Here is a 48,378-nt window from a genome sequence, read left to right on the forward strand (position 1 = left end):
CGCCGGTCAGCAGCACGCGTTCGTGGTGCTGAAGCAGTGCCAGCAGCGGGTGATCCGGCGGCAGGCGGTCGGGGGGCGGGTGCATGGCGGTGACCCTCGCATCGATACGCCCAGTGTGGGCGATTCCTCCGCGGCTGCCCAAGCGCATCGTCGTCCTCGGGGAGGAGCGGCTCTGGTATACTGCCGCCATCTTCATGTCTTCGAGATCGCAGGAGTCCGCATGACCCGTATCGCCATCGTCGGTGTCGCCGGCCGCATGGGCCGCACCCTGGTCAATGCCGTGCAGCAGGATGCCGGGGCCAGCCTGGCCGGCGGCATCGTCGAGCCGGGCAGCTCGCTCGCCGGCGCCGATATCGGCGAGCTGGCCGGCGTCGGCAGGCTGGGGGTGGCCGCGGTGGACTCGCTGGAGGCCATCGTCGACGACTTCGACGTGCTGATCGACTTCACCGCGCCGCGGGTGACGCTCGCCAACCTGGCGTTCTGTGCCGCGCACGGCAAGCGCATCGTGATCGGCACCACCGGGCTGTCCGACGACGAGCTCGCCGAGCTCGACGGCTACCGCGACAAGCTGCCGATGGTCTTCGCCCCCAATATGAGCGTGGGGGTGAATCTCACGCTGAAACTGCTGGAAACGGCGGCGAAGGCGCTGGGCGACGAGGGCTACGACATCGAGGTGATCGAGGCGCACCACCGTCACAAGGTCGACGCGCCCTCCGGCACCGCGCTGAAGATGGGCGAGGTGGTCGCCGAGAGCCTGGGGCGTACCCTCAAGGAGCACGGTGTCTTCGAGCGGGTCGGCCAGTGCGGGCCGCGCGACGCCAAGGAGATCGGCTTCGCGACCGTCAGGGCGGGCGATATCGTCGGCGAGCATACGGTGATGTTCGCCACCGAGGGCGAGCGCATCGAGATCACCCACAAGGCGTCGAGCCGCATGACCTTCGCCAGGGGGGCGGTACGCGCGGCGCGCTGGGTGGCCGGCCAGGGCAACGGCCGCTACGCCATGCAGGACGTGCTCGGCCTGAACTGACCGGGGCTCGACTGAAGGGGTAGCCGCCGAGCGAGGTTTCCTGTAACATTCCAAAAATTTTGGCCGGGCGCCGGATGCTGCATCCACCATAGCGCTTGTTGAGTCGGCCACGGGCACACCGAGAATGACAACAAGCGGGATGAAACCGGTCTTTCAGGTTTCGTCCCGCTTTTTTGCGGCTCGCATGCCGCGTGACCCAGCCTGGCGCCCGCCCTGTGATTCATCTGTCGGATGAGCGTGACTCGTCGGCGGTCTCTTAAGAGCATGGGAGGAAGTTGCGTTGAACAGACCCGCGATACTGGCCCTGGAAGATGGCAGTGTGTTCCACGGCACGGCCATCGGTGCCGATGGACAAACGAGCGGTGAGGTGGTGTTCAATACGGCCATGACCGGCTATCAGGAAATCCTGACCGATCCCTCCTATACCCGGCAGATCGTCACCCTCACCTATCCGCATATCGGCAATACCGGGGTCAACGCCGAGGACGTCGAGTCGGGCTCGATCGCCGCCGCCGGCCTGGTGATCCGCGACCTGCCGCTGCTGGCCAGCAGCTTCCGCTCCGAGCAGTCGCTCGCCGACTACCTCACGAGCCAGAACGTGCTCGGCATCGCCGACATCGACACCCGCCGCCTGACCCGCATCCTGCGCGACAAGGGTGCCCAGAACGGCGCGATCCTGGCCGGCCCCGAGGCCGAGGGGGATGACGCCGCGGAGCGCGCCCTGGCGGCGGCTCGCGAGTTCCCGGGCCTCAAGGGCATGGACCTGGCCAAGGTGGTCTCCTGCCGGAGCGCCTATGAGTGGAGCGAGGGCGAGTGGGCGCTGGGCGAAGGCTATGCCGATACCACCAGCCCTGGCCCCGATGGAGAGAGTGCCGCGCGTCCCTACCATGTCGTCGCCTATGACTACGGGGTGAAGCGCAACATCCTGCGCATGCTCGCCTCCCGTGGCTGCCGCCTCACCGTGGTGCCGGCCCAGACTCCGGCCGCCGAGGTGCTGGCCATGCACCCCGACGGCGTCTTCCTGGCCAATGGCCCGGGCGACCCCGAGCCCTGCGACTACGCCATCAGGGCGATCGGCGAGATCCTCGAGACCGAGATCCCGCTGTTCGGCATCTGCCTGGGCCACCAGCTGCTGGCGCTGGCCAGCGGGGCGAAGACGGTGAAGATGAAGTTCGGCCACCACGGCGCCAACCATCCGGTGCAGGACCTCGACAGCGGCCAGGTGATGATCACCAGCCAGAACCATGGCTTCGCCGCCGACGAGGCGACCCTGCCGGCCAACCTGCGCGCCACCCACCGTTCGCTGTTCGACGGCTCGCTGCAGGGGATCGAGCGCACCGACCGTCCGGCCTTCAGCTTCCAGGGGCACCCCGAGGCGAGCCCGGGGCCGCGCGACGTGGCGCCGCTGTTCGACCGCTTTATCGAGATGATGAAGGCCCGTCGCTAGGCCGAGCCCCGAGAATCGTCGTCATTCGTCACCCTTATTTGCGGGAAGCATCATGCCCAAGCGTACCGACATCCAGAGCATCCTGATCATCGGCGCCGGCCCGATCGTCATCGGCCAGGCGTGCGAATTCGACTACTCCGGCGCCCAGGCCTGCAAGGCGCTGCGCGAGGAGGGCTACCGGGTCATCCTGGTCAACTCCAACCCGGCCACCATCATGACCGACCCGGTGATGGCCGATGCCACCTACATCGAGCCGATCACCTGGCAGGCGGTCGAGAAGATCATCGAGGCCGAGCGCCCCGACGCGGTACTGCCCACCATGGGCGGCCAGACCGCGCTGAACTGCGCGCTGGAGCTCGACAGGCATGGCGTGCTCGAGAAGTACGGCGTGGAGATGATCGGTGCCAACGCCGATGCCATCAACAAGGCCGAGGATCGCGACCTCTTCGACCAGGCCATGAAGCGCATCGGCCTGGAGTGCCCCAAGGCCGAGGTCGCCCACAGCATGGAGGAGGCCTGGCGCATCCAGGCATCGCTGGGCTTCCCGGTGATCATCCGCCCCTCCTACACCATGGGCGGTTCCGGCGGCGGCGTGGCCTACAACAAGGAAGAGTTCGAGGAGATCTGTACCCGCGGTTTCGAGCTGTCGAACAACCATGAGCTGTTGATCGACGAGTCGCTGCTGGGCTGGAAGGAGTACGAGATGGAGGTCGTGCGCGACCGCAACGACAACTGCATCATCGTCTGCGCCATCGAGAACTTCGACCCCATGGGCGTGCACACCGGTGACTCCATCACCGTGGCCCCGGCCCAGACCCTGACCGACAAGGAATACCAGATCATGCGCGACGCCTCGCTGGCGGTGCTGCGCGAGATCGGTGTCGAGACCGGCGGCTCCAACGTGCAGTTCGGCATGGACCCGCAGACCGGGCGCATGGTGGTGATCGAGATGAACCCGCGGGTGTCGCGCTCCTCGGCGCTGGCCTCCAAGGCCACCGGTTTCCCGATCGCCAAGATCGCCGCCAAGCTGGCGGTGGGCTATACCCTGGACGAGCTCTCCAACGACATCACCGGCGGGCGTACGCCGGCGTCCTTCGAGCCGTCGATCGACTACGTGGTCACCAAGATCCCGCGCTTCACCTTCGAGAAGTTCCCCCAGGCCAACGACCGCCTGACCACCCAGATGAAGTCGGTGGGCGAGGTGATGGCCATCGGCCGCACCTTCCAGGAATCGCTGCAGAAGGCGCTGCGCGGCCTGGAGACCGGCAACGACGGCCTCGACCCCAAGGTCACCGAATTTACCGCCGATGCCATGGCGCACATCAAGGGCGAGCTGCAGGCCGCCGGTGCCGAGCGCATCTTCTTCATCGCCGATGCCATGCGCGCCGGCATGACCCGTGACGAGATCTTCGCGCTGACCAATATCGACCCCTGGTTCCTGGTGCAGCTCGAGGACCTGGTGCGCATCGAGGCCGAGGTGGCCAAGCGATCGCTCTCCGAGTTCTCGCCGAGAGAACTGTTCGGCCTCAAGCGCAAGGGCTTCTCCGATGCGCGCCTGGCGAGCCTGCTCGGGGTCTCCGAGAAGGAGTTCCGCCGCACCCGCCAGAAGGCCGGCATTCGTCCGGTCTACAAGCGCGTCGACACCTGTGCCGCCGAGTTCGCCTCGGATACCGCCTATATGTACTCCACCTACGAGGAGGAGTGCGAGGCCGAGGTCAGCGACCGCCAGAAGATCATGGTGCTGGGCGGCGGGCCGAACCGCATCGGTCAGGGCATCGAGTTCGACTACTGCTGCGTGCACGCCGCCCTCGCCATGCGCGACGACGGCTACGAGACCATCATGGTCAACTGCAACCCCGAGACCGTCTCCACCGACTACGACACCAGCGACCGCCTCTACTTCGAGCCGGTGACCCTGGAGGACGTGCTGGAGATCGCCGACAAGGAGCAGCCGGTCGGGGTGATCGTGCAGTTCGGTGGCCAGACCCCGCTCAAGCTGGCTCGTGAGCTGGAGGCCGCCGGCGTGCCGATCATCGGCACCACCCCCGACGCCATCGACCGCGCCGAGGACCGCGAGCGCTTCCAGCAGATGATCGACAAGCTGGGCCTCAAGCAGCCGCCCAACGCCACCGCGCGCAGCTTCGAGGAGGCCTTCGCCAAGGCCGAGACGATCGGCTACCCGCTGGTGGTGCGCCCGAGCTACGTGCTCGGCGGCCGCGCCATGGAGATCGTCTACGACGCCTCGGAGCTCGAGAACTACATGACCCATGCGGTCAAGGTCTCCAACGACTCCCCGGTGCTGCTCGACCACTTCCTCAACGCCGCCATCGAGATCGACATCGATGCGGTCTCCGACGGCCACCAGGTGGTGATCGGCGGCATCATGCAGCACATCGAGCAGGCGGGCGTGCACTCCGGCGACTCGGCCTGCGCGCTGCCGCCCTACTCGCTGCCCGCTGACGTGCAGGACGAGATGCGCGACCAGGTCAAGCGCATGGCGGTAGAGCTCGGCGTGGTCGGCCTGATGAACGTGCAGCTGGCCTGGCAGGACGGCGAGATCTACGTCATCGAGGTCAACCCGCGCGCCTCGCGCACCGTGCCCTTCGTCTCCAAGTGCATCGGCACCTCGCTGGCCCAGGTCGCCGCCCGCTGCATGGCCGGCAAGACATTGGCCGAGCAGGGCTTCACCCGCGAGATCGTGCCGCACTTCTACAGCGTCAAGGAAGCGGTCTTCCCGTTCAACAAGTTCCCCGGGGTCGACCCGATCCTGTCGCCGGAGATGAAGTCCACCGGCGAGGTGATGGGCAGCGGCGACACCTTCGCCGAGGCCTTCTACAAGGCGCAACTGGGGGCCGGCGAGGCGATTCCCGCCATCGAGGGCGACCGCAAGGCGTTCCTCTCGGTGCGTGAGCCCGACAAGGCGGGTGTTATCGAGGTGGCCCGTTCTCTGCTAGCATTGGGCTTCACCCTGTGTGCGACCCGTGGCACCGCCGCCGCCCTCGAGGCGGCCGGGCTCGCCGTCGAGGTCGTGAACAAGGTGTTCGAGGGTCGCCCGCATATCGTCGATCTTCTCAAGAACGACGAGATTGCCTACATCGTCAATACCACCGAGGGCCGTCAGGCGATCAGTGATTCCTCGGTGATCCGTCGTACCGCGCTCGCCCGCAAGGTTCCCTACGCCACCACCCTGGCGGGGGCCAGTGCCGTTTGCATGGCGCTGGAATACGGCAACGAGATCACGGTGCGCCGGCTTCAGGAACTGCATGCAGGAGCTGCACAATGAACAAGGTCCCGATGACCGTTGCCGGAGAGGCGCGCCTGCGCAAGGAGCTCGAGGAACTCAAGGGTGAGGCGCGGCCCAAGGTGATCGCCGCCATCGCCGAGGCCCGTGAGCACGGCGATCTCAAGGAGAACGCCGAGTACCATGCCGCCCGCGAGCAGCAGGGCTTCATCGAGGGTCGCATCCAGGAGATCGAGGGCAAGCTCTCCAATGCCCAGGTGATCGACGTCACCAAGCTGCCGCGTACCGGCAAGGTGATCTTCGGCGTGACCGTCGAGCTGATCAACCTCGACAGCGACGAGGAGGTGACCTACCGCATCGTCGGTGAGGACGAGGCCGACATCAAGTCGGGCCGCCTCTCGGTCACCTCGCCCATCGCCCGCGCCTTGATCGGCAAGGAGGAGGGGGACGTGGTGGCGGTCAGGACCCCCGGCGGCGACGTCGAGTACGAGATCTCCGGGGTCGAGCACCTGTAGCCCTTCGGGCAGCTGTATGCTCTAAGCCGTAAGCTGTAAGTCAAAACCTAGACACCCCCCAGGGCGGCGCCCTGGGGGGTGTTTTCTTACGGCTTAAAGCTTATGGCTTACAGCTCGCGCGAAGCGCGGAGCGGCAGCTCAGTGGCGGCCGTGATGGCCTTCGAAGCGCTTGACGTTGGAGAGCTTCGGGTTGGCCTGGGGATTCCTGCGGTAGAGCAGCGCCATCTTGCCGATGGTCTGCACCAGCTCGGCGTGTCCGGCCGCGACCAGCTCGTCGATCATGGCGGCGCGGTCGTCGCGCTCCGGCAGGGCCAGCTTGACCTTGATCAGCTCGTGGTCGGAGAGCGCCCGGTCGAGCTCGGCCAGTACCCCCTCGGAGATGCCGTTCTCGGAGACCGTGACCACCGGGTTCAGGTGGTGGCCGATGCTGCGAAATGCTTTCTTTTGTGCCTGTGACAAGCTCATGGTATCGTGCGTCTTCCCGGTTGCGCGCTGCGCACATGGTACGGTGAAACGTCGCGCGGCGAAAGCGTGGACTCGCCCCGATGCCGCCCGGGCCCGCAGGTCAGGACCCCGTCGCATCTCCCGGGGCTTTCCGGAATCCGCTCGACCGACCGCCTGTCTGTCATTCCCGCTTCATCACAGGTGACGCCGTGGCAACTCCCCCCTCTTCCCGCAAGGGCGCCGGCCAGGGCGCCAGAAAGCATGGCGCCAGCAAGAGCAGCGCCGGCTGGTTGAAGGAGCATTTCGACGACCGCTACGTGCAACGCAGCTGGCAGGACGGCTATCGCTCCCGGGCGAGCTACAAGCTGATGGAGCTCGACGAGAAGGACCGGCTGCTGCGCCCCGGCATGACGGTGATCGACCTCGGCGCCGCCCCCGGCGGCTGGAGCCAGGTCGCGGCGGAGCGGGTCGGGCCCGGGGGCGTGGTGATCGCCTCCGACATCCTCGAGATGGATGCCCTGGCGGATGTCGAGTTCATTCAGGGCGACTTCACCGAGGAAGCGGTGCTCGAGGCGATTCTCGCGGCCCTGGGGGATCGTCCGGTGGACCTTGTGATGTCCGACATGGCCCCCAATATGAGTGGTATGGCGGCGATCGACCAGCCCCAGGCGATGTACCTGGTGGAGCTGGCGCTGGACCTGGCGCGCCAGACCCTGTCGCCCGGCGGCCGTTTCCTGGCCAAGGTGTTCCAGGGTGAAGGATTCGATGAGTACCTCAAGGAGCTGCGCAGCAGCTTCGCGCGGGTGGTGACGCGCAAGCCGGAGGCCTCGCGGGCCCGCTCCCGCGAAGTCTACCTGCTGGCCGAGAATTTTCGCGGCTGAGGCAGTGCCTCGGCCGCCCAGAGACGTACGCAGCGCCCCGATAGGCAGGGACTACTGGTGCCATTGCCGGACATGGCGCCTCGACTGTGCCACAGTGGAGCATGACGCAGACCGCGCGGGCCGATTCGCCCGCCGGTGGCTGAACACGGCCCGCTCATGTAGTGTCCAAGATGCCAGGCGCATCCCGGATGACAGACTTTTGCAATTGAGGGTGGTCCCTTGAACGACATGGCGAAGAACCTGATCCTGTGGTTGGTCATCGCGGCAGTGCTGCTGACGGTGTTCAACAACTTCAGCGTCGACAGCGCACCGCAGACGACGAACTACTCGCAGTTCGTCCATCAGGTGCAGAACCAGCAGGTCCGCAGCGTGACCATCGATGGCTACAAGATCACCGGTGAACGCACGGACGGCTCCCAGTTCCAGACCATCCGCCCGGCGGCGGAGGATCCCAAGCTGATGGACGACCTGCTCTCCAACGACGTCACCGTGGTCGGCAAGGAGCCCGAGCAGCAGAGCCTGTGGACGCGGCTGCTGATCGCCAGCTTCCCGATCCTGCTGATCCTCGGCATCTTCATGTTCTTCATGCGCCAGATGCAGGGCGGCGCCGGGGGCAAGGGCGGGCCGATGAGCTTCGGCAAGTCCAAGGCCAAGCTGCTCTCCCAGGACCAGATCAAGACCACCTTCTCCGACGTGGCCGGCTGTGACGAGGCCAAGGAGGAGGTCGAGGAGCTGGTCGACTTCCTGCGCGACCCGACCAAGTTCCAGCGCCTGGGCGGCACCATCCCGCGCGGCGTGCTGATGGTCGGCCCCCCGGGGACCGGCAAGACCCTGCTCGCCAAGTCCATCGCCGGCGAGGCCAAGGTGCCGTTCTTCTCGATCTCCGGCTCCGACTTCGTCGAGATGTTCGTCGGCGTGGGCGCCTCCCGCGTGCGCGACATGTTCGAGCAGGCCAAGAAGCAGGCGCCCTGCATCATCTTCATCGACGAGATCGATGCCGTGGGCCGCTCGCGTGGCGCCGGCATGGGCGGCGGCAACGACGAGCGCGAGCAGACCCTCAACCAGCTGCTGGTCGAGATGGACGGCTTCGAGGCCAACGAGGGCATCATCGTCATCGCCGCCACCAACCGTCCCGACGTGCTCGACCCGGCGCTGCTGCGCCCGGGTCGCTTCGACCGCCAGGTGGTGGTGCCGCTGCCCGACATCCGCGGGCGCGAGCATATCCTCAACGTGCACCTGCGCAAGGTGCCGCTGGCCGACGACGTCAAGCCGTCGCTGATCGCCCGCGGCACCCCGGGCTTCTCCGGCGCCGACCTGGCCAACCTGGTCAACGAGGCCGCGCTGTTCGCCGCGCGTCGCAACAAGCGCCTGGTGGGCATGGACGAGCTCGAGCTGGCCAAGGACAAGATCATGATGGGCGCCGAGCGCCGCTCCATGGTCATGACCGAGAAGGAGAAGCTCAACACCGCCTACCACGAGTCGGGCCACGCCATCATCGGCCTGGTGATGCCGGAGCACGACCCGGTCTACAAGGTGACCATCATCCCGCGCGGCCGTGCGCTGGGGGTGACCATGTTCCTGCCCGAGCAGGACCGCTACAGCCTGTCGCGCCAGCAGATCCTCAGCCAGATCTGCTCGCTGTTCGGCGGCCGCATCGCCGAGGAGATGACCCTGGGGCCCAACGGGGTGACCACGGGCGCCTCGAACGACATCAAGCGTGCCACCGAGCTGGCCCACAACATGGTCGCCAAGTGGGGGCTCTCCGAGGAGATGGGGCCGATCATGTACGACGAGGACGAGTCCCACCAGTTCCTCGGCGGCCCCGGCCAGGGCGGCAAGCTCAAGTCCGGCGAGACCACTTCCAAGCTCGACAAGGAGGTGCGCAAGATCATCGACGACTGCTATGCCCAGGCCAAGCAGATCCTCGAGAACAATCGCGACAAGCTGGATGCCATGGCCGAGGCGTTGATGATGTACGAGACCATCGACGCCACCCAGCTCAAGGACATCATGGAAGGGCGCGACCCACGTCCCCCCGAGGGCTGGGACGATCCGGGCAGCGGCGCCCCCTCGGCCGGGGGGCCCGGAGCCGAGGCCACGCCGGAGCAGGTCGATGACGGTGACGAGGAGGGCGACGCGCCTCGCCGCCGGCCCTCCGACCCCCTGGGCGGGCCGGCCGGCACCTGAAGGCCCTCGCGTCGACTGGCAGGCGCCCCGCGGGGCGCCTTCGCCATTCGGGTTCTCCGTTCTTCGACCCAGGTTTTCGATTCAGACACCATGATGGACGACTCTCCCGCTACCTCCCTGCAATGCGGTCGGCACCGGCTCGATCTCTCCTTTCCCCGGGTCATGGGGATCCTCAACGTCACCCCCGACTCCTTCTCCGATGGCGGGCGCCACCTGGCGCTGGACGACGCGCTGCGCCATGCCGAGCAGATGCTGGCCGAAGGGGCGGCGATCATCGACGTGGGCGGTGAATCCACTCGCCCCGGTGCCGCTCCGATTGGCCCGCAGCAGGAGCTGGAGCGGGTCGCGCCGGTGGTCGAGGCGCTGGTGCGCGAGCTCGATGCCCTGGTGTCGGTGGACACCAGCAGCCCGGAGGTGATGCGCGAGGTCGCGTCCCTCGGCGCCGGCCTGATCAATGACGTGCGTGCCCTGGAGCGCGAGGGGGCGGTGGAGGCGGCGGTCGGCGGCGGTCTGCCGGTCTGCCTGATGCATCGCCAGGGCGAGCCCCGCGACATGCAGCAGGCCCCCCGCTATGATGTGCCGGTGGAAGAGGCGGTGGCCGACTTCCTCGAGGCCCGTGTGGCCGCCTGCGAGGCGGCCGGCCTGCGCCGCGAACGCCTGCTGCTGGACCCGGGCTTCGGTTTCGGCAAGACCGTCGAGCACAACCTGCGCCTGCTCAATCGCATGGATCGCCTGGCGCGACTCGGCCTGCCGCTGCTGGTGGGGATGTCGCGCAAGAGCATGATCGGCAAGGTGCTCGCGCGACCGGTGGAGGAGCGCCTGCCCGGTGGCCTGGCCCTGGCGGCGCTGGCCGTCGAGCGTGGGGCGCGAATCCTGCGTGTCCACGACGTGGGGCCCAGCGTGGATGCCGTGAACATGACCTGGGCCGTACTCAAGGAAGGTTGCGAGCATGACTAGACGCTATTTCGGCACCGATGGCATTCGTGGCACCGTGGGCGAGGCGCCCATCACCGCCGACTTCATGCTGAAACTGGGCTGGGCGACCGGCCGCGTGCTGGCCCGCGAGAGCGGCCGGGCCCGCGTACTGATCGGCAAGGACACGCGGATCTCCGGCTACATGTTCGAGTCGGCGCTGGAGGCGGGGCTCTCGGCGGCCGGCGTGGACGTCTCCCTGCTTGGCCCGATGCCGACGCCGGGTATCGCCTACCTGACGCGGACCTTCCGGGCCGATGCCGGCATCGTCATCTCGGCGTCCCATAACCCCTTCGCCGACAACGGCATCAAGTTCTTCTCCGCCGAGGGCGTCAAGCTGGCCGATGAGGTCGAGGCGCGCATCGAGGCGATGCTCGAGGAGCCGTTGACCACCGTCGCCGCCGATCGCCTGGGCAAGGTGAAGCGGGTCGACGACGCCGCCGGCCGCTACATCGAGTTCTGCAAGTCGACCATTCCCGACCGGCTCAGCCTGCACGGCCTGCGCATGGTCGTCGACTGCGCCCACGGCGCCACCTACCACATCGCCCCCAGCGTGTTCCGCGAGCTCGGCGCCGAGGTCAGCCTGATCGGCGCCCAGCCCGACGGGCTCAACATCAACCACGAGGTGGGCTCCACCCATCCGGCGGCCCTGCGGGCGGCGGTGATCCAGCAGGGGGCGGACCTGGGCGTGGCCCTGGACGGCGACGGCGACCGGGTGCTGATGGTCGATGCCGACGGCCGCGAGATCGACGGCGACGACATCCTCTACCTGATCGCCCGTGACCGCCACGCCCGTGGCGAGCTGGGGGGCGGCGTGGTCGGTACCCTGATGTCCAACTTCGGCCTGGCGGCGGCCTTCGAGGCGATGGGGATTCCCTTCGAGCGTGCCAGGGTCGGCGACCGCTATGTGATGGAGCGCCTGGCCGCCAACGGCTGGCAGCTCGGCGGCGAGTCCTCCGGGCACATCGTCTGCGGCCATGTGCAGACCACCGGCGACGGTATCGTCTCGGCCCTCCAGGTACTGGCGATCATGGTGCGGGAGGGACAGCCGCTGAGCCGCTTGCTGAACGGGCTGGAAAAGGCGCCCCAGGTGCTGGTCAACGTGCGCTTGACGGCGGGAGCCGACGCCAAGGCGCTGATGGACACGCCGGCGCTGCAGGACGCCGTGGCCGGCGTGGAGGCGGAACTGGGCGACCAGGGCCGGGTGCTGCTGCGCCCCTCCGGTACCGAGCCGCTGATCCGGGTGATGGTCGAGGGGCGAGCCCATCTGGATGTCGAAGGCCTGGCCCGGCGTCTGGCCGGCGAGGTCGAGGCGCTGCTCGCCTGAGCCGGCGCCCCGCGCCATCGTGTCCCGGTCCCGACCGCTCCGCGGTTGTCTTGACAGGGCCGCTCCTATACCATTTCGCACCACCTTGAAAGAGGGCAAGCCATGCGTACCCCGCTGATCGCCGGCAACTGGAAGATGAACGGCTCCCTGGCCCTGGTCGAGACCTTCGGTCAGGCGTTTTCCCGGGCCAGGCTGCCGGCGGGGGTCGAGGTGGCGTTGATGGTGCCCTATCCGTATCTCGGCGCCGTTGTCGACGCGCTGGCGGCGACGCCGGTGGCCGTCGGCGCCCAGACGCTGAGCGATCGACCGTCCGGTGCCTTCACCGGCGAGGTCAGCGGTGGCATGCTCGCCGAGCTGGGGGCCCGTTACGTGCTGGTGGGGCACTCCGAGCGCCGCTCGCTCTTCCACGAGGACGACGAGGCGGTGCTGGCGCGGGTGCGGGCGGCGCTCTCCTGTGGCCTCGTGCCGGTGCTGTGCCTGGGTGAGACCCTCGAGGAGCGTGAGGCCGAGCGTACCGAGGCGGTGGTACTGGGCCAGCTCGAGGCCGTGCTGGATGCCTTGGCACCGGAAGAGCGCGAACGACTGGTGATCGCCTATGAGCCGGTATGGGCCATCGGCACCGGGCGTACCGCCACGCCACGGCAGGCCCAGGCCGTGCATGCGGCCATTCGTGATCGCCTGGAGCGCTATGCCGGCTCCCTCGCCCACGGGCTGCGCATCCTCTACGGAGGCAGCATGAATGCGAACAACGCGGCCGAGCTGCTCGCTCAGCCGGACATCGACGGCGGCCTGGTGGGCGGTGCTTCGCTCAAGGTCGACGATTTTCTAGCCATTTGTCAGTCAGCAGGTTGAATCCATGCAAGTTGCCATTCTCATGATCCACGTGGCGATCGCCATCGCCCTGGTCGTCCTGATCCTGCTGCAGCAGGGCAAGGGCGCCGAAGCCGGTGCCGCCTTCGGTGGCGGTGCCTCACAGACGGTGTTCGGTTCCCGCGGCAGCGGCGGCTTCCTGTCGAAGTTCACCGCCGTGCTGGCGGCGGCCTTCTTCGCCACCTCGCTGGCGCTGGCCTGGTACGCCACCCAGGCCAGCCAGGCCCCGGAGGCCGGGATTCCCGACTCGCGGCTGATCGAGCAGCAGCAGAGCGTTCCGACCCTTGACGACGAGGGCGGCGACGTGGATAATACCGCGCCAGTGCTGGAGGAAAGCGGCGACTGAGCCATCGGCTCGGTTGTTCGTCACGATCCCGGCCTCCCCGATGCCGAAGTGGTGGAATTGGTAGACACGCTATCTTGAGGGGGTAGTGACCTTACGGTCGTGCGGGTTCAAGTCCCGCCTTCGGCACCATCTGATACCCACGAGTCATGGCGCCGAGTGCGCAAGGATCGTCGGATCATCAGACGCAGGATTGGCAGTAGTGGTGGCTTTGATGCCTTGACGACAGTGAGAGTCAGGCATACAATCACCGACCTAGATTGATGCGGGGTGGAGCAGTCTGGTAGCTCGTCGGGCTCATAACCCGAAGGTCATCGGTTCAAATCCGGTCCCCGCTACCATCTTCCAGGCAGGCGCCTTCCGAGAGGTCGAGTTCGGAAACATGGGGCTGCCGCCTAGCCGAAGTGGTATTACAGGTTTCTTGTGAAAGCCCCTTCCTGTGAAGGGGCTTTTTGTTAGCAGCTTGCCCGGCGACGCATGGCGTCGAGGGCGCTGTTTCGGGCAACGCCAATCAGCCACCTGACTTTCCTGTTCACTCCCGGCCAGGTGCCTGATGCAACGGCTGTAGGAGCTTTTTCCGTGGCAATCAAGGATGCTGCGCTGCATGCGCTGATCGAGCCGGTGGTCACGGCCATGGGGTTCGAACTGTGGGGCATCGACTTCCTGTCCCAGGGCAAGCACTCGTGCCTGGTGATCTATATCGATCACGAGGAGGGGGTGAGCGTGGACGATTGCGCCGATGTCAGCCGCCAGGTCAGTGCCGTACTCGATGTCGAGGACCCGATTCGCGGTGAATATCGCCTGGAGGTCTCCTCGCCCGGCATGGACCGACCGCTCTTTACCCTCGATCAGTTCGCGCGCTACCGGGGTCACGAGGTGAAGCTCAAGCTGCGCACCCCTTACGAGGGGCGTCGCAAGTTCCAGGGGTTGCTGGCCGGCATCGAGAACGATGAGGTGCTGCTGCAGCTCGACGGCGAGGAGTACTGCTTTCCCATCGATAGCATCGATCAGGCGCACATCGTGCCCCGGTTCGAGGAGTGATCCCGGCCCCCGAGGGTGGCGAACGAGCACGATGCTCAAGGACAGGTTTTCTGGCGAGGCATAGGCATGAGTAAAGAAATTCTGACGGTCGTTGATGCGATCTCCAACGAGAAGGGCGTTCCCCGCGAGGTGATCTTCGAGGCCGTCGAAGCGGCCCTGGCCAGTGCATCACGCAAGCGCTTCGAGGGCGAGGAAGCCAGCGTGCGGGTGCATATCGATCGACGCACCGGCGACTACGAGACCTTCCGCCGCTGGGAGGTCGTCGAGGACGACGACTTCGACGGCCCCGACGCCCAGATCAAGCTCACCTTCGCCGAGCGCCGCGACCCGCCCCTGGGGCTGGGGGATGTGGTCGAGGAGCAGATCGAGAACGCCGTCTTCGGCCGCATCGCCGCCCAGACCGCCAAGCAGGTCATCGTGCAGAAGGTGCGCGAGGCCGAGCGCGCCGAGGTGGTGCGCCTCTATGCCGAGCGCGAGGGCGAGCTGGTCGCCGGCATCGTCAAGAAGACCACCCGCGACGGCCTGATCATCGATCTCGGCGACAACGCCGAGGCCTTCCTGCCGCGTAGCGAGATGATTCCCGGCGAGCGCTACCGCATGAACGAGCGGGTCCGCGCGCTGCTGACCAAGGTCGATCCCGAGGCGCGCGGCGCCCAGTTGATCCTGTCGCGCACCTGCCCGGAGCTGATCATCGAGCTGTTCAAGATCGAGGTGCCGGAGATCGCCGAGCAGCTCATCGAGATCAAGGGCGCGGCCCGCGACCCCGGCTCCCGGGCCAAGATCGCGGTCAAGACCAACGACCGGCGCATCGATCCGGTGGGCGCCTGCGTCGGCATGCGCGGTTCCCGCGTCCAGGCGGTCTCCTCGGAGCTGCAGAACGAGCGCGTGGACATCGTGCTGTGGGACGACAACCCCGCCCAGCTGGTGATCAACGCCATGGCGCCGGCGGATGTCGCCTCGATCCTCGTCGACGAAGACGCCCACGCCATGGACGTGGCCGTCGCCGAGGACAACCTGGCCCAGGCCATCGGCCGCAGCGGCCAGAACGTGCGCCTGGCCTCCGAACTCACCGGCTGGCGTCTCAACGTCATGACCGAGGACGAGGCCGAGGCCAAGCGCGACCAGGAGATCGACAGCCTGGTCGAACACTTCATCCAGCACCTGGACATCGACGAGGAGGTCGCGCGCCTGCTGGTCGAGGAGGGCTTCACCTCGATCGAGGAAGTCGCCTACGTGCCGGTGGAGGAGATGCTCGAGATCGAGGAACTCGACGAGGAGCTTGTCGAGGAGCTGCGCGCTCGTGCCAAGGACGAGTTGCTGAACCTGGCCATCGCTTCCGAGGAGGAGCTCGACGGCGCCCAACCGGCCGACGACCTGCTCGAGATGGACGGCATGGAGCGTCACCTGGCCTTCATTCTGGCCAGCCGCGGGATCGTCACCATGGAGGATCTTGCCGAGCAGTCCGTCGATGATCTGCTGGATATCGAGGAGATGGACGAGGAGCGCGCCGCGGCACTGATCATGACCGCCCGTGCGCCATGGTTCGAAAGCGAATAGCCGAGAACGAATAGATCGAGAGCGAATCGCTCGTCGTCGAATCATTCGAGTCAGGAATCATTCGATAGCGAACAGTATTAGGTCACGGGCTGAGGAGGGTCGTAATGTCAGAGATGACCGTTAAGGATTTTGCAGCGAAGGTGGGTCGCGACGTGCCCCGCCTGCTGGAACAGATGAAGGAAGCCGGGCTCGAGCACCAGTCCGAGGGCGATGCCGTGTCCGAGGAGGACAAGCGCCAACTGCTCGATTTCCTCACCAAGAGCCATGGCGGCGGCGGTGCCGGGGCCAGGAATCGCATCACCCTGACCCGCAAGACCAAGAGCCGTATCAAGACCGGTGAGCGGGGCAAGACCATCGAGGTGCAGGTGCGCAAGAAGCGTACCTACGTCAAGCGCGCCGAGGAAGAGGCGCCCGCGCCCGAGCCGGCCGAAGAGTCCGGCCCGCGCCAGCTGGTCGGCGACATGGCCGACTCCCGGCAGGCCCGGGCCGAGCTGGAGGCCCGCGAGGCCGAGGCAGAACAGGCGCGTGTTGCCGAGGAGGCCGCACGCGAGGAGGCGGCGCGGACCGAGTCCTCGAAGGCCGCCGAGGTGCCCGAGATTCCGGTGCCCGTGCTGGAGGTGGCGCAGGAGGCCACCGACGAGCCCCCCGCACCGCCCAAGGAGGGCCGCAGCGATCGCCGCACGGCGCCGCCGAAGAAGGCCGCCGCCAAGAAGAGTCGTGGGGGTCGCGACGACGACGACCGGGGCGACCGCGAGGAGCGACGCCGCGGCGGCAAGAAGGTCAAGCGCGCCGAGCGTCGCGGTACCCGTCGTGGCGGCAGTCAGGGCGGCGGCAAGCACGGCTTCCAGAAGCCGACCCAGCCGATCGTGCGCGAGGTGTCGATCCCCGAATCGATCAGCGTCGCCGACCTGGCCGACAAGATGTCGATCAAGGCCAACGAGGTCATCAAGGCCATGTTCACCATGGGCGCGGCGGTGACCATCAACCAGACCATCGACCAGGACACCGCGGCCATCGTGGTCGAGGAGATGGGCCACAAGCCCAGGCTGGTCAAGGACGATGCGCTGGAGACCGAGGTCCTCGAGGGGATCTCCTACGAGGGCGAGGAGATCACCCGTTCGCCGGTAGTCACGGTGATGGGCCACGTCGACCACGGCAAGACCTCGCTGCTCGACTATATCCGCCAGGCCAAGGTGGCGACCGGGGAAGCCGGTGGCATCACCCAGCACATCGGCGCCTACCATGTGGAAGACAAACACGGTGGCGTGACCTTCCTGGATACCCCGGGCCACGCGGCGTTCACCGCGATGCGTGCCCGCGGTGCCAAGGCCACCGACGTGGTCATCCTGGTGGTCGCCGCCGATGACGGCGTGATGCCCCAGACCGTCGAGGCCATTGAGCATTCCAAGGCCGCCGAGGTCCCGCTGGTGGTGGCGGTCAACAAGATCGACAAGCCCGGCGCCGATCCGGACCGGGTCAAGAACGAGCTGTCACAGCACGGCGTCATCTCCGAGGAGTGGGGCGGTGATACCCAGTTCGTCCACGTCTCCGCCAAGACCGGCGAGGGCATCGATGCCCTGCTCGAGGCCGTGCTGCTGGTGTCCGAGGTGCTCGAACTCAAGGCCGTGCCGGAAGCGCCCGGCAAGGGCGTGGTGGTCGAGTCTCGCCTGGACAAGGGGCGCGGGCCGGTGGCCACCGTGCTGGTCCAGAACGGTACCCTGAAGAAGGGCGACATCGTGCTCGCCGGCCTTCACTATGGCCGCGTGCGTGCCCTGACCAACGAACTCGGCCAACAGGTCGATGCCGTGGGGCCGGCGATGCCGGTGGAGATCCAGGGCCTCGACGGGACCCCGGATGCCGGCGACGACTTCATGGTGCTGGCCGACGAGAAGAAGGCCCGCGAGATCGCCAACTTCCGGCAGGGCAAGTACCGTGAGGTGCGTCTGGCGCGTCAGCAGAAGGCCAAGCTGGAGAACATGTTCAGCCAGATGGGCCAGGACGAGGTGGCCAAGGTCAACATCGTGCTCAAGGCCGATGTCCAGGGCTCGCTGGAGGCCATCAAAGGGGCGCTGGAGGAGCTCTCCACCGACGAGGTGCAGGTGGCCGTGGTCTCCTCCGGCGTGGGCGGCATCACCGGTACCGACGCCAACCTGGCGCTGGCCTCCGAGGCCATCGTGGTCGGCTTCAACGTGCGTGCCGACGTCGCGGCTCGCGAGATCATCGAGCGCGAAGGCCTGGACCTGCGCTACTACAGCGTGATCTACCAGCTGATCGACGAGGTCAAGCAGGCCATGAGCGGCATGCTGGCCCCGGAGTGGAAGGAGGAGATCGTCGGCGTGGCCGAGGTCCGCGACGTCTTCCGTGCCCCCAAGATCGGCGCCGTGGCCGGCTGCATGGTGGTCGAGGGCACCGTCTTCCGCAACAAGAAGATCCGGGTGCTGCGCGACAACGTGGTGATCTACGAGGGCGAGCTCGAGTCGCTGCGCCGCTTCAAGGACGACGTCCAGGAAGTGCGCAACGGCATGGAGTGCGGCATCGGCGTGAAGAACTACAACGATGTCCAGGTCGGCGACAAGATCGAGGTGTTCGATCAGGTCAAGGTCGAGCGGACCCTCTGAGGGTCGAGGAGCGATCATGCGCGAGTTCAAGCGTACCGACCGGGTGGCCGACCAGTTGCAGAAGGAGCTGGCGGTGCTCATCCAGCGCGAGGTCAAGGACCCGCGCCTGGGCATGGTCACGGTGAGCGGCGTCGAGGTCAGTCGTGACCTCGGCTATGCCGACGTCCACGTGACCCTGCTGGGCGAGGATACGCCCGAGCGCATCAAGGAGAACCTCAAGGTGCTGCGCCAGGCCGCCGGCTTCCTGCGGGGCCAGATCGCCCGGCGCATCAAGCTGCGCCATGTGCCGGAGCTGCGTTTCCACTACGACGAGAGCGTGGTGCGTGGCCAGCGGCTGTCGTCGCTGATCGAGGAGGCCGTGGCCAGCGACAAGGCGCGTCACGGCGAGGAGCCCGGCGACGACGCAGCGGCCGGTGACGCCGGTGAGGCGTCCGGCAACGAGGGCGGGCGAGACTGATGGCGCGTCGGCGTCGCGGCCTGCCGGTGAACGGGGTGCTGCTGCTCGACAAGCCCAAGGGGCTGTCGAGCAACCACGCCCTGCAGCGGGCACGGCGTCTGTTCCAGGCGCAGAAGGCCGGCCATACCGGGACGCTTGACCCCATGGCCACCGGCCTGTTGCCGGTCTGCTTCGGCGAGGCGACCAAGTTCTCCGCCCAGCTGCTGGCGGCCGACAAGGTCTACCGCACGCGGGTGGAGCTGGGCGTGGTCACCGATACCGGTGACGCCGAGGGCGAGGTGCTCGAGCGTAACGAGGTGCCCCGGCTCTCCGAGGCCGATATCGAGGGTGTGCTCGCGCTGTTTCGCGGCGAGATCGAGCAGGTGCCACCGATGTATTCGGCGCTCAAGCATCAGGGGCGCAAGCTCTACGAGCTGGCCCGGGAGGGCAGGACGGTGGAGCGTGCAGTACGGCGCGTGACGGTGTATGATGCGCGCCTTCTCGCCTGCGAAGGCGACGCCTTCGAGCTGGAAGTGCGGGTCAGCAAGGGCACCTACATCCGCACCCTCGCCGAGGACATCGGCAGGACGCTGGGATGCGGTGGCCATATCAGCGCCTTGCGCCGCCTGGCGACGGGTCCCTTCAGCGGTGACGGGATGCTGAGTCTCGAGACGCTGGAGGGGCTGCCGGGACAGGCCGAGCGCGAAGCGGTGCTGCTGCCGGTCGACGTGCTGGTGGCGCACCTGCCGCGGTGCTCGGTCGATGCCGAGGCGGCCCGGCGACTCACCCATGGCCAGCCGGCTCGGGTCGATACCGGGGCCCTGGCGGCGGGCGAGACGGCAAGACTCTATCGTGACGAGGCCTTTCTGGGGCTCGGCACGGTGACGGGGCCACAGGAGGTGGCGCCGAAGCGGCTGCTGAGCACGGCGGCCGATTGAAGGGAAAGACGCTCGAGACTGCAAATATGCGTGGTCTCACACCTACATCATTCAGGCATATTGCTTACTGGAGAGACAGATGGCACTGACCGCTGAACAGAAGGCCGAGATCGTCAACGAATTCGGCCGTGGCGACAACGACACCGGTTCCCCCGAAGTGCAGGTGGCCCTGCTGAGCGCCAACATCGATGGCCTGCAGGACCACTTCAAGACCAACAAGCAGGATCACCACTCCCGTCGTGGCCTGATTCGCATGGTCAACCAGCGCCGCAAGCTGCTGGACTACCTGAAGCGCAAGGATTTCGAGCGCTATCAGTCGCTGATCCAGCGCCTGGGCCTGCGTCGTTAATCGACGCACCCCAAGCGGTAGAGAAACGGGCAGCCTTCGGGCTGCCCGTTTTGCGTCTTGGCTATGTATGCATGAAAGCGTCCGACTCGGGGCTGACCGGCGACAGGCCTTCGAGGGGGCGCTGTGAACCCCTCCCTGGGCGCTACCGACGCCTTCCCTGGCGTAGGACCCCCTCTCCGGCCTGTCCCCGGCGCCCCTCGTCGCTCCCGATGCGATTGTCGAACGGATATGTCGCTACCCGGTGGCCCTGGCGGCCGTCAACCCCTAAAATGGTCGCCGAGTCGAAACGACCCAAACACAGAAAAGTTGAAGGAAGTCGCCGTGAATCCGGTCAAGAAAACGTTTCAGTACGGTCGCAGCACCGTCACCCTGGAAACCGGGCGCATCGCCCGCCAGGCCTCCGGTGCCGTGATGGTCACCATGGACGACACCGTGGTGCTGTGCACCGTGGTGGCAAGGAAGGAAGCCAATCCCAACCAGCCCTTCTTCCCACTCTCCGTGCACTACCAGGAGAAGACCTACGCGGTGGGCAAGATCCCCGGGGGCTTCTTCAAGCGCGAGGGGCGTCCCACCGAGAAGGAGACCCTCACCTCGCGGCTGATCGATCGCCCGATCCGCCCGCTGTTCCCCAAGGGCTTCATGAACGAGGTGCAGGTGATCTGCACCGTGCTCTCCACCGACCGCAACCATGACCCGGACATCGCCGCCCTGCTCGGCACCTCCGCGGCCCTGGCGATCTCCGGCGTGCCGTTCAGCGGCCCGATCGGTGCCGCGCGGGTGGGCTTCGACGAGGACAAGGGCTATTTCCTCAACCCCACCGTGGAGGAGCTGGCAGGCTCCGAGCTGGACATGGTCGTCGCCGGCACCGAGAAGGCCGTGCTGATGGTCGAGTCCGAGGCCAAGGAACTGCTCGAGGACGAGATGCTGGGCGCCGTGCTCTACGGCCACCAGGAGATGCAGGTGGCGATCAAGGCGATCAACGAGCTGGTCGCCGAGGCCGGCAAGCCGAAGTGGGACTGGCAGCCGCCGGCCGAGAACACCGCCCTCAAGGACGCCGTGGCACAGGCCTTCGAGGCCCGGGTGGGCGAGGCCTATCGCATCACCGACAAGATGGCGCGTCAGGATGCGCTCGCCGGGCTCAAGGCCGAGGCGGTCGAGCAGCTCGCCGGTGAGGAGGAAGGCAAGTTCGACGCCGACGACGTCAAGGGCGCCTTCGCCGGCCTGGAGAAGCGCGTGGTGCGCTCCCGGGTCATCAAGGGCGAGCCGCGCATCGACGGCCGTGACCTCAAGACCGTGAGGCCGCTCTCCATCGAAGTGGGCGCGTTGCCCAAGACCCATGGTTCGGCGATCTTCACTCGCGGCGAGACCCAGGCGATCGTCATCGCCACCCTGGGGACCCTGCGCGACGCCCAGCTGATCGAGTCGCTGGAGGGCGAGCGCAAGGACCGCTTCCTGCTGCACTACAACTTCCCCCCGTACAGCGTGGGTGAGGCCGGCTTCATGGGCGGGCCGAAGCGTCGCGAGATCGGCCACGGCCGGCTGGCGCGCCGCGGCGTGCAGGCGATGCTGCCCGACGACGCCGAGTTCCCCTACACCATTCGCGTGGTCTCCGAGATCACCGAGTCGAACGGCTCGAGCTCCATGGCCTCGGTGTGTGGCTCCTCGCTGGCGCTGATGGACGCCGGGGTGCCGATGAAGGCACCGGTGGCCGGCATCGCCATGGGCCTGGTCAAGGATGCCGACGGCTTCGCGGTGCTGACCGACATCCTCGGCGACGAGGACCATCTCGGCGACATGGACTTCAAGGTGGCCGGCTCGGCCGCTGGTGTCACCGCCCTGCAGATGGACATCAAGATCGAGGGCATCAACGAGGAGATCATGGAGGTCGCCCTGCAGCAGGCCAACGAGGCGCGCCTGCAGATCCTCGAGCAGATGAACGCGGTGATCGGCCAGAGCCGTGCCGAGGTGTCCGAGAACGCGCCTTCCATGGCCACCATCAAGATCGATCCGGACAAGATCCGCGACGTCATCGGCAAGGGTGGTGCCACCATTCGCAAGATCTGCGAGGACACCGGCGCCTCCATCGACCTGGATGACGACGGTACCGTGCGCATCTACGCCGAGGACAAGGCGGCGGCCAAGAAGGCCATCGACACCGTGCTGGCGATCACCGCCGAGGCGGAGATCGGCAAGCTCTACCGCGGCAAGGTGGTGCGCATCGCCGACTTCGGCGCCTTCGTCAACATCATGCCGGGGACCGACGGCCTGGTGCACATCTCGCAGATCGTGCCCGAGCGGGTCAACGACGTGCGTGACTTCCTCAACGAGGGCGACGATATCGTGGTCAAGGTGCTCGACATCGACAACCGCAACCGGGTGAAGCTCACCATCAAGGAGATCACCCCGGAAGAGAAGGCCGCCTTCGAGGCCGAAGAGACCGCCACCGAGCTGTAAGCCTCAAGCTCGAAGCCGGAAGAGAAACCGCCCCCATGGCATGGCCATGGGGGCGGTTTACGTTTGGGTGCCGCGGCTTTCCCGGCGACAGGCCATCGCGGAGGCGCTGTGAACCCGTCCCTGGGCGCTACCTCTACCATCCATGGCAGAGGACCTCCGCTTTGGCCCGTCCCCGGCGCCGCTCGGGTTGCGGTGCGCGCCTACCGCTCGATAGCCAGCGCAACGCCCTGGCCGCCGCCGATACACAGGGTCGCCAGGCCCTTCTTGGCGTCGCGGGCGATCATCTCGTGCAGCAGGGTCACCAGGATGCGGCAGCCGGAGGCGCCGATCGGGTGACCCAGCGCGATGGCGCCGCCGTTGACGTTGACCCTGGAGGTGTCCCAGCCGAGCTCCTTGTTGACCGACAGCGCCTGGGCGGCGAAGGCCTCGTTGGCCTCGACCAGGTCCAGGTCGTCGAGGCTCCAGCCGGCCTTCTCGAGGCAGCGGCGGGTGGCCGGGGCCGGGCCGATGCCCATGATCGCCGGGTCGACGCCGGCGTTGCTGTAGGCCTTGATGCGAGCCAGCGGCTCGAGGCCCAGCGCCTGGGCCTTCTCGGCGGAGCAGAGCATCACCACGGCGGCGCCGTCGTTGAGGGAGGAGGCGTTGCCGGCGGTGATGGTGCCGTCCTTCTTGAAGGCCGGGCGCATGCCGCCGAGCTTGTCGGCCGTGGTTTCGCGGGGGTTCTCGTCGGTGTCGAAGACCACCGGGTCGCCCTTGCGCTGGGGAATCTCGACCGGCACGATCTGGCCCTTGAACTTGCCTTCCCTGATGGCGGCGGCGGCCTTCTGCTGGGAGCCGGCGGCGAACTCGTCCATCTCCTCGCGGGTGATGCTGTACTTCTCGGCCAGGTTCTCGGCGGTGATGCCCATGTGGTAGTTGTTGAAGGCGTCCCACAGGCCGTCATGGACCATGGTGTCGATGGCCTTCCAGTCGCCCATGCGCTGGCCGTTGCGCGAGTTGGGCAGCACGTGGGGCGAGGCGGACATGTTCTCCTGGCCGCCGGCGAGGATCAGCTCGGCGTCGCCGCAGCGAATCGCCTGGGTGGCCAGGTGCAGGGCCTTGAGGCCCGAGCCGCAGACCTTGTTGATGGTCATGGCGGGCACGGTATCCGGCAGGCCGGCCTTGATGGCGGCCTGCCGAGCGGGGTTCTGGCCGACGCCGGCGGTGAGCACCTGCCCGAGCAGCACTTCGTCGACCTGGTCGGCGGCGACGCCGGTGCTGGCCATGATGTCCTTGATCACCAGGGCCCCGAGGTCGCTGGCGGGAATGCCGGCCAGAGAGCCACCGAAGGCACCGACGGCGGTGCGGCGTGCTGCAACGATCACCACTTCTTGCATGAGGAGTTACTCCTGAGGTCAGTCGCGGGGGTAGTCCCGTCAGCATAGGGGACTCTTGTGCGCTGCGGCAATGCCCAAATAGGGGCGATGCCCGGATCACTCAGTATAGCGGGGGGTGGCGCGGGATGCAGGAAGGCGCCGGCGGCACCCGATAGTGCCGCCGGCCATCGGGCTCAGGCGAGCTGGACGGGAATGGCATGGCTGGTATGGCTGACGGCATTGCCTTCCTGCAGGTAGACCAGGGCCGGCTGGTGGGTGTCGAGTTCGGCCTCGTTGTAATGGGCATAGCTGCAGATGATCACCCGGTCGCCGACACCGGCGAGGTGGGCCGCGGCGCCGTTCACCGAGATGACCTTCGAGCCCTCCTCGGCGCGGATCGCGTAGGTGGTGAAGCGCTGCCCGTTCTCGACGTTGTAGATCTGGATCTGCTCGTTCTCGCGGATGCCGGACATGTCCAGCAGGTCGCCGTCGATGGCGCAGGAGCCCTCGTAGTTGAGCACGGCATGGGTGACACGGGCCATGTGCAGCTTGGCCTTGAGCATGATGGTGAACATGAGGGCGTGATCCTCCGAATAGTGGGGCAGCGCGTCAGCGCGGCAGGGTCAGGGTCAGGTTGTCGATCAGTCGGGTCGGGCCGAGCCGGGCGGCGGCGAGCAGTCTGGCCTCACGGGTCGCCGTGGTGATCGGGCCCAGGTCGGGAGCGCGCAGTTCCAGGTAGTCGGGCACGAAGCCGGCGTCGTCCAGTCGGGCCAGGCCCGCTGCCAGGGTGGTCTCGACCGGCTCGCCTGCCTCCAGCGCCTGGCGCAGCGCCTCCAGTGTCCGATAGAGGCGCGGGGCGATGGCTCGCTGCTCCGGGTCGAGGTAGCCATTGCGTGACGACAGGGCCAGGCCGTCATCGGCGCGCACGATGGGGACGCCGACGATCTCGATGGGGAAGTGCAGGTCGGTGACCAGGCGACGAATCACCGCCAGCTGCTGATAGTCCTTCTCGCCGAAGCAGGCCACCTGGGGCTGCACCAGGTTGAAGAGCATGCCGACGATGGTGGCGACGCCGTCGAAGTGCCCCGGGCGCGAGCCGCCGCACAGCCCCTCGCTGACCCCGAGGACCCGGATCTGCGTCTGGGCCTCCAGGCGGCGAGGGTAGATCGTCGCGGTCGCCGGCGCGAACAGCAGGTCACAGCCGGCGCCCTCGAGCTTCTGCTGATCCTCGGCGAGGGTGCGCGGATAGGCGTCCAGGTCCTCGTTGGGGCCGAACTGCATCGGATTGACGAAGATCGTGGCTACCACCACGTCGGCGTGGCGGCGAGCGCTCTCGACCAGCGCCAGGTGGCCGGCGTGCAAATTGCCCATGGTGGGTACCAGGGCGATGCGCCGGCCGCGTCGACGGCTGTCGTCGAGGGTCTCGCGCAGGGAGGCTATCTCACGCAGGGTACGCATCTGAGCGGGCTCCTAGAAGCAGTGTTCCTCGGCCGGGAAGCGCCGGGCCTTGACGTCCTCGTGGTAGCGCCGGAAGGCGCCCTGGATGTCGTCGGCCTCCGCCAGGAAGTTCTTGACGAAGCGCGGGGTGCGGCCGTGGGTCACACCCAGCACGTCGTGCATCACGAGGATCTGGCCATCGGTGTCGGGGCCGGCGCCGATACCGATCACCGGCACGTCCAGGGCCTCGCTCACCGCGCGGCCGAGGCTCGCCGGCACACACTCCAGCAGGATCACCGAGGCGCCGGCCGCCACCAGGGCGCGGGCATCCTCGAGGATGCGGGCGGCGTGCTCGGCCTCCCGGCCCTGCACCTTGTAGCCGCCGAGCCGATGGACCGACTGGGGGGTCAGGCCCAGGTGGGCGCACACCGGGACGCCGCGGCGGGTCAGCTCGCGGATGCCCTCGGCCATCCAGGCGTCGCCTTCGACCTTGACCAGCTCGGCGCCGGCGCGCATCAGCTCGCCGGCATCCTGCAGCAGGCGCTCGGTGCTCGAGTTGCTCATGAACGGCAGGTCGACCATCAGCAGGCTCGCGCCCTTGCCGCGCGCCACGCAGCGGGTGTGATAGCAGATATCGTCGAGGGTCACCGGCAGGGTGCTGGCATGCCCCTGCAGGACCATGCCCAGGGAGTCGCCCACCAGCAGGACCTCGACACCGGCTTCGCCGGCGGCGCGGGCGAAGGAGGCGTCATAGGCGGTCAGGCAGCTGAAGGGCTCACCGGCGCGCTTCGAGGCCTGCAGCGTGCTCAGGGTGACGGTTTTCATGGCGTGCTCTCGTGGTTGTCGTCGGCGTGGTCTGCTCGGGACCCGTCTCGTCTGTAACCCGTGATTGTTACCCGAACCGTCCCGAGGTGTCGATAGGTAACACTTGGCGTGGGCGTGTCAGGCGACGGGTAACACCGGGCACAGGCTGCCGTCGTTCAGCGCCCCGGCCAGCTCGCTCACCCGGCGGCCGTCGGGCAGTCGCAGCGTCGGGGCGAGCTCTGCCAGCGGTACCATCACGAAGGCGCGCTGCACCATCTCGGGATGGGGGACCGTCAGGCGCGGCAGCGCCAGGCGTCGGTCATCGAAGAGTAACAGATCCAGGTCCAGGGTGCGGGGCCCCCAGCGGCGCTGGCGGACCCGGCGGTGGCGCTGTTCCAGGGCCTGCAACTGGTCGAGCAGGGCCAGTGGCGAGAGACGGGTCTCGAGGCGTGCCACGGCATTGATGAAATCGGGTTGGTCCTGGGGGCCGACCGGTCGGCTCGCGTAGAGTCGCGAGGCGGCGACGCAGCGGGTCAGCGGCAGTCGGTCGAGCGCCGCGAGGGCGCGTTCGACCTGAAGGCGAGGATCGTCGAGGTTGCTGCCCAGGCCGATCCAGGCGTGATGGCCGCTCATGCGTCGCCCGAGGGGCCTCGGGGCTTGCGCCGCCTGCGGCGCCGCTTGCGGGGCGCTCCGCTGCCGGCGGGGTCGGCCCCGACCTTGCCCAGCAGGCGGCGCTGCTCGTGCTCGTCGGCCTCCTGGAAGGCGGTCCACCAGTCGCCGAGATCCGGCTCGAGCTCGCCGGCGGCCTCGCGCAGCAGCAGCAGGTCGTAGGCGGCGCGGAAGCGGGGGTGCTCGCGGGTCTGGTAGACGCGGCGGCCACGGCGCAGCGGCAGGCGCTGCTGCAGGTCCCAGATGTCACGCATCGGCAGGCTGAAGCGCTTGGGGATCGAGATATGCTGGAGTTGCCGCGATACCACCTGCTGGGCGGCGGCCTGCAGTGCCGGGATCGGTGGCATGTCGTCGGCTTCCAGGGCCGCCAGGCGGAGTTGCACCGGCCCCCAGAGCAGGGCGGCGAACAGGAAGGCCGGCGTGACCGGCCGCTCCTCGGCGATGCGGCGGTCGGTGCTCTCGAGGGCCAGCTCGACCAGCCGCTCGGCCCAGGGCAGTTCGGCCATGGCCTCGTCGGCCTCGGGGAACAGCATGGCGAACAGGTCGTAATGGCGCAGCAGGTGGAAGGTGTCGAGGCCATGACCGCCCATGAACAGCTTGAGTATCTCGTCGAACAGCCGGGCGGGGGGGATCTGCAGCAGCAGCGAGGCGTGTTCGCGGATCGGCGCCTCGGTGGCCGGGTCCAGGCGGAACTCGAGCTTGCCGGCGAAGCGCACCGCGCGCAGCATGCGCACCGGATCTTCCCGATAGCGGGTGGCCGGGTCGCCGATCAGGCGCAGGGTGCGTGCCTCGATGTCACGTACGCCGTCGGCGAAGTCATGGATCGAGAAGTCGGCGATGCTGTAGTAGAGGGCGTTGACGGTGAAGTCGCGCCGCAGGGCGTCCTCCTGGATGTTGCCCCAGACATTGTCGCGCAGCAGCAGGCCGTCGTCGGACTGCTGGGCGATATGGTCGCCGTGATCGTCGCCCGGCTTGCCGCGGAAGGTGGTGACCTCGATCACCTCGCGACCGAAGCGCACGTGCACGATGCGAAAGCGCCGGCCGATGATCCGCGAGTTGCGGAACAGCTCCTTGACCTGCTCCGGGGTGGCGTCGGTCGCCACGTCGAAGTCCTTGGGCATGCGTCCGAGCAGCGAGTCGCGGATGCAGCCGCCGACCAGGTAGGCCTCGAAGCCGGCGTTGTGGAGGCGATAGAGGACCTTGAGCGCCCCATCGCTGAAGTGCTGGCGCGATACCGGGTGCTCCTGGCGCGGAATGATGCGTAGCCCGGTGCTGCCGCCGGGCGCATCCTGGGGGCCGAGCAGCGCTTTCAGGTGCTCGCCCGGGCTCTGCAGAAAGCGGGTAAATCCTTTGAACATGCGGCGATATCGACTCGCGGGGGTACGAAAAGCGTTGAGTGTAGCCGACACCCGACACCTTGCAAAGCATCGGGGGACCAGAACTCGCGGATGGCGCGGGAGAAGTGGCGACGGAAGGGTGACAAAAGCAGAAAGGGGGGCCAGCTGGCCCCCCTGTCAAGCAATTTTGCAGCGTCCGTGCTGCTGGTTCTTCTTCGTGATGGCGCATCGCCTTGAATACGCACCACAGTCACCAAGGAGAATTTCAGGCAAGCAGTGTTGTTGTCCTTGTTGACGCTCCTGAGGGCGACCACCTCGTATTCAAAACAATAATCCAACCACGACGGCATGGAGATATGCCTCCCCCCGGCTTGTTGGTGTTGTTGCCGGGAGTGCACCTTGACGACCGTTGTTCTTGTTGGCGGTCGTAATCTGATGCGTCGCGTCCTGATGGCTCCGGTGCTTCGAGCGTCTTGTTCTTGTTGACCCGAAGGGCTCACGCGTGACCGTCTTGCTGTTGTTGTCGCCGGTCGTCGCGTCTGCAGCATCTCTGGCCCGAGGGTGTTGTTCTTGTTGGCGGGTCAGGCCCGTCACCGCGTCTCTGCCCTGTTGTTGTTGTTGGCAGTGGGTGACATCCGGATTTGTTTTTCTTGCCCTATATGATAGCAGGTCTCATGCCATGTCATTTTTACCCATTTAAAATCATGGTGTTACTGATGGTTGATCGATTGGGGGCAGAGAGGGGGGGCGGGAGTGTTACCGGTCTGGCCCCTTCGTGGGGCACTTCCTGGGTGGGAAGGTAACAAGTGGTGCAGCGGCGAGCCGCTGGAGGGAAAAGACACGCCCGCGGCGTCGGTCGCGGGCACTAGAACCTTGGTCTAAGTCGTCGGGGCACGGCACGGAGGAGGGCCGTGCCTGGCTCATCCGGCGCTGCGCCGGGGGCTCTTCTTGCGCGGGATGCCGAGTCGCTGCCGCCGCTCCCACAGGCACTTGCGGCTGATGCCGAGCTTCTGGGCGAGCTCGGTCTCGCTCATCTGGTCCTGGTGCTCGAGCACGAAGTGCTGGAAGTAGTCCTCCAGCGAGAGGTCCTCCTCGGCGTCGCCCGGCTCGTCGGCGCCGCTACCGATGCTGGGCGGGGGGGCGGCCAACGGGCGAGGGGGCGCCGACAGCCCCAGGTCATCGGGATGGATCAGGTGACCCTCGGCGAGGATGACGCCGCGCTCCAGGGCATTCTCCAGCTCGCGCACGTTGCCGGGCCAGGGGTAGTCGTGGATGGTGCGCCGGGAGGCGCGTGACAGCCGCAGCCCCTCGCGGCCATGGCGCTGGCACGCCTTGTCCAGCAGGATGTCGGCGATCTCGAGGATGTCGTCGTCGCGCTCGCGCAGCGGCGGCAGGTCGATCTGCATCACGTTGAGGCGGTAGTAGAGGTCGAGGCGGAATTCGCCGGTGCGTGACAGGGCGCGCAGGTCACGGTGGGTGGCGGCGATCAGGCGCACGTCGACGTGGCGGGTCTCCACCGAGCCGATCTTGCGGATCTCGCCCTCCTGCAGCACGCGCAGCAGGCGCGCCTGGGCATCCAGTGGCAGTTCGCCGATCTCGTCGAGGAACAGGGTGCCGCCGTCGGCGGCTTCCACCAGGCCGGTGCGGGCGGCGCTGGCGCCGGTGAAGGCGCCCTTCTCGTGGCCGAACAGCTCGGACTCGATCAGCGTCTCGGGAATCGCCGCGCAGTTCACGCAGATCAGTGGCGCCGCGGCGCGCCTGCTCTGCTGATGGATGGCGCGGGCCACCAGCTCCTTGCCGGTGCCCGACTCGCCCTGGATCAGCACCGTGACGTCGGCGGGGGCGGTCTTGCGGATGCGGGTGTAGACCACCTGCATGGCGGCGCAGCTGCCGATCATCGGCTGGGCGTTGCCCCCCGGCTCCGTGACGTCGGGAGGCTCGGTGCTGCGGGCGGCCTGCTGGTGAAGTGCCCGCGCCACGGTCTCGAGCAGCTCGTCGTGGTCGAAGGGCTTGGCCACGTAGTCCACCGCACCGAGCTTCAGGGCGTCCACCGCCGAGCGCATGCTGGCGTAGCTGGTCATGATCAGCACCGGAATGGGCGCGGCACGGGCGATCAGCTCGGTGCCGGCCTCGCCGGGAAGGCGCAGGTCGCTGATCACCAGGTCGAAGTGCTGGGGGTCGAGCTCGAGGGCCTCGGCCACCGAGCCGGCCTCGCTGACCCGGTAGTCATGGCGCTCCAGCAGCCGCCGCAGTGCGGTGCGGATGATGGCTTCGTCTTCAACGATCAGAATCCGGCTCATCGGGGCTTTCACCATCCTGTCGGTTGAGGGGCAGCCAGAGGCTGATGCGGGTGCCGCAGGGCTGTCCGGGCGGCGGGGAGTCGATATCGATCTGCCCGCGATGCTCGGCGATGATGCTATAGACCAGTGGCAGGCCGAGCCCCGTTCCCTCACCGGGCGGCTTGGTGGTGGTGAACGGCTCGAACAGGTGGTCGCGGACGCGCTCGTCGATGCCGTGGCCCTCGTCGGTCACGGTGACCAGCAGCCACTCCCCTTCCGGGGTCGCGTCGACGACCACCCGGCCGCCCGGCTCGCTGGCATCGCGTGCGTTGCCGAGCAGGTTGATCATCACCTGCAGGAGCCGCTGGGCGTCGCCCTGGACCACCAGGTCGGGGGGGCAGAGATTGTGATAGTCCACATCCTCCCCCGAGCGGGCCAGGTGGATCAAGTGCAGCGCCTCGTCGGTGACGGTGGCCATCGACACCGGGGCGAAGGCCTGGCCCGCCACATGGCGGCCACCATGGGCGAAACCGACCAGCGAGGAGACGATACGCGAGACCCGGTCGGTGAGCTGCTGGATCTGCCCGGCGGTCTCGAGCAGCTGGGGATCATCGGTGTCGTAGCGCAGGTTCTGGGCCAGCGAGGAGATGCCGGTGATGGGGTTGCCGATCTCGTGGGCCACGCCGGCGGCCAACTGGCCGATCGAGGCCAGCCTGGCGGCATGCACCAGCTCGTCCTCCAGCCACTTCATCTCGCTGTGGTCCTCGATCAGGATCACCTTGCCGCCGCGCTCGTCGTCATCGTCCTCGAGCTCGGCCTTGTGCAGCGTCAGATAGCGCAGGCCGCCTTCCAGTTCCACCGGCTGCTTGTAGAGGTGGCTGTGGGGCTCGGCGAGGATGCGCCCGAGCAGCTCGTCCCAGGGAGCGGGGAGGCTGTCGCGACGCGCGCCGATCACGCTCTCGCCGGGGATGCCGGTGAGCGTGGAGAGGGCGTCGTTCCACATCAGCAGCTCCCCGTCGTCGCCGAAGGCGCAGAGCCCCACGGGCAGGCGCGTCAGGGTGCGCCGGTGGTAGCGGCGCAGGCCGTCGAGCTCCCGGGCCAGGCCGGTCAGGCGGGTACGGTAGGCTTCCAGGCGGCTCTCGACGAAGTGGATGTCCTCGGTGGCGTCGCCGCCATCCTGGCGATAGGGCAGGTAGCGGTCGACGATGTCCTGGGCCACCGACGGGCCCATCAAGCCGGACAGGTTGGCCTGGATGCGGTCGCGCAGGCGGCGCAGCGCGTAGGGGCGGCTCTCCAGCGGCGAGAGATGCAGCGCCGCCAGGGCGCGGTCGACCTCGCGCGAGGCGACGTCTTCGCCCAGGGCGCGGGCCAGGTAGTGCTTGAACTCCTCGCCGTTGGTGGCCTCCAGCGGCAGCCGCTTGGGCCGGATCACCGCGTCCACCGAGCAGGCCTCGGCGGCGGCCCGCTCCCCCGGTGAGGTCCGGGTGGCCAGCGAGACCAGGATCAGGATCAGGATGTTGGTGGCCAGCGACACCAGGGTGACGATGTACCACACCGGCTCGCCGGTGAGCCCCTCGAGCCCCGGAGGGAGCAGTACCAGGGCCGGCAGGCCGGTGAGCAGCGGGGGCCACAGGCCGGCCAGCCAGATCAGGGTGCCGGCGACGAGGCCCGACACCATCCCCTTGCGATTGGCCCCGGGCCAGTAGAGCAGCGCCAGCATGCCCGGCAGGCACTGGGCCATGCCGATGAAGGCGGCCAGGCCCAGGGTGGTGAGGTCGTGGTGCACCCCCACGGTGCGATAGAAGAGCCAGCCACCGAGGATCACCGCACCGATCAGCGCCCGGCGCAGCCAGCGCAGCCAGCGGTAGAGGTCGGGTTGGTCGACCGGCGGGTGGGCCACCAGTACCAGGTGATTGAGGATCATCCCCGACAGCGCCAGGGAGATGATGATCATGGTGCCGCTGGCCGCTGCCAGGCCGGCGATGAAGGCCAGGGCGCCGACCCACCAGGACTCCGAGAGGGCGAAGGCCAGGTAGGCCGCCCCGCCCCCCGTGGCCTCTGCCCCGACCCGCTGGGCGCCCCACAGGATCAGCGGCACCGGCAGTGCCATCAGCAGCAGGAACAGCGGCAGTGTCCAGGCGGCCTGGAGCAGGGTGCGTCGGGAGAGGGTCTCGGCGAAGGTGATATGGAACATGTGCGGCATCAGGAAGGCCGCGGCGAAGAACAGCAGCAACAGGGTGCGCCACTGGGCCGGGTCGAGGTGCTCGACGCCGGCCTGGGCCGCACGACCGGGGCCATCCAGCCAGGCCTGGAGGTCGGCGGGACCGTCGAAGACGACGAACAGGGCGAAGGCGCCCAGTGCCAGCATGGCGCCGAGCTTGACCGCCGACGCCAGCGCGATGGTGACGAGCAGGGTGTCGTGGCGGGCGTGCAGCCGGGTGTGGCGGGCGCCGAAGAGGATCGTGAACAGGGCGATCAGCCCGCAGAAGACCAGGGCCAGCAGCGACGGCGAGGCGGCGCCGGTCACCAGGAAGATGGCGTCGCCCATGGTCTGTACCTGGAGGGCCAGCAGCGGTATCACCGCCAGCAGGCTGACCAGGGTGACCAGGGTGCCGACCCAGCGTGACCGGAAGCGGAAGGCGAAGAGGTCGGCGAGCGAGGAGAGCTGGTAGGTGCGGCTCAGGCGCTGGATCGGTACCAGCAGCACCGGGGCGAGCAGGAAGGCGCCGGCCACCCCGAGGTAGTAGGCCAGGTAGCCGAACCCGGCATTGCTGGCCAGCTCCAGGCTGCCGTAGATCGCCCAGGCACTGGCGTAGACACCCAGCGCCAGGGTATAGACCGCCGGGTGGCGGGCGATGCGCGAGGGTATCCAGCCACGCTCCACCGCCAGGGCACAGAGGAACAGCAGCAGCAGGTAGCCGGTTCCCAGCGCCAGGACACTGGCCAGGCTGGCGCTCATCGGCGCTCCTCGTCGCCCGGGCTCGTCGGTCGCCTGTCAGCGCTCATCGAGTTTCCTCTTCTGTTCCAGCCACACTGTCAGGGCGATCAGCACTCCCCAGATGAGGAAGGGACGGTACCAGGCCACCCCGGGGTTGGCCCAGCCGCTCATCAGTAGCGGCGAGAGCAGGTAGCCGCCGAAGACCAGGAAGAGCATGAGGCGATAGACGTACACGGTGCGCTCCTCTTCAGTGGCTGGCCACGGTGGCCGAACGCTCGGGGTGGGGGTGGATCCGGCCGACGTCCCACGCCGTGATCGCCCGGGCGAGTTGCTCGGCCACCGGGGCCGTGGCGAGTTCCGCCGGCGGACGCTGGTCGAGCGCCACCAGTGCCCGGTGCAGCAGTGGCCGTACCGCGTCGTCGTCCAGTGGCAGCGGCGGGGCCAGGTTCTGCTTGGAGAGCTTCTGGCCGTCGCCGCCCATGACCAGTGGCAGGTGCAGGTAGCGCGGTTCGGGCAGGTCGAGGCCGTGCTGCAGCTGGCGCTGCCAGGGGGTATTGTCGAGCAGGTCGAAACCGCGGACCACGTCGGTGATGCCCTGGTCGGCGTCGTCCACCACCACGGCGAGCTGATAGGCCCAGAGGTCGTCCCTGCGCCTGAGTATCACATCGCCGAGCGTAGCCGGGTCGACGTGCTGCTCGCCGAACAGCCGGTCGTGCCAGGCGACCGGGCGCAGGCCGAGGTCGCTGCGCAGCCGCCAGGCCATCGGCTGGCCGGGCTCGCGCAGGCCCTCGCGGCACCAGCCGGGATAGATCGGGTGGTCGCGCCACTGCTTGCGTGAGCAGCTGCAGGGGTAGGCCAAGCCCCGCTCGACCAGGGTGTCCAGCGCCGCCTGATAGGCCGCATCGCGCTCGTGCTGCCAGTGGATCGGTCCGTCCCACTCCAGGCCGAAGGCCTCGAGCTGGCGCAGGATGGCCTCGGCGGCACCCGGCGGGCAGCGCGGCGGGTCGATGTCCTCGATGCGCAGCCGCCACTCGCCCCCGGCCCGGCGGGCATCGAGAAAGCTCGCCAGCGCCGCCACCAGTGAGCCGAAGTGCAGCGGCCCCGAGGGGGTCGGTGCGAAGCGGCCGCGGTAGTGGCTCATGACTGGCTCCGCCGGTGGGCGTCAGACATGCAAACGGGCACCCAGGGGTGCCCGTCGCGACGTTGCTGCAAGGCGATCGGCATGGCCGGCTCAGCCGCCCAGCTGCTTTTCCTTGAGCTCGGCGAGCGTCTTGCAGTCGACGCACAGGGTGGCGGTCGGACGCGCTTCCAGCCGGCGGATGCCGATCTCGACGCCACAGGCCTCACAGAAGCCGTAGTCGTCCTCGTCGATCTTCTCGAGGGTCTCGTTGATCTTCTTGAGCAGCTTGCGCTCACGGTCGCGGGTGCGCAGCTCCAGGCTGAAGCCCTCCTCCTGGGTGGCGCGGTCGGCCGGATCGGCGTAGTTGTTGGCCTCTTCCTGCAGGTGGCGCACGGTGCGATCCACCTCTTCCATCAGCTCCTGTTTCCAGCCCAGCAGGATCTGTCGGAAGTGCTCCAGCTGCTGTTCGTTCATGTACTCTTCACCCGCGGCCGGCTCGTACGGGGTGAATTTCTTGGGAGCTTCCGTCTTCTTTTCTGCTACTGGCATGGGACTGCCTCGTTACTGTGGTGACTGCTGATCAATACCCGCCATGGTGCAAGGTATCTCACGCCAAAAGGATGCTTGTTTAGCGGAAAAACGCAGGCTTTGCAACTCCCCTGGCTGCCCGATCTGCGCGGGTGCAACGAAAGTCGGTACAATGTCCCCGTTGGACCGCGTGGCGACGAAAGAATGCCCGTTCCGGTCGATCATCGCACAGGCACAGGAGCCAGTCATGTCATGGAATTCGCGTGTCGAGCGGGTCGCCCCCTTCCGGGTCATGAGCCTGCTGGAGGCCGCCCAGGCCCGGGAGGCGGTCGGACACGATGTGATCCACCTGGAAGTGGGCGAGCCCGACTTCGCAACCCCCGCACCGGTGGTGGCCGCTGGCCAGGCGGCATTGACGGCGGGGCACACCCGCTATACGCCGGCGGCAGGGCTGCCGGCGCTGCGCGAGGCCATCGCCGGCCACTATAGCAAGCATTTCGGCGCCGAGGTCGATCCCGCGCGGGTCCTGATCACCCCGGGGGCGTCGGGGGCGTTGCTGCTGGCCAGCCAGCTGCTGGTCGGCCCCGGCGACAGGGTGTTGATGGCCGACCCCAACTATCCCTGCAACCGCCACTTCATGGCCCTGGCCGGCGCCGAGGTGGACGCCGTGCCGGTAGGCACCGAGAGCGGTTGGCAGCTCGACGCGGAGCTGGTCGCCCGCCATTGGCGCGACGATACCCGCCTGGCGATGCTCGCCAGTCCCTCCAACCCCACCGGCCATATGCTTGATGCCGAGCAACTGGCGGGGGTGGCCGCTGCCGTGGCGGCGCGCGGGGGGCAACTGCTGGTCGACGAGATCTATCAGGGCCTCTGCTATGACCTGGAACCGCTGTCGGTGGCGTCGATCACCCCGGACGCCTTCGTGGTCAACAGCTTCTCCAAGTATTTCGGCATGACCGGCTGGCGCCTGGGCTGGCTGCTGGCCCCCGCTGACGCGGTGGAGCCATTGACCCGACTGGCCCAGAACGTCTTCCTGGCGGCGCCCACGCCGGCCCAGCATGCGGCCCTGGCCGCCTTCACGCCCGAGTGCCGCGAGATCCTCGAGGCGCGGCGCGTCGAGCTCGGCCGCCGCCGCGATGCCCTGCTGGCCGGGCTCGCGCGGCTCGGGCTGGCGCCGTCGCTGCCGCCCCAGGGGGCCTTCTACCTGTGGCTCGACATCTCGCGCTACAGCGACGACAGCCAGGCCTTCTGCCGGCGGCTGCTCGAGGAGGAGAACGTCGCCATCACCCCGGGCATCGACTTCGCCCTCGCCGGTGGCGAGCATCACGTGCGCATCGCCTTCACCACCGGCATCGCGCGCCTGGAGGAGGCGGTGAGCCGGCTCGAACGCTTCCTGGCAAGGGGCTAGACGGCATGGACTATCCCGCCCTGGTGCCCGGCACCCTGCTGCGCCGCTACAAGCGCTTCCTCGCCGACGTGCGCCTCGACGACGGCCGCGAGGTGGTGGCGCACTGCCCCAACACCGGCTCCATGCGGGCGGTGAGCGTACCGGGCTGTCGCGTGTGGCTGGCGGCGAGCGACAACCCCGCGCGCAAGCTGGCCTGGACCTGGGAGCTGATCGAGCTGCCCCAGCCCGATGGCTCGCGGGCCTTGGCCTCGGTCCATACCGGCCGCGCCAACCGCATCGTCGAGGAGGCGCTGGGCGAGGGGCGGGTGCCCGCGCTCGCCGGCTATGCGGCGCTCCGGCGCGAGGCGAAGGTGGTGCACGGGACCGGGGAGCAGGCGTCTCGGCTGGATTTTCGCCTCGATGATCCGGTGCGCGGCACGGCCTTCGTCGAGGTCAAGCAGGTGACGCTGAGAGAGACCGATGGCCACGGCTATTTCCCCGATGCGGTGAGCGTGCGTGGCAGGAAGCACCTCGAGGTGCTGGCCGAGCTCGCCGCCCGGGGCCAGCGAGCCGTGTTGCTGTTCTGCGTGGCCCACGCGGGCATCCCCGACGTGGCACCGGCCGATCACCTGGATCCGGCCTATGCGGCGACGCTGCGTGAGGTGGCGGGCCGTGGTGTCGAGGTGCTGGCGCACCGCTGCGAGGTCATGCGTCGCGAAGGCGTACCGGCGGCGATCCGCCTGGGCGCTGCGCTGCCGGTGTCACTCGAGCGCCGGGTGGATGTCGCCCTCGACCTCGACTGAGTCGGGGGTGACCCAGAGATCGTCACGCAGCGCTCGCTTGCCCATCCGCTCAGGCCGGGACGCACTCCGGCAGGGCCTGTGCCACGCGCTCCAGGGCGTCTCGTCCCTTCGCGTCGCCGGCGTGTCGTTGCCACCATTGGCGGTGAACGCTGCGGACCCGGACCGTGATCTCGGAGAGCCCCAGGACCTGCGCCATCGCCAGCCGATGCAGGCCCTTGTTGGTCTTGATGATCCGACCATGACGGTCGATCGTCACCCCCAGCCTGTCCTTGCCCTCGTGCTTGTCGAAGCCGAAACAGGCCATGTTCTCCATGTACAGCAGGTAGAGCCGCAGGTACTCGAGGATGCGTTCACGGCTGTCGAGCAGCATCCCCTTGTGGTGGGAGCGCAGCGGGCGGCCCTGTTCCCGCTGCTGCTCGAGCCGCCGGAAGGTCTCGCTGCGGCTCGGCTCCAGCCGATGGGTCCAGAGATCCTGGATGAAGCGGGTGCGACTGCTGTCGGCCAGGGAGTGGTGGGGCAGGTCCCAGTCACCGGACCACAGGAACAGGTTCGAGGCCTTGCGCCGCTCCGTGCGGTCGGGAAAGGCATCGGGATAGCTCATGCAGCGGACCAATCGCCCGGGGTTCACCTCGAGATCCAGGCGGTCGCCCAGGGCGGCTTCGACACTGCGCCGTGGCAACCCCTGGGCTTCCAGCCACTGGCCGACGGAACGCTGGGCCAGCCAGCGCCGGAATGCCCACTCCTCCAGGGGTCGACCCAGGCGACGCTTGAAGCCCTCCTTGGCCTGGTAGGCGAGGCGGGAGGTCAGCATCTTGCGGCGGAGCCTGGCGTCGTAGAGCGGCGGATGCACCAGCTCCCCGGTGGGGGTCCTCGGCAGCTGCGGGGCCGCCAGCCGAGCCAACAGGGACTCGGTCAGGCGATCGCCCAGCGATGCACTGGGCGGTCGCGGCTCCAGGCCGTGGGCCAGCGTCCACAGGGCCTGGCCCTGCAACCCGGTGGGGACCGCTCGGGGGGCCGAGGGGGGGCGGCCAGCCAGGGCCTCGAGCTGGCTGTGCAGCCGGCTGCCGAGGATGGTGAAGAGCCAGGAACCCGGGGGAAGGTCATCGGCGGCGAAGCGCCCGGCATTGAGCCAGGCCAGCAGCAGGGTGTCGTGCACGACATCCTCGGACTGGCGGACGTCCTGTACGAAGTGGAGGGCGGTGGCCAGCATCGCGGGAGCGACGGCTTGCCGAAGTCGGTGGAATCCCTCGGGGTCCCGGTGGCGGCAGGCGTCCAGGGCCTGCGTCAGGGGGGCCGGATTCTCCGGCAGGCGCGCACTCATCCGAAGGGTCACCTGTCTATATAGAATCGCTGGATGAAGCTGACTTCGGCGGGTTCACTGTTGCGGTCGTAGCGTACCTCGAGGTCGAAGCGCATGGGGGCGTCCTCGTGGATGCGGAAGACCGCGATCTGCGACACGCTGTCGCCGCTGCGCAGGGTGCGGAAGGCGAGCGGTTCGCCGTTCGCGCCCCCCAGTTCACCGACTCGGCCGTTGACGGTGGCCGGCACGACCCGGGTCGTGCCGTCCTCCTGCTCCTCGAGCACGCTGACATTGAGCAGCGCCATCACCGGGCTGCGCTGGATGCGGTGTTCCTCGGCGACCTCCCGGGGCAGGAAGCTGGTGTTCACTGCACTGTAGTGGATCTGGTAGTCACCGACCTGCTCGAACTGCTGGGCCTGCAGCGGCGGGGCAAGCAGCAACAGCCCCCCCAGGGCCAGGCCGGTCAGGAATCGCTGGATCATGGTATGCCCCCGGTCTTGCGCTTCGGTTCGTGGTTCTTGTTCTGCTCGAGTCAGTCACTCCGGCGGGTGACGCGGAAGATGGCGATCTCGCCGAACAGGTTAGGCCACCAGCGCGAGGTCCAGTGGCCCTCGTGGTCGCCGATACCCACCGCCCGGTCGACGATGATCAGACCCTTGTCGCGGCAGAGTTGTTCAAAGTCGTTGAAGGTCGACAGATGGATGTTGGGGGTGTCGTACCAGGCGTGGGGCAGCGACTTGGAGACCGGCATGTAGCCCTTGAGGCCGAGATAGGCCCGGTGTCGCCAGTAGGCGAAGTTGGGGAAGGTGATGATGCACTCTTCCGCCACGCGCAGCATCTCGTCGAGCATGCGGTCGGGACGGCGCAGGGCCTGCAGGGCCTGGGTCATGATCACCAGGTCGCAGGCGTCGTCCTCGAAGTTGGCCAGCCCCTCGTCGAGGTTCTGCTCGATGACGTTGACGCCGCGTTCGATGCAGGCGGTGATGCCCGCCGGGTCGATCTCCAGCCCGTAGCCGGTGACCTTCTTGTCGCGGGCCAGGGCCGCCAGCAGGGTGCCGTCGCCGCAGGCCAGGTCGAGGATGTGGGCCCCCTCGGGCACCCAGTCGTGGATCAGCTTGAAGTCGGCACGCATCATGGGTGGTCCTCCAGGCCGAGGTCCCGGGCCACGCGGGCCATGAAGGCGGTGAACACCGCCTGGTAGCGGGGCTCGGGCATCAGGAAGGCGTCGTGACCGTGGGGGGAGTCGATATTGGCGTAGCTGACCGCCTTGCCGGCACGCACCAAGGCGTTGACCAGTTCCCGCGAGCGTGACGGCGGGAAGCGCCAATCGGTGGTGAAGCTGACCACCAGAAAGGGGCAGGCCGCCGGCGCCAGGGCCCGGGCGAGGTCGCCACCGTGGGGCGCGGCCGGGTCGAAGTAGTCCAGCGCCTTGGTCATCAGCAGGTAGGTGTTGGCGTCGAAGGAGGTGGAGAAGGTGTCGCCCTGATAGCGCAGGTAGGACTCCACCTGGAACTCGACGTCGTAGCCGAAGTTGAGGTCGTCGGTGCGCAGGTCGCGGCCGAACTTGCTGCCCATGGCGTCCTCCGACAGGTAGGTGATGTGTCCCACCATGCGGGCGAGCTTGAGGCCGCGTCGGGGCACCTTGCCCTGCTCGGCATACCAGCCGTCGTGATAGTCGGGGTCGGAGCGGATCGCCTGGCGGGCGACCTCGTTGAAGGCGATGTTCTGGGCCGACAGCTTCGGCGTGGCGGCGATCACCGCCGCATTGGCGATTCGCTCGGGATAGGCGAGGGTCCACTGGACCACCTGCATGCCGCCGAGGCTGCCGCCGATCACCGCGGCGAAGCGCTCGATGCCGAGCCGGTCGGCCAGCCGCGCCTGGCTATGGACCCAGTCACCCACCGTCATCATCGGGAAGTCCGGCCCCCACTGGCGGCCGGTCTCGGGGTTCTCGCTGTTCGGGCCGGTGCTGCCGTGGCAGCCGCCGAGGTTGTTCAGCGAGACCACGAAGTAGCGGTCGGTATCGATGGACTTGCCGGGGCCGATATGGGCGTCCCACCAGCCCGGCTTGCGCTCCTCGGCGCTGTGGAAGCCGGCGGCGTGGTGGTGGCCGGAGAGGGCATGGCAGATCAGCACGGCATTGGAGCGCGCGGCGTTGAGCGTGCCGTAGGTTTCATAGACGAGGTCGTAGGCCGGCAGCGTCTTGCCGCAGGCCAGGGCCAGGGGGTCGTCGAAGTGCGCCGTCTGCGGCGTCACCAGGCCGACCGAGTCGCGCGGAAGCTCGGGCATCAGTCGTTCGGTGTCCAGTCGTTGCGTGGTGCCTGTAGTCATGGCGTTCCGGCTCAGAGGCCGACCAGGGCGCCGGAGATGCCGGCCGCACGGGTCAGCGAGCCCACCACGATACCATCGATGATGCTGATGGCGATGAAGGCCACGATGGGCGAGATGTCGATCATGCCCAGCGGCGGGATCACGCGGCGCAGCGGCGCCATGATCGGTTCCACCAGCTGCATCACCAGGAGCGCGCCGGGATGGCTGGCGTTGGGGGCGACCCAGCTGAGGATGATCATCACGATCAGCGCGAAGAAATAGATCTTGAGGATGGCGTTGGCCAGTGCCGCGACCGAGCCGATGGCCACGCCGACCAGCGGTGGCATGCCGAAGCCGGCCACCTGCAGGATCACCACGATGCTCACCGCCTTGAGCACGAAACCGGCCGCCAGGGTGGCCAGGTCGAAACGGTTCATCACCGGGCCGAGGAAGCCCTGGAAGGGACGCACCGCCGGCTGGGTGATCTTCACCACCGACTGGCTGATGGGGTTGTAGTAGTCGGCCCGGGATGCCTGCAGCAGGAAGCGCAGCATCAGCAGGAACAGGTAGATATTGATGAGGGTGTTGACCAGCAGCAGGCCGGCACTTCCCAGTTGACTGCCCATCAGGGCTCCTCCATGTCTTTAAAAACGCGGACTTGTGTACACATGCCGAGTCAATGCCGGTCGGGTCAACGCGTGCCGAGCTCGTCGGCCATCTCGCGGGCGCGGGCGGCGCAGGCCTCGAGCGCTTCCCCCATGATCCGGCGCAGCCCGGCGCTTTCCAGGTGTTCGATGGCGCGCTCGGTGGTACCGCCGGGGGACATCACGTTGCGCTTGAGTTCGGCCGGGGTCTTGTCGCTCTGCTGGGCCATCTTCGCTGCGCCCAGCGCCGTCTGCATCGCCAGGCGGCGGGCGGTCTCGGCGGGCAGGCCGAGGGATACGCCGGCGTCTTCCATCGCCTCGAGCATCAGGAAGAAATAGGCCGGGCCACTGCCGGATACCGCGGTCACGGCATCGAGCAGGGACTCCTCCTCGACCCACTCGACCAGGCCCACCGCCTCCAGCAGTTCGGTGGCGAGCCGGCGCTGCTCGTCGCTGACGTTGGCGTTGGCGAAGAGTCCGGCGGCGCCGGCGCCGACCAGCGAAGGCGTGTTGGGCATGCAGCGCACCACCGCCAGGTCACCACCCAGCCAGTGCTCGAGGGCCTCGGCAGGCAGGCCGGCGGCCACCGAGATGATCAGCGGACGGCGGCGCTGGACCACGTCACGCAGTCCCTCGCAGACGTCGCGCATCATCTGGGGTTTCACCGCCAGCACCACCACGTCGGCCTGGCCGACGGCGGCGGCGTTGTCGGTATTGGTGTGGATACCGAAGCGTTCGTGCACCGGGGCAAGAAAGGCATCGCTGGGCGAGGTGGCGGTGATGGCGGAGGGCGAGAAGCCGTTGTCGATCATGCCGCCGATGATGGCGCTGGCCATGTTGCCGGCGCCGATGAAGGTGACTCTGCTGGCCATGCGATCTGTCCTGTGTCGGTCGACGAATGTTCGGCCGGCCTGCATTGCCGGCACGCGTGTTGAGCTTACTGTCGTGCTGCCCGCTCGCCGAAGATGGCGGTGCCCAGCCGGACCAGGGTGGCACCCTCCAGCACGGCGGCCTCCAGATCGGCGGTCATGCCCATCGACAGGGTGTCCAGCGGTGCGTCCGGGAAGCGTTCCTGCAGGGCCGCCAGGGCCTCGCGCAGCCGGGCAAAGGGCGCACGCTGGGCCTCGCGGTCCTCGGCCGGCGCGGGAATCGCCATCAGCCCGCGCAGGCGCAGGGCCGGCATCGCCAGCACCGCCTCCGCCAGGGCCGGCAGCTCGGCGAGCAGGACGCCGGACTTGCTGGGCTCCTCGCTGATGTTGACCTGCAGACAGACGTCGAGTGGCCCGAGCCCCGCGGGGCGTTGATCGTTGAGACGCTGGGCGAGCTTTTCCCGGTCTAGGCTGTGTACCCAGGCGAAGTGCTCGGCCACGGCGCGCGTCTTGTTGGATTGCAGCGGACCGATGAAATGCCAGACGATGTCGTCGAGGTCCGCGAGTTCGGCCTGTTTGTCGAGGGCTTCCTGGACATAGTTCTCGCCGAAGTCGCGCTGGCCGAGCTGCCAGGCCTCGCGTATCAGGCCCGCCGGCTTGGTCTTGCTGACGGCGAGCAGGCGGGCGCCCGCTACGGGGCGCCCGGCGGCCCGCAGGGCCTCGGCCAGGCGGGCACGGGCAGCGGCCAGTGACTCGGAAAGTACCAAAGCCTTCATCACGTAAGGTCTGTCATACTGGTCATAACTGAAGGGAACCTTATCATCCCGGAAGCAGGGGAAACGCATGGATATTACCGAACTGCTGGCGTTCTCGGCAAAGCAGAACGCGTCGGACCTCCATCTGTCGGCAGGCCTGCCGCCGATGATACGTGTCGACGGCGACATCCGCCGGCTCAATGTGCCGGCCATGGAGGACCGTGAGGTCCGCAAGCTGATCTACGACATCATGGCGGATCGGCAGCGCCGCGACTACGAGGAGTTCTACGAGACCGACTTTTCGTTCGAGGTCCCGGGGGTCTCGCGCTTTCGTGTCAACGTCTTCAACCAGGTGCGCGGGGCCGGGGCGGTGTTTCGTACCATTCCCTCGGAAGTGCTGACCCTGGACGACCTGGGGATGGGCGACGTCTTCCGCCGCCTGGCCATGTTGCCCCGCGGCCTGGTGCTGGTGACCGGCCCCACCGGTTCGGGCAAGAGCACGACGCTCGCGGCGATGATCGACTACATCAACGACAATCGTTACGAGCATATCCTCACCATCGAGGACCCGGTGGAATTCGTCCACCGCAGCAAGCGCTGCCTGGTCAACCAGCGTGAGGTGCACCGTGATACCCATGGCTTTGCCCCGGCCCTGCGCAGCGCCCTGCGCGAGGACCCGGACATCATCCTGGTCGGCGAGATGCGTGACCTGGAGACCATTCGCCTGGCATTGACCGCGGCCGAGACCGGTCACCTGGTATTCGGCACCCTGCACACCACGTCGGCGGCCAAGACCATCGACCGTATCATCGACGTCTTTCCCGGCGACGAGAAGTCCATGGTGCGCTCGATGCTCTCCGAGTCGCTGCAGGCGGTGGTCTCCCAGGCCCTGCTGAAGCGCCAGGGCGGGGGGCGAGTGGCGGCCCACGAGATTCTCGTCGCCACGGCGGCGGTACGCAACCTGATCCGCGAGGACAAGGTGGCGCAGATCTACTCGGCGATCCAGACCGGCGGCAACCTGGGCATGCAGACCCTGGACGCCTCGCTGGCCAGGCTGGTGGCCGACAACGTGGTGGCCCGGGACGAGGCTCAGGCCAAGGCCAAGAGCGTGCTGGCGAGCTGAGCACGAGACGAGTAGAGGAGCAGGGACATGACGGCAACAGAGTGGCTTCACCAGCTGCTGGACATCATGGTGCAGAGGGAGGCGTCGGATCTGCTGATCTCGGTGAATGCCCCGCCGACCCTGAAGATGGCGGGCCAACTCACCCCCCTGGGGGATCAGGCGCTCAGTGTTCAGCAGGTCAACGAGCTGGTCAACGCCTCGGTCCCCGAGGGGTTGCGCGCGCGTTTCCAGGCCGAGCGTGAGGCCAATTTCGCGCTCAGCCTCAGCGGGCGCGGTCGTTTCCGGGTCAGCGCCTTCCAGCAGCGCAACCAGCTGGCGATGGTGATCCGCCGTATCGCCTTCGAGATTCCCCACCTGGAGGAGCTGTCGCTGCCCCCGGTGCTGGGGGAGCTGGCCAACATCAAGCGCGGCCTGGTGTTCGTGGTCGGGGGGACCGGCACCGGCAAGTCGACCACCCTGGCGTCGATGATCCAGCAGCGCAACGAGACCATCGGCGGCCACATCATCAGTGTCGAGGATCCCATCGAGTACGTTCACCCGCACCGCAAGGCGATCATCAACCAGCGGGAAGTGGGCATCGACACCGACTCCTTCGAGGTGGCGCTGAAGAACACCCTGCGCCAGGCGCCCGACGTGATCCTGATCGGCGAGGTGCGTACCCGGGAGACCATGGAGCATGCGCTGACCTTCGCCGAGACCGGCCACCTCTGCCTGGCCACCCTGCACGCCAACAATGCCAACCAGGCGCTGGATCGCATCATCCACTTCTTCCCCCATGAGCGGCACGAGCAGATCTGGCTCGATCTGTCGCTCAACCTGCAGGCCATCGTCGCGCAGCAGCTGTTGCCGACGGTGGACGGTGGCCGCTGCCCGGCCATCGAGATCCTGCTCAAGTCGCCGCTGATCGGCGACCTGGTCCGCAAGGGCGAGGTGACCGAGATCAAGAACGTCATGGCGCGCTCACGGGACCTGGGCATGCAGACCTTCGACCAGGCGCTCTATGACCTCTTCAGGGCAGGCAGGATCACCGAGGAGGTGGCGCTGGTGCACGCCGATTCCGCCAACGACCTGCGGATGATGATCAAGTACGGTGACCAGAACAGCGAGGGGCTTGCCCAGGCCAGGGAGGCGGCGAACCACCTGTCGCTGCGCGGCGAGGACGACTTCTAGGCATGTCGTGCCGTATGCCGGTCAGGCGGCGTAGACACCGCCGAGGACGCGGCAGCCCGAAGCCCCGGTGACCGAGGGCAGGTTGCCGGGCCGGGCCTGGAGCCTTCGCCAGGCGAGCCAGGCGAAGGCGCCGGCCTCCAGCCAGTCGGCGGGCCAGCCCCAGTCGGCGCTGGCGACCAGCGGCGTCTCGGGCAGGTGGCGCGCCAGGCGGGTCAGCAGATCGGGGTTGTGGGCACCACCGCCGCAGGGGATCAGCGCCGCGGCTGGGGGGGCCGCCAGCCGTTCCCGCGCCATCCCGATGCCGAGGGCGATGCTGGTCGCGGTCAGCTCGGCGAGTGTCGCCTGTACATCCTCCGGTGCCTCCTCCCCCGTCAGCCGTCGTTCCAGCCAGTCGAGGTGGAACAGCTCGCGGCCCGTGCTGCGGGGCGGCGGCTGGTGGAAGAACGGCTCCGCCAGCAGGCGCTCCAGCAGGGCGTCATCCACCCGGCCCGAGGCCGCCCACTCCCCTCCGGCATCGAAGCGCCCGCCGCGGTGGCGGGCATACCAGGCATCCAGCAGGGCATTGGCCGGGCCGGTGTCGAAGCCGAGCGGAGCCCGTTCGTCTTCCGTCGGTGGCAGCAGCGTCAGGTTGGCGAAACCGCCCAGGTTCAGCACCAGGCGCCATTCGCCCGCGGCACGCAGCAGCGCTTCATGAAAGGCCGGGGCGAGGGGAGCCGCCTGCCCCCCGGCGGCGAGGTCGCGGCGGCGGAAGTCGGCCACCACCGGGCAGCCGGTGAGTTCGGCGAGCAGGCTGGGGTTGTCGAGCTGCAGGGTATAGGCGGGGCCGCCATCATGGCCGTGGGGGGCATGCTCGATGGTCTGGCCGTGGCTGCCAATGGCGGCGATCGCCTCGCGCGGCGTGTGGCTGGTGGCCAGCAGTGCCTCCACCGTGTCGGCCTGCAGGCGACAAAGGGCATCCTCGGCGGCGGCCAGCTCGGCGAAGCTCACCCGCTCGGCATGGCAGAGCCGCCAGAGGCGCTGGCGCAGCGGCTCGGGCATCGGTTCGGCGTGGGTCGCCACCAGGCGCGGGCGGTCCATCGCGTCGCTCTCCGCTATCTCCACCAGGGCGGCGTCGATGCCGTCGAGACTGGTGCCGGACATCAGGCCGATGAACAGTGACATGTGTCTCTCCCGAGTCGAGGTGGCGTAACCGCACGCCACCGAGTCATGCTACCATTCTGCCCCATTCGATGGGCCCTGTACGCAGGGGGATCAACCGTGATGTCGTGGAGTGGGAGAAGATGACCGATGTGGCGAGCGCGCTGGCGCTTCTGAAACGAGGCACCCAGGAGATCCTGCTCGAGGAGGAGCTGGTCAAGAAGCTCGAGTCCGGGCGCAAGCTGCGCATCAAGGCGGGCTTCGACCCGACGGCCCCCGATCTGCACCTGGGTCACAGCGTGCTGTTGACCAAGATGCGCCAGTTCCAGGAGCTCGGTCATGAGGTGATCTTCCTGATCGGCGACTTCACCGGCCGTATCGGTGACCCCTCCGGCAAGAACGTGACGCGCAAGCCGCTCACCGCGGAGGAGGTCAGGGTCAACGCCGAGACCTACAAGGAGCAGGTATTCAAGATCCTCGATCCCGACAAGACCGAGGTGCGCTTCAATGCCGAGTGGTTCTCCGCCATGAGCGCGGCCGACATGATCGAGCTGGCCGGCCAGAGCACCGTGGCGCGCATGCTCGAGCGTGACGACTTCGAGAAGCGCTACAAGTCCGGACAGTCCATCTCCATCCACGAGTTTCTCTACCCGCTGGTGCAGGGCTATGACTCCGTGGCATTGAAGGCGGACGTGGAACTCGGTGGCACCGACCAGAAGTTCAACCTGCTGATGGGCCGAGAGATCCAGAAGCACTTCGGCATGGAGCCCCAGGTGGTGATCACCATGCCGCTGCTGGAAGGCCTCGACGGCGTGCAGAAGATGTCCAAGTCGCTGGGCAACTATGTCGGCGTCGACGAGGCGCCGGGGGCCATGTTCAACAAGCTGGTCTCCATGCCCGACAGCCTGATGTGGCGCTACTTCGAGCTGCTCTCGCTCAAGCCCAACGAGGAGATCGAGGCGCTCAAGCGCGATGCGGAGCAGGGGGCCAACCCCCGCGACATCAAGATGGTGTTGGCCCGCGAGCTGATCGGCCGGTATCACGGCGCGGACGCCGCGGCCAACGCCCACCGGTCCGCCGGCAACCTGCTCGCCGAGGGCGAGCTGCCGGAAGACCTGCCCGAGGTGGAGGTCGACTTCGAGGGCGGTGCCCAGGCGCCGATCGCCGCGGTACTCAACCGCTCGGGGCTGGCCAACAACAGTGCCCAGGCCAAGGACATGCTGGGCAACGGGCGGGTGAAGGTGGATGGCGAGGTGGTCGAGCGCGACCATCTGCTGGATACCGGCAAGAGCTACGTGATCCAGGCAGGCAAGAAGCGCTATGCACGGGTGACCGTGCGCTGATTGCAGGGCAACTGATTACAAGTCAGTTGCTCCTTGGTTCTCCCGATACCCTCACTGCCAGCGCCCGCCTCGAGCGGGCGTTGTCGTCTCCGGGCAGGGGGCGACTTGTCCACAGGCCCTGTCGTTGCGCGGGCTGTGGACGGTTTCCCATGCCGGCCTGTCACTTTCCTGAAAGTTTTTTACAAAAGGCCTTGTGGCGGCCCGGGGAAATCCGTAAAGTACGCATCCGCTGCCGGCGACGGGCAACGTTGCAGGCGGTGATGAGTGACAGAAGTGATTGTTCTGGAAGCATAAATCTTGACAGTCACGGCGGATTCGCTAGAATGCGCCTCACTCGATCGGCGGCCACCAGGCGGTGGTAGAGGCGGTCAATCGGTGAGTCCCTGGGCTCACGCAGCGGTCGACAGATCGCGGTTGACAGGC

42 protein-coding genes and 2 tRNA genes are annotated in these 48,378 nt (G+C 67.7%); 24 read left to right on the forward strand and 20 right to left on the reverse strand.

Features of this window, described 5'->3' with window-relative positions; genetic code table 11:
• Positions 1 to 220 precede the first annotated feature (220 nt).
• The 4 genes from dapB (at position 221) to greA (ending at position 6,230) form a co-directional block, all read left to right on the forward strand.
• A complete protein-coding gene (dapB, locus tag C1H66_RS17965) occupies positions 221 to 1,027 on the forward strand; it encodes a 4-hydroxy-tetrahydrodipicolinate reductase (protein ID WP_102629252.1) in 807 nt (268 codons plus the stop codon).
• Positions 1,028 to 1,307: 280 nt separating this feature from the next.
• A complete protein-coding gene (carA, locus tag C1H66_RS17970) occupies positions 1,308 to 2,474 on the forward strand; it encodes a glutamine-hydrolyzing carbamoyl-phosphate synthase small subunit (protein ID WP_102629253.1) in 1,167 nt (388 codons plus the stop codon).
• A 52-nt stretch (positions 2,475 to 2,526) separates the two neighbouring features.
• Positions 2,527 to 5,757, forward strand: a complete 3,231-nt coding sequence (carB, locus tag C1H66_RS17975) for a carbamoyl-phosphate synthase large subunit (RefSeq protein WP_102629254.1) — start codon at positions 2,527 to 2,529, stop codon at positions 5,755 to 5,757.
• Positions 5,754 to 6,230, forward strand: a complete 477-nt coding sequence (gene greA / locus C1H66_RS17980; RefSeq protein WP_102629255.1) for a transcription elongation factor GreA — start codon at positions 5,754 to 5,756, stop codon at positions 6,228 to 6,230. The genes carB and greA overlap by 4 nt, the downstream gene beginning before the upstream one ends.
• Before the next feature lie 138 nt (positions 6,231 to 6,368).
• Here the strand turns inward: greA and yhbY are convergent, their stop codons facing one another.
• On the reverse strand, positions 6,369 to 6,695 hold the full coding sequence (gene yhbY / locus C1H66_RS17985) for a ribosome assembly RNA-binding protein YhbY (protein ID WP_102629256.1): 327 nt from the start codon (positions 6,693 to 6,695) through the stop codon (positions 6,369 to 6,371).
• Positions 6,696 to 6,883: 188 nt separating this feature from the next.
• Between yhbY and rlmE the strand changes: the two genes are divergently transcribed.
• The 15 genes from rlmE to pnp all read left to right on the forward strand — a co-directional run bounded on the left by rlmE (position 6,884) and on the right by pnp (position 22,647).
• Positions 6,884 to 7,555: a 23S rRNA (uridine(2552)-2'-O)-methyltransferase RlmE gene (gene rlmE / locus C1H66_RS17990; protein ID WP_240618387.1), complete on the forward strand. Its 672-nt coding sequence runs from the start codon at positions 6,884 to 6,886 to the stop codon at positions 7,553 to 7,555.
• 219 nt (positions 7,556 to 7,774) lie between these two features.
• Positions 7,775 to 9,742 (forward strand): ATP-dependent zinc metalloprotease FtsH, encoded by a 1,968-nt coding sequence (gene ftsH / locus C1H66_RS17995; RefSeq protein ID WP_102629258.1) that lies wholly within the window; start codon positions 7,775 to 7,777, stop codon positions 9,740 to 9,742.
• A gap of 93 nt (positions 9,743 to 9,835) precedes the next feature.
• Positions 9,836 to 10,699, forward strand: coding sequence for a dihydropteroate synthase (gene folP / locus C1H66_RS18000; RefSeq protein WP_370741263.1), 864 nt, complete (start codon positions 9,836 to 9,838; stop codon positions 10,697 to 10,699).
• The gene (glmM, locus tag C1H66_RS18005; RefSeq protein ID WP_102629260.1) at positions 10,692 to 12,041 is read left to right on the forward strand and encodes a phosphoglucosamine mutase; all 1,350 of its coding nucleotides are present in this window, start codon (positions 10,692 to 10,694) and stop codon (positions 12,039 to 12,041) included. The genes folP and glmM overlap by 8 nt, the downstream gene beginning before the upstream one ends.
• Positions 12,042 to 12,143: 102 nt before the next feature.
• Complete coding sequence (gene tpiA / locus C1H66_RS18010; RefSeq protein ID WP_102629261.1) at positions 12,144 to 12,893, forward strand: triose-phosphate isomerase; 750 nt, start codon at positions 12,144 to 12,146, stop codon at positions 12,891 to 12,893.
• A 4-nt stretch (positions 12,894 to 12,897) separates the two neighbouring features.
• Complete coding sequence (gene secG / locus C1H66_RS18015; protein ID WP_102629262.1) at positions 12,898 to 13,257, forward strand: preprotein translocase subunit SecG; 360 nt, start codon at positions 12,898 to 12,900, stop codon at positions 13,255 to 13,257.
• Between the two features lie 42 nt (positions 13,258 to 13,299).
• Positions 13,300 to 13,386: transfer RNA gene (locus tag C1H66_RS18020), tRNA-Leu, on the forward strand.
• A 132-nt stretch (positions 13,387 to 13,518) separates the two neighbouring features.
• A tRNA-Met gene (locus tag C1H66_RS18025) sits at positions 13,519 to 13,595 on the forward strand.
• A gap of 238 nt (positions 13,596 to 13,833) precedes the next feature.
• On the forward strand, positions 13,834 to 14,295 hold the full coding sequence (rimP, locus tag C1H66_RS18030; protein ID WP_102629263.1) for a ribosome maturation factor RimP: 462 nt from the start codon (positions 13,834 to 13,836) through the stop codon (positions 14,293 to 14,295).
• 66 nt (positions 14,296 to 14,361) lie between these two features.
• Complete coding sequence (gene nusA / locus C1H66_RS18035) at positions 14,362 to 15,852, forward strand: transcription termination factor NusA (RefSeq protein WP_102629264.1); 1,491 nt, start codon at positions 14,362 to 14,364, stop codon at positions 15,850 to 15,852.
• Between the two features lie 104 nt (positions 15,853 to 15,956).
• Positions 15,957 to 18,470, forward strand: coding sequence for a translation initiation factor IF-2 (gene infB, locus C1H66_RS18040; RefSeq protein ID WP_102629265.1), 2,514 nt, complete (start codon positions 15,957 to 15,959; stop codon positions 18,468 to 18,470).
• Between the two features lie 16 nt (positions 18,471 to 18,486).
• Positions 18,487 to 18,927, forward strand: a complete 441-nt coding sequence (rbfA, locus tag C1H66_RS18045) for a 30S ribosome-binding factor RbfA (protein WP_102629266.1) — start codon at positions 18,487 to 18,489, stop codon at positions 18,925 to 18,927.
• Positions 18,927 to 19,844 (forward strand): tRNA pseudouridine(55) synthase TruB, encoded by a 918-nt coding sequence (gene truB, locus C1H66_RS18050; protein ID WP_102629267.1) that lies wholly within the window; start codon positions 18,927 to 18,929, stop codon positions 19,842 to 19,844. Before rbfA ends, truB begins: the two co-directional genes overlap by 1 nt.
• A 79-nt stretch (positions 19,845 to 19,923) precedes the next feature.
• Positions 19,924 to 20,193 carry a 30S ribosomal protein S15 gene (rpsO, locus tag C1H66_RS18055; RefSeq protein WP_102629268.1) on the forward strand — a complete coding sequence of 90 codons (270 nt, stop codon included), beginning with the start codon at positions 19,924 to 19,926 and terminating at the stop codon, positions 20,191 to 20,193.
• Positions 20,194 to 20,514: 321 nt separating this feature from the next.
• A complete protein-coding gene (gene pnp / locus C1H66_RS18060; protein ID WP_181423436.1) occupies positions 20,515 to 22,647 on the forward strand; it encodes a polyribonucleotide nucleotidyltransferase in 2,133 nt (710 codons plus the stop codon).
• A gap of 200 nt (positions 22,648 to 22,847) precedes the next feature.
• Here the strand turns inward: pnp and C1H66_RS18065 are convergent, their stop codons facing one another.
• The 11 genes from C1H66_RS18065 to dksA all read right to left on the reverse strand — a co-directional run bounded on the left by C1H66_RS18065 (position 22,848) and on the right by dksA (position 35,135).
• Positions 22,848 to 24,023, reverse strand: coding sequence for an acetyl-CoA C-acetyltransferase (locus C1H66_RS18065; protein ID WP_102629270.1), 1,176 nt, complete (start codon positions 24,021 to 24,023; stop codon positions 22,848 to 22,850).
• 173 nt (positions 24,024 to 24,196) lie between these two features.
• On the reverse strand, positions 24,197 to 24,577 hold the full coding sequence (gene panD, locus C1H66_RS18070) for an aspartate 1-decarboxylase (RefSeq protein ID WP_102629271.1): 381 nt from the start codon (positions 24,575 to 24,577) through the stop codon (positions 24,197 to 24,199).
• A gap of 34 nt (positions 24,578 to 24,611) precedes the next feature.
• Positions 24,612 to 25,460 (reverse strand): pantoate--beta-alanine ligase, encoded by an 849-nt coding sequence (gene panC / locus C1H66_RS18075; protein ID WP_102629272.1) that lies wholly within the window; start codon positions 25,458 to 25,460, stop codon positions 24,612 to 24,614.
• A 12-nt stretch (positions 25,461 to 25,472) separates the two neighbouring features.
• Positions 25,473 to 26,264, reverse strand: coding sequence for a 3-methyl-2-oxobutanoate hydroxymethyltransferase (panB, locus tag C1H66_RS18080; protein ID WP_102629273.1), 792 nt, complete (start codon positions 26,262 to 26,264; stop codon positions 25,473 to 25,475).
• 117 nt (positions 26,265 to 26,381) lie between these two features.
• Entirely contained in the window at positions 26,382 to 26,876 is a 495-nt protein-coding gene (folK, locus tag C1H66_RS18085; protein ID WP_102629274.1) for a 2-amino-4-hydroxy-6-hydroxymethyldihydropteridine diphosphokinase, read from the reverse strand.
• Positions 26,873 to 28,270, reverse strand: a complete 1,398-nt coding sequence (gene pcnB / locus C1H66_RS18090) for a polynucleotide adenylyltransferase PcnB (RefSeq protein ID WP_102629275.1) — start codon at positions 28,268 to 28,270, stop codon at positions 26,873 to 26,875. Before pcnB ends, folK begins: the two co-directional genes overlap by 4 nt.
• An 899-nt stretch (positions 28,271 to 29,169) precedes the next feature.
• On the reverse strand, positions 29,170 to 30,549 hold the full coding sequence (locus C1H66_RS18095) for a sigma-54-dependent transcriptional regulator (RefSeq protein ID WP_102629276.1): 1,380 nt from the start codon (positions 30,547 to 30,549) through the stop codon (positions 29,170 to 29,172).
• Positions 30,527 to 33,487: an ATP-binding protein gene (locus C1H66_RS18100; protein ID WP_102629277.1), complete on the reverse strand. Its 2,961-nt coding sequence runs from the start codon at positions 33,485 to 33,487 to the stop codon at positions 30,527 to 30,529. The genes C1H66_RS18095 and C1H66_RS18100 overlap by 23 nt, the downstream gene beginning before the upstream one ends.
• Positions 33,488 to 33,523: 36 nt before the next feature.
• Positions 33,524 to 33,700, reverse strand: coding sequence for a hypothetical protein (locus C1H66_RS22985; RefSeq protein WP_170064182.1), 177 nt, complete (start codon positions 33,698 to 33,700; stop codon positions 33,524 to 33,526).
• A 13-nt stretch (positions 33,701 to 33,713) separates the two neighbouring features.
• Entirely contained in the window at positions 33,714 to 34,607 is an 894-nt protein-coding gene (gene gluQRS, locus C1H66_RS18105) for a tRNA glutamyl-Q(34) synthetase GluQRS (RefSeq protein WP_102629278.1), read from the reverse strand.
• 90 nt (positions 34,608 to 34,697) lie between these two features.
• The gene (gene dksA / locus C1H66_RS18110; protein ID WP_102629279.1) at positions 34,698 to 35,135 is read right to left on the reverse strand and encodes an RNA polymerase-binding protein DksA; all 438 of its coding nucleotides are present in this window, start codon (positions 35,133 to 35,135) and stop codon (positions 34,698 to 34,700) included.
• Between the two features lie 226 nt (positions 35,136 to 35,361).
• Between dksA and C1H66_RS18115 the strand changes: the two genes are divergently transcribed.
• Complete coding sequence (locus C1H66_RS18115) at positions 35,362 to 36,522, forward strand: pyridoxal phosphate-dependent aminotransferase (RefSeq protein ID WP_102629280.1); 1,161 nt, start codon at positions 35,362 to 35,364, stop codon at positions 36,520 to 36,522.
• 5 nt (positions 36,523 to 36,527) lie between these two features.
• Complete coding sequence (sfsA, locus tag C1H66_RS18120) at positions 36,528 to 37,304, forward strand: DNA/RNA nuclease SfsA (protein WP_102629281.1); 777 nt, start codon at positions 36,528 to 36,530, stop codon at positions 37,302 to 37,304.
• Between the two features lie 49 nt (positions 37,305 to 37,353).
• Here the strand turns inward: sfsA and C1H66_RS18125 are convergent, their stop codons facing one another.
• From C1H66_RS18125 to C1H66_RS18155, 7 genes are all read right to left on the reverse strand, one after another.
• On the reverse strand, positions 37,354 to 38,625 hold the full coding sequence (locus C1H66_RS18125; protein ID WP_102629282.1) for an RNA polymerase sigma factor: 1,272 nt from the start codon (positions 38,623 to 38,625) through the stop codon (positions 37,354 to 37,356).
• Positions 38,626 to 38,633: 8 nt separating this feature from the next.
• A complete protein-coding gene (locus C1H66_RS18130) occupies positions 38,634 to 39,086 on the reverse strand; it encodes a DUF4426 domain-containing protein (RefSeq protein WP_102629283.1) in 453 nt (150 codons plus the stop codon).
• A 50-nt stretch (positions 39,087 to 39,136) separates the two neighbouring features.
• Positions 39,137 to 39,736: a methionine biosynthesis protein MetW gene (gene metW / locus C1H66_RS18135; protein WP_102629292.1), complete on the reverse strand. Its 600-nt coding sequence runs from the start codon at positions 39,734 to 39,736 to the stop codon at positions 39,137 to 39,139.
• On the reverse strand, positions 39,736 to 40,893 hold the full coding sequence (metX, locus tag C1H66_RS18140; RefSeq protein ID WP_102629284.1) for a homoserine O-succinyltransferase MetX: 1,158 nt from the start codon (positions 40,891 to 40,893) through the stop codon (positions 39,736 to 39,738). The genes metW and metX overlap by 1 nt, the downstream gene beginning before the upstream one ends.
• 53 nt (positions 40,894 to 40,946) lie before the next feature.
• Entirely contained in the window at positions 40,947 to 41,540 is a 594-nt protein-coding gene (locus C1H66_RS18145) for a YggT family protein (protein WP_102629285.1), read from the reverse strand.
• A gap of 65 nt (positions 41,541 to 41,605) precedes the next feature.
• Positions 41,606 to 42,430: a pyrroline-5-carboxylate reductase gene (gene proC, locus C1H66_RS18150; RefSeq protein ID WP_102629286.1), complete on the reverse strand. Its 825-nt coding sequence runs from the start codon at positions 42,428 to 42,430 to the stop codon at positions 41,606 to 41,608.
• Positions 42,431 to 42,495: 65 nt separating this feature from the next.
• Complete coding sequence (locus C1H66_RS18155; protein WP_102629287.1) at positions 42,496 to 43,203, reverse strand: YggS family pyridoxal phosphate-dependent enzyme; 708 nt, start codon at positions 43,201 to 43,203, stop codon at positions 42,496 to 42,498.
• Between the two features lie 67 nt (positions 43,204 to 43,270).
• Between C1H66_RS18155 and C1H66_RS18160 the strand changes: the two genes are divergently transcribed.
• Positions 43,271 to 44,305 carry a type IV pilus twitching motility protein PilT gene (locus tag C1H66_RS18160; RefSeq protein ID WP_102629288.1) on the forward strand — a complete coding sequence of 345 codons (1,035 nt, stop codon included), beginning with the start codon at positions 43,271 to 43,273 and terminating at the stop codon, positions 44,303 to 44,305.
• A 27-nt stretch (positions 44,306 to 44,332) separates the two neighbouring features.
• Complete coding sequence (locus C1H66_RS18165; protein ID WP_102629289.1) at positions 44,333 to 45,475, forward strand: PilT/PilU family type 4a pilus ATPase; 1,143 nt, start codon at positions 44,333 to 44,335, stop codon at positions 45,473 to 45,475.
• Positions 45,476 to 45,496: 21 nt separating this feature from the next.
• Here C1H66_RS18165 and C1H66_RS18170 read toward each other — a convergent pair whose 3' ends face one another.
• Positions 45,497 to 46,636 (reverse strand): anhydro-N-acetylmuramic acid kinase, encoded by a 1,140-nt coding sequence (locus tag C1H66_RS18170; protein WP_102629290.1) that lies wholly within the window; start codon positions 46,634 to 46,636, stop codon positions 45,497 to 45,499.
• Between the two features lie 119 nt (positions 46,637 to 46,755).
• Here C1H66_RS18170 and tyrS point away from each other — a divergent pair, with 119 nt between their 5' ends.
• A complete protein-coding gene (gene tyrS / locus C1H66_RS18175) occupies positions 46,756 to 47,955 on the forward strand; it encodes a tyrosine--tRNA ligase (RefSeq protein WP_102629291.1) in 1,200 nt (399 codons plus the stop codon).
• Positions 47,956 to 48,378 lie beyond the last annotated feature (423 nt).

The organism is Halomonas heilongjiangensis (assembly GCF_002879645.1).
Taxonomy (GTDB): Bacteria; Pseudomonadota; Gammaproteobacteria; order Pseudomonadales; family Halomonadaceae; genus Halomonas; species Halomonas heilongjiangensis.

Excerpts from the sequence above, each read along its gene's own strand:
- rbfA (WP_102629266.1), top strand. The coding sequence starts at position 18,487 with ATGCGCGAGTTCAAGCGTACCGACCGGGTGGCCGACCAGTTGCAGAAG.
- pcnB (WP_102629275.1), bottom strand. The coding sequence starts at position 28,270 with ATGTTCAAAGGATTTACCCGCTTTCTGCAGAGCCCGGGCGAGCACCTG.
- folK (WP_102629274.1), bottom strand. The coding sequence starts at position 26,876 with ATGAGCGGCCATCACGCCTGGATCGGCCTGGGCAGCAACCTCGACGAT.
- tpiA (WP_102629261.1), top strand. The coding sequence starts at position 12,144 with ATGCGTACCCCGCTGATCGCCGGCAACTGGAAGATGAACGGCTCCCTG.
- C1H66_RS18100 (WP_102629277.1), bottom strand. The coding sequence starts at position 33,487 with ATGAGCGCCAGCCTGGCCAGTGTCCTGGCGCTGGGAACCGGCTACCTG.
- proC (WP_102629286.1), bottom strand. The coding sequence starts at position 42,430 with ATGGCCAGCAGAGTCACCTTCATCGGCGCCGGCAACATGGCCAGCGCC.
- panC (WP_102629272.1), bottom strand. The coding sequence starts at position 25,460 with ATGCGTACCCTGCGTGAGATAGCCTCCCTGCGCGAGACCCTCGACGAC.
- truB (WP_102629267.1), top strand. The coding sequence starts at position 18,927 with ATGGCGCGTCGGCGTCGCGGCCTGCCGGTGAACGGGGTGCTGCTGCTC.
- dksA (WP_102629279.1), bottom strand. The coding sequence starts at position 35,135 with ATGCCAGTAGCAGAAAAGAAGACGGAAGCTCCCAAGAAATTCACCCCG.
- sfsA (WP_102629281.1), top strand. The coding sequence starts at position 36,528 with ATGGACTATCCCGCCCTGGTGCCCGGCACCCTGCTGCGCCGCTACAAG.
- C1H66_RS18155 (WP_102629287.1), bottom strand. The coding sequence starts at position 43,203 with ATGAAGGCTTTGGTACTTTCCGAGTCACTGGCCGCTGCCCGTGCCCGC.
- C1H66_RS18130 (WP_102629283.1), bottom strand. The coding sequence starts at position 39,086 with ATGATCCAGCGATTCCTGACCGGCCTGGCCCTGGGGGGGCTGTTGCTG.
- gluQRS (WP_102629278.1), bottom strand. The coding sequence starts at position 34,607 with ATGAGCCACTACCGCGGCCGCTTCGCACCGACCCCCTCGGGGCCGCTG.
- dapB (WP_102629252.1), top strand. The coding sequence starts at position 221 with ATGACCCGTATCGCCATCGTCGGTGTCGCCGGCCGCATGGGCCGCACC.
- metX (WP_102629284.1), bottom strand. The coding sequence starts at position 40,893 with ATGCCCGAGCTTCCGCGCGACTCGGTCGGCCTGGTGACGCCGCAGACG.
- panB (WP_102629273.1), bottom strand. The coding sequence starts at position 26,264 with ATGAAAACCGTCACCCTGAGCACGCTGCAGGCCTCGAAGCGCGCCGGT.
- C1H66_RS18125 (WP_102629282.1), bottom strand. The coding sequence starts at position 38,625 with ATGAGTGCGCGCCTGCCGGAGAATCCGGCCCCCCTGACGCAGGCCCTG.
- carB (WP_102629254.1), top strand. The coding sequence starts at position 2,527 with ATGCCCAAGCGTACCGACATCCAGAGCATCCTGATCATCGGCGCCGGC.
- folP (WP_370741263.1), top strand. The coding sequence starts at position 9,836 with ATGGACGACTCTCCCGCTACCTCCCTGCAATGCGGTCGGCACCGGCTC.
- panD (WP_102629271.1), bottom strand. The coding sequence starts at position 24,577 with ATGTTCACCATCATGCTCAAGGCCAAGCTGCACATGGCCCGTGTCACC.
- rpsO (WP_102629268.1), top strand. The coding sequence starts at position 19,924 with ATGGCACTGACCGCTGAACAGAAGGCCGAGATCGTCAACGAATTCGGC.
- C1H66_RS18170 (WP_102629290.1), bottom strand. The coding sequence starts at position 46,636 with ATGTCACTGTTCATCGGCCTGATGTCCGGCACCAGTCTCGACGGCATC.
- glmM (WP_102629260.1), top strand. The coding sequence starts at position 10,692 with ATGACTAGACGCTATTTCGGCACCGATGGCATTCGTGGCACCGTGGGC.
- C1H66_RS18065 (WP_102629270.1), bottom strand. The coding sequence starts at position 24,023 with ATGCAAGAAGTGGTGATCGTTGCAGCACGCCGCACCGCCGTCGGTGCC.
- infB (WP_102629265.1), top strand. The coding sequence starts at position 15,957 with ATGTCAGAGATGACCGTTAAGGATTTTGCAGCGAAGGTGGGTCGCGAC.
- greA (WP_102629255.1), top strand. The coding sequence starts at position 5,754 with ATGAACAAGGTCCCGATGACCGTTGCCGGAGAGGCGCGCCTGCGCAAG.
- C1H66_RS18115 (WP_102629280.1), top strand. The coding sequence starts at position 35,362 with ATGTCATGGAATTCGCGTGTCGAGCGGGTCGCCCCCTTCCGGGTCATG.
- C1H66_RS18145 (WP_102629285.1), bottom strand. The coding sequence starts at position 41,540 with ATGGGCAGTCAACTGGGAAGTGCCGGCCTGCTGCTGGTCAACACCCTC.
- C1H66_RS18095 (WP_102629276.1), bottom strand. The coding sequence starts at position 30,549 with ATGAGCCGGATTCTGATCGTTGAAGACGAAGCCATCATCCGCACCGCA.
- metW (WP_102629292.1), bottom strand. The coding sequence starts at position 39,736 with ATGCGTGCCGACTTCAAGCTGATCCACGACTGGGTGCCCGAGGGGGCC.
- tyrS (WP_102629291.1), top strand. The coding sequence starts at position 46,756 with ATGACCGATGTGGCGAGCGCGCTGGCGCTTCTGAAACGAGGCACCCAG.
- secG (WP_102629262.1), top strand. The coding sequence starts at position 12,898 with ATGCAAGTTGCCATTCTCATGATCCACGTGGCGATCGCCATCGCCCTG.
- C1H66_RS18165 (WP_102629289.1), top strand. The coding sequence starts at position 44,333 with ATGACGGCAACAGAGTGGCTTCACCAGCTGCTGGACATCATGGTGCAG.
- C1H66_RS18160 (WP_102629288.1), top strand. The coding sequence starts at position 43,271 with ATGGATATTACCGAACTGCTGGCGTTCTCGGCAAAGCAGAACGCGTCG.
- yhbY (WP_102629256.1), bottom strand. The coding sequence starts at position 6,695 with ATGAGCTTGTCACAGGCACAAAAGAAAGCATTTCGCAGCATCGGCCAC.
- nusA (WP_102629264.1), top strand. The coding sequence starts at position 14,362 with ATGAGTAAAGAAATTCTGACGGTCGTTGATGCGATCTCCAACGAGAAG.